The following is a 57,671-nucleotide window of genomic DNA, read 5'->3' on the forward strand; positions in this document are numbered from 1 at the left end:
CACATCATTTTTGCAAGTTCTGTAAACCCTAAAACAGACGACAGGATATTATTAAAATCATGAGCAATACCACCTGCCAATGTTCCAATCGCCTCCATCTTCTGCGACTGCTGAAGTTGCCGTTCCATGTATCTTCGCTCAGTAATATCCCGGGTGACCCCAATTATCCCGTAGGCCTTTCCTGCTTCATCCCGTAAAAAGCTTGCCGTAATTTCCGTCCAGATCTTTGATCCGTCTTTTTTGATCTGCTCCAACTGGATTACCCTGGACCGTTTAGGGTCCATGCCCGGCTCCGACTCTTTGTTCAATTCTTCGGCAATGACCATGAACATCTTGTTCAAAGAATCTTCAGTCATATAATCCTTGAACTGAAGCCACTGAATCTGTTCAGGAGTATATCCCAAAATAATTTCTACAGAAGGGCTAACATATAAAATACGCATATCAGATAACCGCAAGGTCCAGATATTGTCACTGGCATTTTCCGTAAGCAATCGATACCGTTGTTCACTTTCACGCAATGCAACCTCGGAGCGTTTGCGCTGAATAATTTTCCACATGCCATCCATTAACAGGTTCAATTGCCGGATATCCGATTTATCATAATTTTCAACTTTATTACCCACCCCGGCAACGGCAACGATCTTTCCGCCATCAAACACAGGCACATGCATATACCGTATAATGCTTACATGACCGTCCGCAAGTTCTTTGCCTTTACCTGACCCATGGTTTTGAACCTCATTTATAATGACGGCTTTTCTTTGCCTGACAACTTCTTTACATCCTTTTTTTTGTTCCTCATAATATGGGCTTTCTTTGTCCTTTATACGACATTCCTCCAACACACCCTTTGACCAGGTATACAGGGCAATTCCGGCTTCATTATCATTTAAGAATACCAAGTATCCGATACTGCTAAATGTCAACTCAATCGCTTCTGCCAGGGCAAAGCCCGTCAACTCTTCCAATGAAGAATCTGCCATCTGATTCAATTCCCTGAGTTTTTCAAAGCGCAAGGTATCCAGACGATGGGCTTTTTCCGCTATAGAGCGTTTTTTGTCAATCTTCACAGCCTGGGAACTGCCATAAAAAGATAAAATCAATACTATGATCAATATCCCTGTAAAAATCTTAAATAACCGTTGGGTGATAAATCGTATTTCAGAATCTATCCCATCCACATACACGGAGGTTCCTATAACCCACCCCCACGGCTCAAACAGCTTTACATAAGAAATTTTCGGAACTATCTTTGACGAATCATCTTTCCATTGCCATGTATACTCCACATAACCGGAACCTTTTTGTTCGGCAGTCCTTACAAATTCAGCAACAAAATATCTACCGTTGGAATCAACAAAATCCTTACAATTTTTTCCTTCAATATCATGCAGAAAAGGATGCATGAGTACCCTGTGCTGCATATCAATTATCCAGAAATAATCTTGATCTTCAGGGCCGTAACGCAAATTTCGAATACGTTTTTTCGCCCTGCGTTGGGCATCTTGAAGGGTCAGCTCACCTGATATAACCCTCTGTTCATACTCTAACAACAAGCTATAGGTCAAACTTACACTGCTGTCATTCAGTTCACGGAGCATTTCCTTTTCCTGATCCATCATATGTTTTTTCAATGAAGGAACAAAGATAAAAAAAATACTCACGGCAAACAAAATAAATGTAAGACACAATGGAATAATAATTCTAAATGACCCTGCAATCGATTTTTCAGCGGTTATATCAAGAACAGTGTTTTGGGTCATTACATTTTATCTCCCACAGTAAGTTGAATATGATATCACCCCTTATTAAATATCCGTCACTACCAAAATTTTTATTTTATAACACCCTATCTTAAATTTTTAAATACCCGGGTATAATACTTTCAATGTTTATTTGTGTGAAACATGTGGTCAAGAAATAATACTATATGATTAAACAGTATCAATTTGATTAAAAATCCCTAAAATCATCATCGTCAAAAGGAATTACCTGATCCGGTCTGATCTCATCTCTTTTATATGCCAGTTTTTTATTTTGACTTGCCGGGTTTGGATGGGAAGTATAAATAGTTGTTTTTCTTTTGGAAACGCTGTGTGCCCCCTGTTCTTTTCCACCGTTTGTCATCATAACAAGATCTGCGACATATTCCTTAAGCTGCTCTGCCTGAGCACTCATCTCTTCGGATGCGGATGCGGATTCTTCCGCATTGGCTGCATTCTGCTGAACAATCTTGTCCATTTCGGCAATGGCGGTATTCACCTGTTCAATACCTTTGGCCTGTTCATCTGATGCCCCTGAAATCTCAGCAACCAGATCCCCCACCTTGCCGGCACTTTCAGCGACCTTGGAAAAATTTTCATTTGTAGTTGATACAAGCTTTGACCCTTCATTTATCTTTTTAACCGTGCCATCAATAAGTTCGGCTGTATTTTTTGCAGCATCTGCAGCTCTCATGGCAAGATTTCTGACTTCATCTGCAACAACTGCGAATCCTGCGCCTGCTTCTCCTGCACGGGCCGCTTCAACTGCTGCATTTAACGCAAGCAAATTGGTTTGGAACGCTATTTCATCTATGGTTTTTATAATTTTAGAAGTCTCTTCACTTGCCTTTGAAATATCTTCCATAGACAGGGTAAGCTGTTCCATGGAACGATTGGCATCCTTCACAACCTGATTGGACTTCTTCATAAGGTTATCTGCAAAACTTGAATTTTCAGCATTTTTCTTTGTCATAGAAGACATTTCCTCCATTGATGAAGATGTCTCTTCAATGGAAGCAGCCTGTTGGGAAGCACCTTCTGCAAGGGACTGGCTTGAAGATGAAACCTGTGTTGAAGCTGAAGAAACCTGATCCGCCCCTTCCTGCAACCCGTTAATAACAATATTTAATGGTTTGGTGATACCACGAGTGATAAAAATAGCCAACCCCAATCCAATGATGACAGCACATACTAAAATGACAGCAAGCAGAATCCTGACATTGGAGACAAGCCCTGTAGTTTTCATTCCCATGTCATAGGCAGTTTTGTCCGCCTCCAATGCTGTTTTCGTTGTAAGCTTGATAATTGCCCTTGCATTCTTATCCAAGCTGGACAAAAGCTCTGCCTGTTTTTGCTTGTTTTGAATCCAACTGCCCAACAGCTTATATGCTTTTTCCTCAACCGAAAGCACAGTTCCGATTCTTTGAATATTTAACGGATCTGCAGAAATTTTAATCACATCCTTAGTAATGGCAAGCAATTTGTCCATACTTGCCTTGATCGCCAGGGCATGTTCACCCTGCTGGTAAAGAGAATACAAAAATTGGCTTTTCAGAACATCATCAAATGTATTCATACCCTCATTGGCAGTTTTTATCTTTAAAACTCTTGTCATCACATCTTCAACATCCTTGTTTGCAAGAGATTTTTCAATTTTCATATGCTGATCTTGAATATAATCAGTCCATTGTTTATCAGTAATGGATGCACACGGTTTCAGCTGGTTTTCAATTTCTTTGTTTTCCAGGGCCAGAAATGAGTATTCGTCACTGCTTTTGGAGTACTCCCCCAGCATATTTTTAATTTCATCAACTGCCTTTAATATTTCCTTATGATCCAAAGCCGTAGCCAAGGGCACAAGTTTATCAAGGCCTTTTTTTATTTCTTCACTGTAAGAGAACCATTCTTGTCTGCTTTTTTCATCCTGTTTTAAACCAAATTCATATGACATAACAAGTGTATTCCAGGTTGCCCGCTCAGTCTCAATCACAGCAGATGCTTCAGGAATCTCCTGTGTTGCCAAAAGGTTAACAACCTTACCGATTTTACTGATATTATAGACACCTGTAACACCAAGAATAACTGATAAAAGAATGCCTACAAAAAAACCACTCACAATCTTTGTTCCTACCCTCATGTTTTTAAACATTTTTCACTCCTTGATTAAATTTTCAAAATGCTAACAAATTCGCTCAGTTCACATCAATACAATTATAGATTAAACTGTTTTACCAAGCCCTTGGATTTCCTGTGGATTGAGAACTTTATCAATATCAAGCAAAATCTTGACCCCGCCTTCCATTTTAGCCATGCCCAGAATATATTCCGTGTTCAGACGAGTGCCGAATGCCGGGGTTTCTTCAATCTCCTGCTCCTTAATATTCAACACTTCCGATACGGCATCAACAACAATACCAATAAGGATGGTCCCGGATTCCGAATCAACTTCCACCACAATAATACAGGTACGTTCCGAATAATCAATTGATTCCATGCTGAACTTAACCCTGAGATCAATAACAGGGATAACCTTGCCTCTCAGATTGACAACACCTTTTACAAATTCCGGGGTTTTTGGAACCGATGTGATGGGCATCATCCCAATGATCTCCTTAACTTTGAGAATCCCGATCCCATACTCTTCCTTTTGCAGAATAAATGTAAGGTATTTACCAGTTTGAATTGTTGTGGTTTTAATTGCCTGGTCCATTTTTTTCAACAACGTTGTCATTTTTAATGTTCTCCTTTTCCATTGTTAACATCACAAATTAATGAACTGAGCCTTGTATCCATAATCGTATTTCAAAATTAGCATTTAAAAAATTTTGGGGTTACACATAACACAAACGGATGAAATATATGCAAATACCGTACCAAGCAATATTTGGTTTTATAAACAACTGTTATGTCAAAACAATATAAAAAAAGAGCAATCAGATCGAATAAGATTAAAAGGGTGTTTCGTTTTATAACATATTTGATGGGTTGCCCGCCAAAACCCTTGATAGACATAATATCAAGTAACTTGTTACACCATAACCCTAAGTTACAAAATGTTACACTCTTTTGTTTCGCAAATGTGAAACAAAGCCAAGAAACAAGTAATATTAAATTTTATTTGGAAATATTTTTTAAATACCGGCCTAACCGCTGCCGTGATATCCCTAATAACCTGGCAGCCATGGTTTTATTATTGCCGGTTCGTTTCATGGATTCCAAAAAAAGAAGGCGGGTTGCCTGATCCAGAGTAGGAATTGATTTGAACCCGAAAAGCCCTGTGTCATGCTTAACAAAAGACTGTTCAGTTGCAATGCCGTCAACGGATGAATTTTTCTTGATATAGACTTCAAAACGTTCAAGAGACATGATCTTTGATTTATGACCTGCAACGGCATCATAGATAATGGATTTGATTTCCCTTACGTTGCCGGGAAAATGATAATTGGATAACAGGGTAATCAACTCTAACGGCCACGAAGGTATTTTTTTATCAAATTCCAAAGCTGCCTTTTCAACAAAATAGTCAACCAGCAGGGGCAAGTCATCCAAACGTTCACGAAGAGGAGGAATGTCAAGGTGATGAGAACAAATCCTGTAATACAGATCCTTACGAAATCCGCCTGATTCCTGCAATGCCGAAAGGTCACGATTCGTGGCAACAATAATTTTCACGTCTGCTATTTTAGGCAAATCAGCTCCCAGGGGGAAATATTCCCGCTCTTGCAAAAGCCTTAAAAGTTTTACCTGGGAATCAGGACTCAGATCACCGATCTCATCCAGAAACAGAGTGCCCCCAAAGGCGTTCTCAACCATTCCTTTTCGAGCCTTGTCAGCACCGGTAAAGGCACCGTTTACATGCCCGAACAATGTATCTGAAAAAGCATTGTCATCAATTCCTGCGGCATTTATTGTAATAAGAGCGCCATTGCGACAACTGAGTTTGTGAATAGCCCTTGCCATGAGTTCTTTACCAACTCCGGTTTCCCCGGTAATCATTACGGGTTGGGGACTTTTGGCGATGGACTCGGCATATTGAAACAGACCCAGCATAGACCTGTTTTGTGTTTTAATATCTGAAAATTCATCGGGATTCTTAAGTTCTCCTGAAAGGATGTGTTCTTTGAGCAACCGGTTCTCATCTTGCAGCCCTCTAATTTCAATAGCACGCTTTACGCCTGATATCAGGCGATTTTTTTCAATGGGCTTGAGCATATAATCAAAGGTGCCTGTTTTCATACACTGGACAGCCATGTCAACTTTGTTGTTGCCCGTAATAATAATGACTGGTATATCAGGGAAATCATCGGATATCATAGATAAAAGCTCATAACCGGAAATATTGGGCATGATCAAATCCAGCAGGATCACTTCAATTTTATTTTCCAGCAGGATTGGAATAACATCCCTGCTGTCACGGCACAACACAAGATTATTTATACCGGCAGACCCTAATGTCATTTTATATCCCCTGAGGATATCAGGCTCGTCATCCACCAGCAAAATTGGATTGAGAGGAAAAAGAGATGCCTTCATTATTCAACCTCCATAACCTTTTCTATTGTTTTTTTTAACTCTATAATGGTAAACGGTTTGGCCAATATCTTATCAAATCCCATTTTTACGATTTCATCCACTATAAAAGATTCAGGAAATCCGGTAATAATAATCACTTTGATATCCGAAAGTTCAGATTTCTCTTTGAGCAAACGGCAAACATCCAGCCCATCCATATCCGGCATTTGAATATCAAGAATAAAAAGATCCGGCAACTCCTGGCCTATTTTTAAAAACGCCTCTTTCCCGTTAACAGCCTCCCGGAGAGAATAACGTTCAGTTTCCCCAAGAGCTTTATGGAGATATTCTCTGAAAAAAGGATCATCATCCGCCACAAGGATTTTAACAGGATATTCAAACTTTCTTGTGGGTATAAAAATCTTGAAAACCGATCCCTTACCAAGATCACTTTCCACCTCTATTTTTCCGCCAAAAGATTTGACAATGTTTGATGATACAGCCAGGCCAAGGCCTGTCCCTCCTTCACTTCGCTTTGTGGTAAAAAAAGGATCCATGATACGATCAAGCATCTCTTGAGGAATCCCCACGCCTTCATCCCGTACTTCAACCTCAATCATTGCTTTTTTTTCATCAAAAAATGAGGTTATAAAAATTGCTTTTTTCTTATCTGAAACGGCCTGGCAGGCATTCTGGATAAGGTTTATCATAACTTGTTCAAGCTTTTGCTGATCCCCCATGACCATTGGCAGGTTTTGACTGTATTCAATTTTGAAATGTTCCGTGTGTTTTTTAATAAGATTTTCAGTCAGCCGAATGGAATTTTCAATAACCTGATTGATATTTACAAGCTGGTCCATATGGGTATCATCCTGCCGGGAAAAATCTTTCAGGTCCTGAACAATCCGCTGAATTCTTACCGCACCCTCTTTTATTGCGGCAAACAACAAGGGAATTTCGTCCCTCATCTCGCTATACAAGACGCCGGCAAGACTGAAATCACCATTTTGATGATAATATTTTTCCACAACCGGAACAATATCTTCCCATGCTTCCCACAAGATAGGGGTATTCAACATGATAAGATGATTTGGATTGTTGATTTCATGTGCTACACCTGACACCAGAACCCCCAGTGAAATCATCTTATCAGCCTGGATCAATTCTTTTTCTATTCGCTTTACCCTTGTAATGTCACTTATCCTGAGAATAGCCGTCCTTATGCTATCCCCTTTCTTCCTGACAGGATATACACAAACTCTTTCAAGCTTTTCAGGGTTCATCAGGCCTTTTCTTTCAAAACTCTTCTGCCTGCCCTTTGAAATTGCCTTGGCCAGTTTGCAACCTTCACACAGACTTTGGCGCATCTTGAATACCTGGTAACATTTTCGGCCCAGACAAGTCTCATTGTTTTTTTTAAAATAATTTTCCGCCGCAGCATTCATCATCATCAGATTCATTTTTTCATCAACCATCATCAAGGGGTCTGAAATTCCGTCAACAATCATCAGGAGCAATTCGTGGCTTTCTCTTAGCTGTTCTTCCGCCCTTTTCTGGGAAGTTGTATCAATATACATGGAACGGCCTCCGATTATATTTCCTTGTACATCATATTCAGGAACGGCTTGAATCAAAGTATTGATGATCTGTCCGTCAGAACCAATCAGTTCCCTTTCTGAAGCGGTGAAATTGTTTTCCATAGACCGCCTGAAGCTCTCTTCCTTGATTAATTTTTTTTGTGATTCTTGAGTGTAAAACTCAGATATGGATTTTCCGATCACCTCGGAGCGGCTGTATCCCAATGTAGTCAAAAATTGTTTATTGCAGTCCGTAATAATTGTCGACTCTTTTTGGTTTTTAATTATCGCATACATCACCGGCGCACCCTCAAACAGGTTTCGATAGCGTATTTCACCTTTTTTAAGCGCTTCACGAATTTTATTTTTTTCTGTAATATCCCGTATAAAACAAATAAACATCCCTTTTTTCATATCTGAGTACTGGGTGTTTATCTCAACATCAATGAGTGTTCCATCTTTGCATCTGTGTTTTGTTTCAAAGCGGTCCTGACCGGTTTTAATGATTTTTTTACACTGCTGAACTCTTTGTTCCAATGTTTGAACAACGTCAATATCTGAAATACTCAACTTCAGGAGTTCATCTCGCTCATACCCCAGCATTTTGCAATACGAATCGTTTACATCAAACAATTGCCCCTGTTTGTAAACAAGACAGAACCCGTCAATAGCCAGCTTGAGAATTGTCTGGTATTGTTCTTCAACCTGAACCTGCTCTGTGATGTCCTGAATTGTTCCAAAAACATTAATTGGATTGCCTGCCGAATCAACCGTAACTTCAGACCGTTCATGGACTGTCCTGATAATGCCATCCGGCCGGACAATGCGATATTTTATAGTTTTGGACCTTGGCTCTGTTAAAGCCTTTTTAACGGAATATTGAAACATCTCAAGATCTTCAGGATGGACATATTTCATATAGCCTTCATAGGTTGAACAAAAGCATTCAGGAACTATACCCAAAATCCTATAAAACTCTTTGGAGCATGATATCCTGTCTTCTGTCATATCCCAATTCCAGTTTCCGATATGGGCAATTTGCTGGGCTTTTATAAGATTGGCCTCACTTTCACGCAATAATCCTTCGGCCTTCTTGATCCGGGTCAGATCATGAACTAAAATTGCAACAGAATTTATTTGATCCCCACTGTAAACAGGAAAATATTGAATATCCATAAAATTTTTTTTGCCGCCCGGCAAATCAAACCAACCTGAAAAATTAATCGTTTCACCCGCTAACGCCTTGTCAAAATTAGGCTTAACAATGGTTTTAAACATCTGATTGCCCAGTATTTCGCTGATGTGTTTTCCGGCAATCTGGTCGGCACTCTTGTTAAATGCCTCATGATACCCTTTGCTCACCGTTTCAAAACGACAGTCCCTGTTGACGATGGCACACCTGGAATCAGACAGGTTATCAATTGCGAATTTAAAGAGACGCAAGGTGGAATTTTCCTTTTCCAGTTCCTGAATGCGCTTTTCCAATACTTCATAATCGAGTTTTTCAGTCATTATCTGGAAACTCCTGTTTGCGATATTTTAAATTCCTATATCATACCAATTCAATTATTTGCAAAAACAATTTAATTCAGGATGTCAGGGCTTGAATCTGCTTGATAATAAACATTTCTAAAACCCAAACTATAACTTTCATGTTTTGTTGCGAGCAACCAAACAGAAATACCAGATCCGGATGTGTCAGTTCTTCAAACAATATGTTTATTTTTCAAAAAGAATATAGCATAACCACACAAGCTATTAGAATAAAACCATTGACAAACATAAGGAATTAAAATGAAACGATGCGAATGGGTAACAAGTGATCCTGTGTATATCAAATACCATGATGAGGAATGGGGAGTGCCGGTACATGATGATAAAAAGCTCTTTGAATTTATTATCCTTGAAAGTTCGCAGGCAGGTCTTTCCTGGCTGACTATACTCAAAAAAAGACAGGGATACAGAAAAGCATTTGCCGATTTTGATGTTGAAAAAGTGGCCCGGTTCACTCCTGAAAAAATCAAATTTCTTCTTTCGGACCCGGGTATTATCCGAAACAGACTCAAAGTCAATGCGGCTGTGACAAATGCCCGGGCATTTATTAAAATCCAGGAAGAATTCGGATCTTTTGACACATATTCCTGGAGGTTTGTTGACAATAAACCCAAAACAAACCATTTTAAAACGCCTGATCAAGTGCCGGCAAACACAAAGCAATCCGACGCATTCTCAAAGGATCTTAAACAGCGGGGATTTAAATTTGTCGGCTCAACCATCATCTATGCCCATATGCAGGCCGTCGGCATGGTCAATGATCATCTTGTCTCCTGCTTCAGGCATAAAGAGGTCATGACATAAAGACAATGGGCTTTTAATTTAAATAAAATCGTGTAAGATTATTTCAGGTATGGGGTCAGGGGTATTTTTAAAAACAACATTCAAATAAAAGGAGGAGCAATAGCATGATTCTTGTTACGGCAAATCAAATGAGGGATATGGACAAACAGACCATAGAATCTTTTGGTATTCCCGGACGCGTTTTAATGGAAAACGCGGGAAAGGGCGCATTTGATTTCCTGCTCAAAAAATTTAAAAATCTTACGGCAAAAAAAATTGCCGTTATGGCCGGTCGAGGCAATAACGGTGGTGATGGTTTTGTCATGGCACGATATTTAATGGAAAAAAAAATTGACGTGACCATCTTTTTATTATCGTCAAAAGAAAAGCTAACCGGGGATGCAAAAGCCAATATGGATCTTGCTCAAAAATTATGCAACCTCTCCCAAAACTGTTCCATTGTTGAAATTCCTGATGCAGAGGCGTTTGAAGCACAACGGGTCAAAATTCTCCATCATGATGTTTTCATTGATGCCATTTTGGGAACCGGCCTGAATTCAGATGTCAGGGGATTTTTCAAGGATGCCATTGAAGTGATTAATGCTTCCTCAAAACCTATTTTTTCAGTGGATATCCCATCGGGCCTTCATTCGGATACAGGACAGCCCCTTGGTGCATCGGTAAAGGCAGATGCCACAGCCACCTTTGCTTTGGCCAAGCCGGGCCACGTTCTGTATCCGGGAAATGTTTACACCGGCGATCTTAAGGTCATTGATATCGGTATTCCAAATTTTATTGCCCAAGAGCAGTCCATTCAGCTCTCATTGATTGAAAAAAAAGAGGTTGCCGCCTGCTTTACTCCACGAAAGTTCCAAAGTCATAAAGGCAGCTTCGGCCATCTGCTGGTCATTGCAGGTTCTGTTGGAAAAACAGGGGCTGCCGCCCTTTGCGCCAATGCCGCCATGCGGTGCGGAACCGGCCTGGTCACCCTTGGGGTTGCCCAAAGCCTCAATCAGAACATTGAACCGCTGGTCGCAGAACCCATGACCCATCCGTTACCTGAACAGGACAAAGGATTTTTATCTGATCATTGTTTTGATGAAATTCAAACACTTTTAAAAGGAAAACAGGCACTTGCCATTGGCCCTGGTATCGGCACCCGGGCCGGTACGAAACAACTTGTCAAAAAGCTTATTCAAACAAGTCAAGTTCCCCTTATTATTGATGCGGATGCCATCAATTGCATTGCAGACGACTCAAACATCTTAAAGCAAAAAAAAGTACCAGCCATTTTGACCCCCCACCCGGGTGAAATGGCAAGGCTGTGCAAGGCAAGCCCTTCTGATATCCAGGCAGACAGGATCGGTACTGCTTCACGATTTGCCAGTGAATTTAATACTATTTTGATCTTAAAAGGAGCCCAGACCATTGTCAGCTTCCCGGACGGCAGATCCTGTATTTGTCCCACCGGCAATCCAGGCATGGCCTCCGGCGGAATGGGCGATGTGCTGACCGGTATGATCGCAGGTTTTTGCGCCCAGGGATTTTCCCCTGAAAACGCAAGCCTTGCAGGCGTTTACATCCATGGCCTGTGTGCTGACACTCTTTGCCGCGACATGGGCGGATTTGGTTTTATTGCCACAGATATAATCCAAACCATTCCAAAAACCATTCATCAATACGTCTTGGGAAAGGGGACACATTTAAAATCAATCCCCGCCAAAATATGAAAATACTGACATCAAAAAGTTCAAAACAAACGCATAACTTGGGCATGGCCCTGGGGCAAAACATTTCCCAGGGAATATCAATCGCCCTTATCGGTGATCTGGGCGCAGGCAAGACAACCTTTGTCCAGGGGCTTGCCCGAGGACTTTGCGTATCTGAAAAATACTATATAACAAGTCCCACCTACACCATCATCAATGAGTATCCAGCAGGTTTGTTTACCCTCTGTCACCTGGATCTTTACCGGCTTGGATCTGCAGATGAACTCGAATATATAGGATTTGACGACCTTGTTGACGACACCCATATTATGGTTGTTGAATGGCCCCAGATTTTAAAGGATGCTTTGTTTAGCTTTGATCTTGAAATAAATTTTAAATTTGATGAACACTATAATAGAATTATATCCTTTTTTGCCTCTGGACAACCAGGATCAAATTTGTTAGATAAATTAGTTTTATAATTTATATTAGTTACCAATATCGGAGTTGTTATGGCTTTAAGAGTACAAAAATACGGTGGAACCTCAGTTGCAAACATTGAACGAATCAATAATGTTGCAGACAGGGTCCAGAAAGCATACGATCAAGGCGACAAGGTTGTTGTTGTTCTCTCTGCCATGTCAGGTGTGACCGACAGTCTTATTTCCCTTGCGAAACAAGCTTCAAAAACGCCTGACAAAAGGGAACTTGACGTACTTCTTGCCACTGGCGAACAGACAACAGCGGCCCTTCTTGCCATGATCCTCAAGTCAAGGGGATACAAGGCAAAATCTTTCTTAGGGTTTCAGGCAGGAATTCAAACAGATAAAACCTCGGGCAAGGCAAGAATACAGGAAATTGACGGCAAAAGCATCCGGCAATACCTTGAAAAAGGATATATTGCCGTTGTTGCAGGATTTCAAGGTGCAGATGAAAACGGCGACATCACAACCCTTGGCAGGGGCGGCTCCGACACATCAGCAGTTGCCATTGCATCATCCCTGAAAGCCGATGTATGTGAAATATTTACAGATGTGGACGGTGTCTATACAACAGACCCGAGAATCTGCAGCAATGCCAGAAAAATCAACAGAATATCCTATGAAGAAATGCTTGAGATGGCCATACTGGGTGCCAAGGTTCTTCAGATCCGTTCGGTTGAATTTGCAAAAAAATATAATGTGCCCGTGCATGTCAGGTCATCATTTAACGAGGAGGAAGGAACTATGGTCGTCAACGAGAGTGCTGATATGGAAAGCGCTGTTGTATCAGGTATTACCTGTGATATGAATGAGGCAAGAATAACATTGAGAAAGGTTCCGGATCAACCGGGTGTTTCCGCAAAAATATTCATGCCGCTTGCAGAAGCGGAAATAGGCGTGGACATGATCATCCAGAACACCCGTTCCGGTGGTGAGACAGACTTGACCTTTACGGTTACCAAAGATGACTTTGAACGGGCCAAAGAGATTTCACAAAAAGTGGGCAAGGAAGTTGGGGCTACTGAGATTCTCACGGCTGAAGAAGATATTGCCAAGGTTTCGGTTATCGGACTGGGAATGAAAAGTCATTCAGGTGTTGCAGCCACTATGTTCCAGGCCCTGGCATCTGAAAATATAAACATACGGTTAATCAGCACTTCCGAAATCAGAATATCCTGCATCATCCTGGCAAAGTATGCCGAGCTTGCGGTAAGAACGCTTCACTCAGCATTTGGACTTGACCAGGAAAAATAAACCAGGAAAAATAAACCAGGAAAAATAAACCAGGAAAAATAAATTGGATTTTGAGTGCCGTACTGCTCAAGCTTATCCAATAACGACAGGTTCAGGTCAAGACAGATTCAGGGCTGCTTCAATTTCTTTAATGACGTTTTGGGCAGCCCTGACAGGATCCTTGGAATCCCTTATGGGCCGGCCAATGACAATCAGGTCGCTGCCAAGGGCAACAGCCTGACCAGGTGTGGTTACCCTTTTTTGATCATCATTTTCAAGCAGAGACCATGCAGGCCTGATCCCAGGTGTTACTGTCAGAAATTTTTTTCCAAAAACAGTCTTTATCTGTTGAACTTCTTTTCCAGAGCAGACCACACCTTTACACCCGGCCGCATATGCCATCTTTGCCCTGTGCATGACCAGAAGATCGGTGTCTTTTACAAACTCATCCTTAAACCCGGCAGCCTCAACCGTATCTGCATCATTATCCGTTAAAAGAGTAACGCCCAGAACATTGGTTTTCCCGTTTCCTCCTGCAACTGCCCGTTCAAGCATTGCCATGGATGATGAACAATGCACTGTCACAAGATCCACACCCAGGTTTGCCACCCGCCCCATGGCTCTTTGAACCGTGGCGGAAATATCATGAAGCTTGAGATCAAGAAATATTTTTGCATCACTTTGTTGTTTAACCATTTGAATAATGGAAGGCCCCTGATCAATAAACAGCTCAAGCCCGATTTTAAACATTCCCACATTTCCATCAAGAAGCTTCACATACTCTTTTGCTTGCTTTAAGGAAGAAAAATCCAACGGAAAAACAATATAATCCTTACCTTGTTTTTGCATCACTTCACCTTTCTTTTTTTGCAGTCGTTCCGGTTTTTAAAATTATTCGGATTTTTACAAATGTTCCGGTTTTTGCAGTCGATTCGTTTTGCAGTCGATTCAAAAAGTCTCTCTGAAAAACAAATGTCCTCAAACTTTATCCAGATCTTCAAGATCAATGGTCAATTTGTATTCTGAAGAATCAGGATCTCTTTCAACGCGGAACCCCAGTTTCTGACCAAGCCTGAGCATACCAGTATTGGTTGTAATAACCGGTCCCCAGACCTGTTCAAGCCCAAAGCGCTTGGCACATACCAAGGCATGCCAAAGCAATTTTTTTCCCAGACCCTTTCCATGCAATGCATCGGCCAGAACAATGGAAAACTCCCCTTTTTTCTGTTGAGGCACAAATATGATACGGGATACGCCCACTATTTTTCGCTTCTGACTTGACCCTGAAAATGCGATCAGGGCAATTTCCCTGTCATAATCAATCTGGGTCAATTTAATGAGCATGGGTTTGGATATCTTTTTAATGGGGGAAAAAAATCTCAAATAAACGGTTTCAGGAGACAGATCAAAAAACAGGTCAAACATCAGCTGACCATCGCTTGGCCTTACCGGCCTGACAAAAATATTTTCATCATCCCCGATACTGAATGTTGTTTCCTGCCAATAGGGATAAGGACTGATAATAAGGTGAGCCGGAGATTTCAAGTTTGTCTTATCCAATATCACATGACCATCCACAGCTCTGATCTGCCCATTTTTCACCAGCACAGGATTGATATCCAGTGCTTTTATCTCTGGAAAATCCGTCACCAGGCGGCTCAGACGAATCAATAGTTCTTCAAGCAATGCCACGTCCAGTTTTTCAATATTCTTACACCCTTGAAACACTTTTGAAATACGTGTCTCTGCTATGGCTGTTACGGCAAGCTGACGGTTCAGGGGAGGCAATGACATGGAAAAATCCTTGAACACATCCGTCATGATACCGCCCACGCCAAACCGAATAACAGGACCAAATATTTTATGACGGATTGTTTTTATGTTCAGTTCATAATCCGAGTCCTGTTCAACCCTGGTATCACCCACGGGAATCCCATAAGATGCAACCAGATCTCTTGCCAGATGCTTTGGAAGCCTCCCGCCTTTTATGATGCCCTGCTCAATTATTTGATTTGCCCTGGACCGGTTTATTTCAAGCCGTTTGTCCGTCCGATAAGGAATTTCCTGAAGAATTTCTATATTTTTCCCATATTTGTACAGATTTATAAATGCCCGTACGGCACGTTCAGGCGTTTCATAAGTCACCATACCTGCCTGCTTGAAAATCTGTCTGGAACGATCAATATCCAGTCCGCCCATCCAGGAAGTAAATACAGGACAGGGACTTGTTTTCAAAATCATTGCCAATTCTCTTGCAAGGGGTTCGGAGTCATAGGCACCCACAGGAGAACTCAACAGCAGTAAACCGTCAATTTCAGGGGCATTCATGCATATTTTTACAGTCTCAATATACTGGTTGTCTGACGAAGCTCTTGACAGATCAATGGGATTGGTCCGGCTCCACTTTTCCTTTAACACCTTTTCAAGAGCGATAACCGTCTGCCTTGAAAGCTGTGCCGGTTTAAGTCCATGTTCGACCAGGGCATCTTGTGCCATCACACCAATCCCGCTGCCATTGGAAACAATTCCCAGCCTCGCCCCTCTGGGACGTCGTTGCTTTGCAAGAAACTGAGCGCAATCAAAAAGTTCTTCAAATTCTTTTACCCTAAGAATGCCTGCCCGCTTGAATGCCGCATCATAGATATCATTTTCACATGTCGGCGAATAGGGATCCGAACGATCTGATTTCAATGCAATAATTGGTTTTACACGGGACACAGCTCTTGCAGCGCTCATAAAATTGCGCATATCCACAAGACTTTCCACATACATGACAATACTTTCCACCTCATATATTGACCCGAGAAAATCAATCATATCCGCAAAACAAACATCCAGCATGGACCCGAGATTCACAAAATGAGAAAACCCGACATTCTCACGCATGGCCATATCCAAGACTGCGGAACAGACCGCGCCACTCTGGGATAAAAATGCAACCTTTCCGGGAAGCGGTATCCTGTGCATCAAATTTGCGTTCATTCCCAAAGCCGTATTTACGATCCCTACACTGTCAGGACCGATGATCCTCAGTTCTGTTTTTTGAGAAATATTTTTAATCTGAGCTTCAATTTTTCCTCTCAACACGCCGGGAATCTCATCACCGGCGGAAATAATGACGGCTCCCCCCATATTCTGTTGGCTGCAGGTTTTGAGAATATCCGGCACCTTGGCAAGGGGGACGGCAATAACCGCCAGATCGATATCGTTTGGAAGCTCTTTTGTATCAGGAAAGGTTTTAAGTCCAAAAATACTATTATACTTTGGATTAACAGGGAAAATATTCCCTTTAAATCCGCCTGCCAACATATTTTTTATAATGGAAGCACCCACACTGCCTTTTTTTGTACTGGCACCAATAACAGCAACTGATCCTGGATTTATCACCCGATTCAAATTAAGTGTACTCATTATTTATATTTCCTATTCTTCCATCAAAGAGATCTTTTCTTGCTGAATTTCTTTTGACTCAAAAATACTTTTTATATCCTCAAGAATCATGTAAAGACACGGCACCATGATAAGAGTAATGAAAGTGGCAAATAAAATACCAAACCCCAGGGAAATAGCCATGGGAATTAAAAATCTTGCCTGCCTCGATGTTTCCATAATAATAGGGGCCAGTCCCCCGCAAGTGGTCAATGTAGTCAGCAAAATAGGCCTGAACCTCTGTATCCCGGCTGATTGAACTGCATACAAGACGGGCACTCCTTGAAGATACCGCCGGTTTGCAAAATCAATCAACACCAGCGAATCATTCACCACCACACCGGACATGGCCACCAGTCCGAACAGGCTCATGACGGAAAGAGAGTAACCCATTATAATGTGACCCGCAATTGCACCGATTATACCGAAAGGAATACAGAACATAATGATAAAAGGTTGAAGATAGCTTTTAAACGGGATGGCTAAAAGAGCGAAAATACAGAGCAGTGCAATGCCAAGGCCCTTTAAAAGAGCTGTTATGCTTTCCCTGATATCTGCCTGGCGTCCTTTAAAACTATAGGACAGCCCGGGATATTTACTTAAAAGATCAGGCAGGATTTCTTTTTTCATGTCCCTTAAAACATTTTCTGCCTGGGAAGGGGGTCTTACATTGGCTGTGACAGAAATTTCCCGCCTTCCATTCGTCCTTTTTATGGTTGTATAGGCCCTGCCTGTAATGGTTTCCACGGCATTTCGAAGCAGAACCTCTCCTTGAGGTGCCTGAAGAACCAATTCTTCAAAAGTAGATTCCAACATTCTTTCTTCTTCAGGCAGCCATACCCTTACGGTGACCTCATTTCTGCCCCGCTGGTTTTTCAAGGCAGTCACTCCCTGAAATGCATGACGGATCTGGTTGGCCACTTCCCTGGAGGTCAGCCCCATCCTTTTTCCGGCAGAGGTCAGTGTAATATCAAATTGTTTTTTGCCTTTGGCTGATCCGTCATCAATATCATGGACAATGGGATACCCGGAAAGATTTTCAGCCAGATACTCCCCTGCCCTGTCCAGCATATTTTTATTCCTGTGACTTAAGCTCACAGTCAAATTTTTTCCTGACCCAGGTCCTCCTCTGTCAGACTCAAAGGTAATGTTTTCAAGTCCGGGAATCGTACCTGTTTTGTTTCGCCAGATATTGGTTACTTGTGACGTATTTAAGGGTCGCTCTTCGGGATCAGTCAAATAAATTCTTACCCGGACACGGTTGTCTCTGACCTGGGAAAAAATTCCAGTGGAAAGGCCTTGTTTTCCGTTTTCTTCAACCACCTCACGGGCCTTTTGAACAAGATGCTGTTCAACATTTTTTAAGGTTTGGACAGGCGTGCCATAGGGCAAAAACGCTTCACAAAACGCATAATCAGATTCCACTTTGGGGAACATAACCATGCCCATCCTGCCGGAAGAGACAAAGCCCGCATTTGTCATGAGCAGGGCAATGCCAAAGGCAATAACCGTATACCGATGATCCAACAGCAAAAAAAAAAATCCGCCATAATATTTTTTGACAAATGTTTCAAAAAACATGCTGAACCGTTCCTGCCATTTTTCAAGATAATTTAAGGGGAAAAACAAGGGCCGACGGCGGTTGTGACCCAAATGGGCAGGCAAGATATAAAGGCTTTCAATAAGAGAAACACCAAACACCGCAATCACCACAAAAGGGATGGTTTTAAACGCTTTTCCCATAAAACCCGGGATAAACATCAAAGGCACAAAGGCAACCATATTGGTTATCACACTAAACACCACGGGCATGGCAACGGCTTTGGTTCCCTTGACTGCAGCATCCAGCACAGGCATTCCCTGCCGCCTGCAAAAATAAATATTTTCTCCCACGACCACGGCATCGTCCACAACAATGCCCAGGGTAACAATAAAGGCGAACATACTGACCATATTAATGGAAAACACGGTCGGAGCAAGAAAAAGAAACGAACCCAGAAAGGAAATGGGAATCCCGAGGCTGACCCAGAAGGCAAGCCGGATTTCAAGAAAAAGAGCCAGAAAAAAAAATACCAGTCCAAGCCCGATATAGGCATTGCTAAGCAACAGATCCGCTCTCTGGGCAAAAATTTTGGAAAGATCCCTTAAAACGGTCAGTGCCACTCCGTCGGGCAATGAGTCGTTAATGCGCTCAACCACTGCTTTCCCGGCTGTTGCAACCTGAGTTGGAGTCTGGTCTCCCACCCGGTAAACCTCTATGATAACAGCCCGCTTTCCGTTAAAGGATGCCCAGTTATCAGACGCCTCAAACCCCTCGGTAACCGTTGCGATATCTTCAAGCAAAACCCTTGAGCCGTCTTCCAGGGTAATGACGGGAAGCTGTGCATACTGACGGGCCGTGTCTTTTCTATCCCTGATCCGCAACAGGATATCTCCTCCCAGGGTCTTGATGCTGCCGCCGCCCAGCTCCACAGAAGCTCTTGACAAGGTAAGTGCCACATCCTGAAGAGTAATGCCGTAGCGCCTCAGGGTCTGTGCTGAAACAGCCACCTGGATTTCCCGGTCCCTTACCCCGTCAAGCTCCACCTGGGTTATGCCTTCATCCATGAGCAGCTCATCTCGAATCTGATCTGCCAGGGCCCGCATTGTAGTTTCCGTTGCATCCCCGTACAGGGCAAGCCTGAGGACTTCTCTTTTTCTGGCTGCAATTGACACCTGGGGTTCTTCAGCCTCATCCGGCATGGTTTCAATGCGGTCAACCTCGCTTTTGATCTCCTGCCACAACCGGTTGATATCGGTTCCTTCCATTGCCTCCACACTAATGGAAGCAATGCCTTCACTGGCCGTGGCCGTAATTTCGTCAATTCCTTCCAGATCCTGGATAGCCTCTTCAATGGCGAGCAAAATTCCGTTTTCCACCTCTTCCGGACTGGCACCTGGATAAGCAACTGAAATATTAACCAGGTCAAGGCTGAATTCCGGAAACACCTCCTGCTTGATATTAAATCCCATGTAAAGTCCGCCAACAAGCAAAACAGCCATGATCAGGTTGGCCGCAACACTATTGCCCGCCATCCAGGCAATAGGGCCTTTTGTTATCTGTTGATCCGTCTCATGGCTCATGAGCGGTCTCCTGATGACTGTTGCAGGGCCATCCCTTTTACCGGAGCCGGCAAATCCGATGTAATCACGGCATCCCCGGCCCTGATACCGGATCTTACAAAAACCCTCCCGTCTTCCTTCCAGGCAAGAGTGACATCATTGATCTCAAGAATACCTGAATTAAGAACCCACACAGTATTGTTATCCCTCAATACTGATCTGGGCATGGAAAAAACATTTTCAAACGATTCGCCCATAATCCGCACATTCACATGATCATCCAGCAATAATTGAGGTATATTTTCCCTGCGGCTTAATCCTAAGGGATCGGATACTAGAATAATCACGCCTGCCATACGGCTTTTGCCGGTCATCTTTCCGGTAGTTCGCACCACTCTTCCCTGCCAGGTTTGGTTTGAATATTGGGACTGAATAACGGCCCTGCTGCCGGTTTTCTCACCGATCATGATGGAAGCCAGCCGGTCAGGCGGAACCAATGCTTCCACCAGGTAGGCATCAACATCCACAAGTGTTGCCAGGACTCCTTGTATTGTCACAAGAGACCCTAAATTGACCTGTTTTTCAAGAATAAGTGCATTAAACGGAACAATGACCTTTGTTCGGGACAGATTCAATTGTGCTTTTTCAAGATCAGCTCCGGCACTGTCCACTGCGGCCTTTGCTTTGACAAGCTGGGGCTTTCGCAAGGCAAGATCCGTGGCTTTTAACTCACTTTGTGAAGCCTGGTTGATTAATTTGAGTTCCTCTTTTGCAATCATCTGGCTGCCTTTTTCAATGGCAAGATCTGATAACGCCTTATCAAAGGCACTCCTGGCTTTTAAAACTTCTATTCGATAATCTGAATCATCCAGAGTTAAAAGCGTCTCTCCTTTTTTTATCAACCCGCCTTGAACAAACTTTTTGGAGATGGCAACCACTTCTCCTGCGACTTTGGACTTTAATATGATCTTTCTGTCCGGCATGACCGTCCCCATAACCATAACCGAACTTTGATAATCGCCCGGTTCCATGGAAATGGTCTCCACCACAGCGGCCTGTTTTTCAGGTGGTTTTCTTTTCATTTTCGGTTCCTGGGCCTTAAAATAATTCCAACCTGAAACGCCTGCCAGAATCAGACAAAGTGGCAGAACGATTTTTATCATCAGTCTGACTGCGCGCCCCCTTTTTTTTAAACCACTCATCTTAAGCTTACTCCATAACATTTTGATATCGTCAAACCGATTTAAGTTATTAACTCAAATTTAAAACTTAAGCCATAATCAGATATGTCCTTGATTTATGTTGTTCCAGGAATCGGATTCCAGCCAAGTGCCCTGTAAAGACCGATCCTTTCTTTGATAAGTGCTGCTCGCTCACCCACCAATTTTCTTTCCAGCTGCTCAATATGAGTCCAGGCAGTAAGATAAGCCAGATAACTGCTCTGGCCATTTTGATATTGCACCCCGGCATCTTTCAAGGTCAACCTTGCCACGGCCAGCTCTTCTTCAAGCAATCGGATATAAGCCGCTTGTTTGTCGATGCTGACCAGGCTGTCTTCAACCTCGACAATGGCTTTGGCAACTGTCCTGGCATAAAGGGTCAATTGTTCGTCTGCAACAGCTTTGAGTCTTTTTATTTCCGCTTTTCTAAGCCCCCCGTCCAAAATCGGCCCGGCAATGCTGCCGGCAAGGGTGGCAACCCAGTTGTTAAACAAAAGATCCAGCTTTCCACTTGAAAACAGGGCCTGGGCTGTCAAATCAAATGAAGGCAAACGATCTGCCCTGGCAGCCGTAATTTCCCATTGGCCTGACGACAAGCGCATTCCAGCCGCCTGTATATCCGGCCGATTTTCTAAAAGATCGGACGGAATTCCGACCTTGGGCAGGGGCAATGGATCAGGAAGAATTTTGGTGGTCATTTCAACAGGCTTAAGATCTGTTTTCCCGGATAAAAAGGCCAGGTTGTTCAACAACAACTTTTCCTGCTTTTCAAGCAAAGGCAACTGGGAATTTGCCTCTGCCAGAACTTCGCGCTGCTGAGACACATCCAAAGCATTTGCCTTTCCATTCACAAATCTTAATGTTTGAAGTTCCAGCAGGGTGTTGTTTATTTTGATCTGATTGCCCAATATGCTCTTCTTATGCCGGGCCGCAATGATATCAATCCAGTTTTCTGCAATTTGTGCCGTCAATTCAAGGGTGGAAAACTTTAAATCCTGTTCGGCAGCCTTAAGGCTTAAAATTTCAACCTGTTTCCCGGCATTTGCCTGCCCCCATACATCAAGATTATAAGCCCCTCTCAATGATCCGTCCCATGAATGGCTGCCATCATAGTCAGACGGGCTGCTGTATGTATTTTTAACCCGGGTTTCTTTTTTCTGCCCTCCAAATGAAAACCCAAGTTCAGGAAAAAAAGATGCTTCTTCTTTTTCAAGGTTAGCTTTTGCCTGAATTACCTTTGTTTTTAAAATTTTCAAATCAAAATTGTGATCCACTGCATGATTGATCAATGAAGTGAGTTCATCACTTTCAAATAAAAACCACCAGGTTACAATGGAATCATTGTCGCCTGCATCAACAGAAAAACGATCAGGAATTTTCAGGGAAAGAAGAGTTCCAGGTTCCGGTTTAAGGGTCTTACAACCGGAAAAGATCACCACACTTGCCAGCATAACAAAAAAAACAGACTTCATTGTTCATTTTTCCCTCTTGTATCAAGCCCTTAAAATAATTTAAATTCACTGATAAGGCAATACTGATCTTATAAAGATACAATAGTTTTTTAAATATAGTTGAAACCTTTAGATAATTAATGATATCTAAACAATATTTTATATAACTGCCACGGGCAGACTTGGCCGTTTATCCATGTTTGCCCACAACAAAGATTGAAAGTCTCTGTATGATTTTTTAAAGACTTTCTTATAAGAAAAAACTGGAAACTATAATTTTCAAATGAATTATCAGAAAATCGAACATATTTCAGCAGGTCAATTTAAAGTCGGCAAAGAACAATCAAGCATATACAAGGCTTATCTTGGAACCTGCCTGGGCGTTGCCCTGTATGACGCGTCAACACAGGTTGGAGGAATGATCCATATCCTGCTGCCCGAACCCACCGGAATCGCAAGTGCGGTATTTTCAGAAAAATATGCGTCGACCGGTGTTCCCCTGCTCATAAACCATTTGATAAAACTGGGTGCAAAACCTGAAAATTTAGAGGCCACAATTGCCGGAGGTGCGCTTATAGGGCCAGTCACCCAGCAGGATATAAACCTTGATATTGGCGGAAGATCCATGGATATTGCCGTATCAATACTTAGAAGTTACAAAATCAAAACCATAAAATCAGAAACCGGCGGATTTTTTACCTGCACTCTTGAATTGAATATGGCCACGGGCAAAACCTTTATAAATCCTGCTCTGGAAGACACTTTTAAGTCACAAAACCGTTTTACAGCACCGTCAATGGACGAGATCTTAAACACCATTGATCAATTAAAGCCGATTCCCCAGATAGCATTAAAAATATTCAGGATGTTCCAGTTCTCCCGACACCATATTACGGATATTACCGAAGAGCTTTCCAAGGATCAGGTTCTTTCAGGACAAACCTTAAAGCTATGCAATTCAGCACTTTTTGCCGGGACTGTAAAAATTGATACACTCAAAGAGGCCGTGCTTTTATTAGGCGAAACCATGCTGATCAAATCCGTGATCACCGCTGCGGTTGATATGTATTACAACCAAATAGGGACATCCGGCTATTCTCTTTGCAAAGGCGGGCTTTTTTTCCATGCAGTGGGAGTGGCATCCTTTGCTGAAAAAATTGCAGAAAAATCAGGCCGTCCCCTTTTAAAAGAGGCTTATACGGCAGGACTTCTTCACGATATCGGCAAAGTCATTCTGGATCAATTTGTCTCCATCAGATCACCTCTTTTTTTCAGAAGCCTGTATCAAAAAAATGAAAATTTTATAAATGCTGAAAAAAAACTATTGGGGATTACCCATGGTGAGGCAGGCGCTCTTCTGGCCAGAAAATGGAACTTTTCAGATGGATTATCTGAAGTCATTCAATTGCATCACACCCCGGAAAAAGCAAAAAAAAACAAAGATCTTGTTTATATCATCTATCTTTCAGACCTTCTCATGGAAAAATTTCATGTAGGATTTGACCTTGAAAAAATGCAGACTCAAAGCCTTGAAAATGCCCTTGACCAACTGGGATTTAAAATGGCGGATCTGCCTGAACTGGTTGATGCCATTCCCATCAATACATTCAGCAATGACGATGATATATTAAGCACATAAAGGTAAAAAAGTGACGAATTCCAACAAACATAACCTCCTTAAAAATTTGCCGGGAGTTGATCATCTTCTGGAACTTGCAAAAAAAGATGATCAATTAATGGATATCCCCCGAACTGTTATTCTTGATTCCATAAGAAAAGCGCTTGACCGGACTAGAAAAGATATCCTGTCGGAAAATATTGAACACCCCATAACAGATGAAACCATCCTTGATGAGGCAGGCATACTTGCACAAGACAAAATCAAACCCAGGCTTGTCCATGTCATCAATGCAACCGGAGTGGTTCTCCACACAAATCTTGGACGTGCGCTTCTTTGTGATGCAGCGTTAAAAAATATCAAAACCATTGCGCAATCCTATTCCAACCTTGAGCTGAAAATTGAAACAGGCAAACGCGGTATCCGATATGAAGCAGTAGATGAACTGATCTGCGAACTAACCGGTGCCCAGAGTGCAATTGTTGTCAACAACAATGCAGGTGCTGTTTTACTGGCATTGAACACCATTGCCAAAGACAGACAGGTTGTTGTATCCAGGGGTGAACTTGTTGAAATCGGAGGGTCTTTCCGGGTGCCGGACGTGATGTCAAAAAGCAGATGCATCCTAAAGGAAGTCGGCACCACAAACCGGACCCACTTAAAAGATTATGAGAGTGCGGTATCTGATGAAACCGGCCTTTTTTTAAAAGTTCATGCCAGTAATTATAAAATTGAAGGTTTTACGGCAAGCGTTGCCTTAAAAGATCTGGTATTGCTGGGAAAAGAAAAAAACATCCCGGTCATGGAAGATTTAGGTTCCGGAACCTTGATTGATTTTTCAAAATATGGTCTTCCCCCGGAGCCAACTGTTTCTGATTCGGTTGGTTCGGGTGCGGATGTTGTCACATTCAGCGGAGACAAACTTCTGGGAGGACCCCAGACCGGCATTATTGTGGGAAAAAAACATATCATCGATCAGATAAAACGCAACCCTTTAACCCGTGCATTGAGAATTGACAAACTTACCCTTGCAGCTCTTGAATCAACCTTAAGCCTTTACAGGGATGAAAAAAAAGCCATCCGGCAAATCCCCACGTTAAGGATGCTTACCCTGCCCTTTAAAGAAATCAGTAAAAAAGCCGATCTTTTATTTAAAACCATTAAAAAGGATATCGGAATGCTTGCAGACATTGATGTTGCAGACATGAATTCAAGACCGGGAGGCGGGTCATTTCCTGCACTGAATCTTCCGACCAGGTGTATTACAATTCAACCCAAAGATATGTCTGTATCCAAACTTGAACTCCATATGCGCCTGTCAACACCGGCTGTTATCGCCAGGATCGAGGATAATAAATATATTTTGGACCCAAGAACGATTCAAAATGGTCAGGAAGCAATTATCTCGTCAAATCTAACAAAAATATTGAAAAAAAAATGACTGTCAAATTCTCTTCAAAAGAAATTCATTTTCTGAAAAAAGATTCTGATAATTTCAAGATCAAGCCACCTGAAACATATTTCAGTGATCTGCTTTTGACAAAAAAAAACCGGATCAAAGCCTTTCAAAAAAAGCTGTCCGAAGTCACCATATCCTGGAATAATTTTTTGTGTGCAGTACTTGAGCTTAATTCGGACAGGTCTGAATCAATCATAAAGAACAAAAAGGAGACACTTGAAACCTTTTTTAACTCCTTTCCTGATCATAAAAAAGGCATCTGGAAATGCTTAAGCAAAACATCATTTATTATGGCATTCTGGGGCTATGAAAGTGAAAAAAAAGCTGCAAATCGCCTTGTTTCATTAAAAGAAAAGCTATCTACAGCCTTTAGAACAGAGGTTCTTATGGGGGTGGCAAAATTTCCCTGTCATGATTTTTCAAAACCCCAAACAGTTGTCAATGCTCTCAAAGCTGCGGATCACGCAGCCTTTTTCGGGCCTGACACCCTGATTCACTTTGATGCCGTATCCCTTAATATCAGTGCAGACCGGCTTTATCAGCTGAACAAATACAACATGGCCATCAAAGAATATAAAAAAGGCCTTGAAATTGACCCGAATAACATTAACCTGATCAACAGCCTGGGGGTCTGTTTCGGGGTCATGGGAAAGCTGGACAATGCAAAACTTGAATTTGAAAAAGCCTTGAAAATCAATCCCAATGAAGTGATGGTCATTTATAATACAGGCCTTCTTTACCAGATTAACGGCAATCCGTACCAGGCAATTCAGTGTTTGCACAAAGCCCATGACATTGATGATTGTGTTTTTGAAGTTGAATTTCTTCTGGGAAAGCTGCTGTTTAAAATTCAGCAGTTTGACCGGGCCATGGCTCATCTTGAAGCGGCAAGCCGTATAAATCCTGAATCAGGTCTTGTTTTCAGGATAAAGGGGGAAATTTATCTGGCTGAAAATCAGCCTGAAAAAGCCGGGATTGAATTTAACAAAGCCGTTAAACTCAATCCTCTGGATGCTGTTGCTTTGTCAGGGTATGCAAAATCCATGTTGCTCCAGAATAAAAACCTGAACATTGCTCTTAGCCTTGCAAAAAAAAGCATTGCCATTCAACCGGCCAACAGCCTGTTCAAGGACAGATTAAAAGCAATAATGAAAAAAATTGAAGATCACGCCAGTCAGGAAGAAAAAATTAAATCCGCATCATAACACTTATTGAAAGAATCAGTCAATTATGAAGAATCTTATTCAACAATCTGTTAACGACAGTATCACAGTAAAAAAAGAATTTTTCTCCGATAATATTGAAAACATTGAATCCTGTGCCTCCATAATGGCAGCAGCTCTGAAAAAAGGCAGAAAAATACTTTTATTCGGAAATGGCGGCAGTGCAGCAGACTGCCAGCATATTGCCGCAGAATTTGTCAACAGATTCAGGATGGAAAGAAAACCGCTGGCAGCCATTGCCCTGACCACTGATACATCCGTTATCACCAGTATCGGTAATGACTATTCTTATGAAGATATTTTTTCCAAACAGGTCCAGGCCCTTGGAAAAAAAGGAGATATTGCCTTTGGCATCTCAACTTCCGGAAATTCTCCAAATATTATCAAAGCGGTGAGACAAGCAAAGCAAATGGGAGTTTTGAGTGTTGGTTTCTCAGGAAACAAGGGCAAATTAAAACAATTGACAGATATTTGTTTTTGTGTTGATTGCGACACAACAGCAAGGATACAGGAAGTCCATATCCTGCTGGCCCACATACTGTGCGACCTGACGGAAAGGATAATGTTCAATGAGTGATTCATTCAAAAAATTGGATTTTGGCAGGCTTAAAACCTATTCCATCAAGAATAGACACAGCAAAGTGAATATAAAGGACTTTTCAATACCGTGGAAAAAAGGCAATAATTTTTCAGATTTTCTTGCAGGTCTTCCCTCTATTCTGGCTGGAAATGATCTGCGCTCCGTGATAGACGCCATCAGCCTTGCTGCAAAACAGGACAAACAGGTCTGTTTTGCCATGGGCGGTCATGTCATCAAAACCGGCATGTCTCCCATTGTGATTGATCTGATGAAAAAAAATGTTTTTACCATGCTCTCCATGAACGGGTCCGGCATTATCCATGACCTTGAAACCGCCATGACGGGAATGACTTCGGAAGATGTGGCACAATCAATCGGCAACGGCAGTTTTGGAATGGCAAAAGAGACATCAGCCTTTCTCAACCAGGCCATAAAAAATGCAGCAAAACATGGCATTGGACTGGGAAAAGCCGTAGGAGAGCTGATCCTTGAAAAAGACCTTCCCTATAAACATTTGAGTTTGACAGCATCCGGAGCTGCCCTTGATATTCCCGTGACCGTTCATGTGGCCATTGGCACTGATATCATACATATGCATCCCGATTTTGATGCAGCGGCCTGTGGCGCAGCCTCCCATTATGATTTCAAGCTGTTTGCCTCACAGATAACAGGTCTTGAAAAAGGCGTGTTTATCAATGCCGGATCTGCCGTCATCATGCCTGAAGTTTTTCTGAAGGCCGTGACCCTGGTCAGAAACCTGGGCCATACGCTGGATGATTTTACAACACTCAATCTTGATTTTATCCGCCATTACAGGCCCATGACCAATGTGGTGAACCGCCCCACCCTTGGCAAAGGCAAGGGGTTCAGCATTGTCGGGCACCATGAAATCCTGATACCCCTTATCGCAGCAGGCATCATTGAATCCATATAACAGCCACGGGCAGACCTGGTCTTTCGCTCAGATTTGCCCACAACAAAAATTGAAAGTCTTTGTATGATTTTTTTACGACTTTCAGATAAAAAAACATTTTTACCTAATTAATAAACGGTAATGTTCAGATAGACAGGCTGTTGTATGTGCTTTGGCTGATAAGCGGAGCTAAAAACCGGGAGTAATTATTGCACTGGTCTGCGTTGTTTTCCGGAAGCTGAAGGGTATCATTTTGTTTGACAAACAAAAAATGATGAAGATTTGATTCCAACGGATTGTTCTGATAGAAATGCCTGCATTTTTCCTTCACCTCATGCAGGTTTAACCTCATTGCAATGGCAGGGTTTCCGTTCACTTGGGGGTGTGCCTTGATTTCTCCTTGCCCGATTTCTTCAAACAGCAAAATTTCTTTATAGACCAGCGCATGCTTCGGATTAACGGTAATTACCAGATCATCCAGTTTAAGATGTTCCATGGCATATTTGAGCATGATCTTGTTGCCGTGCATTAAAATATTTTGTGATCCGTCCCTGAATTCAGGATGTGTGGCAAGGCACCCCACCTCACCAATCATTCTGCCCTGGGATCTCAGATGATCCAGTTCTTTTTTATAAATCCGGTCCATGGGCAATCTGTTTGATGAATCAGGAAAAAGACTGACCGTAAAAACCACTTGTTCCTCTTTTTTACCTATAAATACAATGGTTTTCTCAAAAAAATGATTTTCAAGGATTCTGCATGGACAGGATGAATCATCAGCATTGACATACCCCTCTTCAATATATACATCCTGAACGAGTTTTAATGCGGCAAAATAGTCTTTGATACAACTTGCAGGTTTAAAATAATATTGAGCCATTTTAAATTCATCTATCCTGATCAGTTGTCTCAAGTCCGCATTTTGAAATGATTCTTTATTAAATTTAGTCATAACTACCTTTTCCCTTGATTTGTTAATCTGTAACCAGAGCCTTGTGAAACGGTTTTTTCCCTAATCCGGTATTTGTCCTAAAAACATTGTTCAAAGTTTGATATTACAATATAGCAATAACAATACCAGAAGGTTGATTAGACGCAGAAAAACGCAGAAAAATTTTGTTATATTAGCAAAGATAAATGATTTCAAATGGTTACAGGAAAGACAAACAATAAAGGCATTTCAAGAAGCAGGGCAAAAGAACAAATGGGAAACAATAATTTTTTCCAAAAGCGTATGAAAAACAATCCGATTCATCTCATTATTTGTGTAATTATCTAAAAATATTGATAAAATACATATTTTCATCAGCGTATGAAAAACAATACACAAAAAACCGTTGCGTGACATTGTTCCCGGCAATCAATTGCAGGAAGGCGGGTTTTGTGAACATGTATGGAAATCACTACACCATATCCCTGAAGTCTTCGGCCTTTACCCCGCATTTTTTCATCAGGTCATAAAAATCCGCCCTGTATTTACCGGCAAGCTTTGCTGCACGGCTCACATTTCCCCCGGTCAGCCGAAGCAGCTGGATGATATAATTTTTCTCAAAATCCAATTTTGCTTCTTTAAACGGTTTTAATTCATCACAAAGATCTTCCGGGTCCAGCATGATCAGGTCCTGTGAGATAACAGGATTTTTGGACATGGCAACACAATATTCCACAACATTTTTCAATTCCCGGACATTCCCGGGCCAAGGCGCGTTGACAAGTTTTTTCATGGCAGCCGATGAAAACTGACTGACATTTTTTTTCATCTGCTGCCTGAATTCATTTAAAAAAAAATGAGCCAGAATGGGAATACAGTCCCGTCTTTCCCTCAACGGCGGCAGTGTTATTGGAATAACATGAATCCTGTAATACAAATCTTCCCTGAAATTTCCTTTGGATACTTCATCAAATAAATTTTTATTCGTGGCAGCAATGATCCGGGCCTCAAATTTGATTTTTTCATTACCTCCCAGCGAATAGAATTCATTTTCCTGCAACACCCTGAGCAGCTTAGCCTGTATGGAAACCGGTATTTCCGTTATCTCATCAAAGAAAAAAGTCCCGTTCCGGGCCTGCTGTAAAAAACCTTTCTTGTTTTTTACAGCACCTGTAAACGCCCCTTTTTTAAAGCCGAAAAGTTCACTTTCAAACAAAGATTCAGGAATGGCAGCGCAATTGATGGCAATAAAAGGACCGTTTCCCCTGGTCCCTGACACATGGATGGATTTGGCAATCAGCTCTTTGCCGGTGCCGCTTTCACCTTCAATCAATATATTGGAATCGGTCCCGGCTGCCTGGACAATTTTTTTAAGAACGGTTTTCATATTTTCATCTTTGGCAATGATATTTTCAAACCCGAACTTTTCAGATACCATGCCGCGCAGCTCTTTGAGTTCCTTTGTTAATTTATTTTTTTCAAGACACCTTTTGACATGCTGAATCAAATCAGAATCTTCAAACGGCTTTGTAAGATAACTGTAAGCTCCTTTTTTAATTGCAGATACGGCTTTGTTTATGGTGCCGTAGGCCGTCAATATGATTACGGGCAGATCCGGGTCGATTCTGTTGAGCGCTGCCATCAGTTCAACGCCTGTTTCATCTTTCAATTGATAATCAATAATGGCAAGGTCAAAAGAGTCATCAGTTACTGCCCCCAGGGCATCCGACCCGTTTGACACATCAACAACCCTGTATTTTTCCGCCTCAAGCCTCATTTTAAGGACTTTGAGTAAAGAAAGGTCATCATCTACTATTAATATGTTTTCCAATTTAAAATCCCAGGGGTATAAAGTTTTGTTAATCACCGGCATAAATTTTTCCGCCAGTTGTCTCGGTCAGGCCGGATCAGGTTTACCGATAATCTTATCCGGGTTCAAATCAATTTGCTTTAACTGCTCAATCTGCTTTTGAAGGCGGTTTTTTTCATTTTCAAGAAACTTTAATTTTTCAACCACCTTTTCCATATCAGCCAGTTGTTCTTGTTGAACGTCTGCTTTTTTTTTAAGAGATCCTGCTGTCAGGGTCAAAGCCGTTATCTTCTCTTCCTTTAAACGGATCTCCCTGATAAAAGCCTGCTTTTTTTTTTCATCTTCCATGATCCGTGTCAGCAGGTTGGATATTATCCGTGTATTTTCAATATAATTGGATAAAATAATATCATTCATACCGGTAACACCGCTGTAGTATTCCAAGATGCGTTGAGTTTCCCTTTCAGCTGATTGAAAATCCATGTCTGAAACCAACCTCTGTGTGGCAATCAGATATTTTTTTTCATTAGTATCAATGGAATAGGGCAAGTCCCGCAAAAGGGCAGCATGCCGGCAACCGGATAAAAACAAGCCGATTACAATGCAGCAGGCAAAGTAAACAATATTTTCGTACCTTTTGAATACCGGCTTTGCGCCCATATGTCTCCCCCATGTGCCTTGATGATATATTTTGAAATCGAAAGCCCAAGCCCTGTTCCCATTCGAGTGCCAAGACCATTGTCAATTTGTTTGAATTTATAGAAAATCTTGTCAAGATGTTCAGGTTTTATTCCAGGCCCGTTATCCTCTACCGTTAACATCAGATTTCTACCTGAATCCTGCGATAAGCATCGAATGTCAACTTTACCATTTACCGGAGTAAATTTCAGGGCATTGCCGATAAGGTTATCCAAAACTTCTATAATCCTGTTTTCATCAATATAAACGTCTGGAAGATCCGGCAAAGGTGGAAAAAATTCAAGATCAATCTGTTTTTTTTGTGACAATGGCGCCAATTTCAGAATTGATTTGCGGACAACATCAGGCAGACTGAGCTTAACACAATTGTATTCCATCCGGTTGGCTTCCATTTTAGAATAATCCAGAATTCTCATAACCGAGTTTAAAAGCCGGTTGCATTCTTCATGAATCAGTAGGAACAATTCCTTTAGTTTTTGGGGGTCATCCGAGTAGAATCCCTTGGACAGCATTGCGGATGCTTCTTTTATTGAAGTGACCGGTGTTTTCATCTCGTGGGACACATGGCTTACAAAATCAGCTTTTAAGCCATCCAATTCTTTTAACCGGCAGCACATGGCATTAAAATGCAATGACAATTCCTGGATTTCTTTCGGGCCTTTGATTGTATGGATTTCTTCGAAATCCCCCTGGGCAATTTTCTTGATTTTTTTTTGAAGGTGGGTGATGGATTTTGTAATTGATTGAGTGTTGAAAGTGGTGATGATCATCCCGAAAAAAACGGTTAACACCGTTGTAACAACCGTGACAATAAGGATCTGATGAGTCATTTGGCTGGACAGGTTTGTTTTGCCGGTAATAATACCCCTGGTGATGGAAAGGATTTTTTTCAAATCCCCAGCCGTGATGTTAAGATGGAATGCACTTTCTTTAAAAAAAAGATCAACATTGACTTTTTCACCGGTTATCATCTGGTCGGCTTTTTCTTCAAACCGTTCCAAATAGCCGTTAAACGATGCAAGAGATTCGGAAAGGAGATGTTTTTGTTCGTCTGTCTCCATAAGATCATTAAATATTTGAAAATCTTTTTCCAAAGTTGTTTTTACTTCCAAAACCCGGTTGTAATAATCAATATCCCTGGATACAAAATATTTTTCACCAAATTTGATAAGCGAAGCAAACGAATCCAGCAGGCGATCCCCGATAATGAGGCTTTCCTGATTTTTAACGACAATTTCCCGGGTAAGTTTCTGAAGCCCGGTCAGCTTGAAAATCACAACACTGCCAAGCGTAAAAACAAGTAAAAGGATGATAACATTTCCGATCACCAGGCGTTTGAATATGGTAAGTGGTATCATAATTAATTAAAATATATCCATCAGGAAACAAAATTATTTATTGAGGGCTACAGATTTGTTTATCAGGAATCACAGAATAAACAAAAAATATTATTTTTGCAAGAAAGATCAAGACTTGAAAATATTCAAATAAATCCTTATATTAGAAAGCTTACGTAAACAGGAATAACATGAGGTAAAAAAATGCCAATTTATGAATATAAGTGCAACACTTGCGGCAATAACTTTGAAACTCTTGTGATGGGCAGCACAAAACCTGAATGCCCCTCTTGTGACAGTCAGGATCTATCAAGATTGATGTCTGCCTGCGGTTTTGTTTCAAAATCATCCGGGCCTGGCGGTGAAACCCAGGTCAAATCTTCTGCTTCATCTGCATGCAGCGGCTGTTCTTCTTCCAATTGTTCTTCCTGCGGGATAGGTTAGGCTTTCATGAAAAAAAACATATGCATCGGTACCAGAGGAAGCATGCTTGCCTTGTGGCAGGCCAATTTTATAAAATCAGAAATTGAGCGCCTTTTCCCTGATCTGGAAGTTGGATTAAAAATCATTAAAACAACCGGGGACCAAATCACGGACCGGCCCCTTGCCATGGTGGGAGGAAAAGGGTTGTTTGTCAAGGAGATCGAAACTGCACTCTTGAATAACGATATTGATCTTGCCGTCCACAGCATGAAAGACATGCCGGGTGAACTCCCCCAAGGGCTTATCATTGGTGCTATTCCAAAAAGAGAAAACCCGTTTGATGTTCTCATTTCAAACGGCAGCCGCATGCTTGCCGAGTATAAAAAAGGGGCAAAAATCGGCACTTCAAGTCTCAGGCGCGCCTCCCAGATAAAGCATATCCGTCCTGATCTGACCATTGAATCCATCCGGGGTAACCTGGATACCCGGATCAAAAAACTGAAATCCGGCGAATATGATGCCATTGTACTGGCAGCAGCAGGTCTTATCCGCCTTGAACAGGAAAGTCAAATCACCGAATACCTGGACGAAACCATAATGATACCGGCTGTGGGACAAGGTGCTTTGTGCATTGAAACAAGAGCAAATGATGACGACATTGCATTGATCATGGAAAAACTCGACCATTATGACACAAGAATATGTGTGACCGGCGAACGGGCATTTCTAAAACAAATTGAGGGTTCCTGCCACATCCCGGTGGCCTGTTTTGGTAAAATTGAGAACAATAACGTGGTTCTGACTGCGGTCGTCGCTTCTGAAGACGGCAAAGAACTGATTAAAGAGCAACTTGTTTCCCCAATGGATAAGATGGAACTAAATGGCCGAATACTTGCCGACAAAGTTCTTGAAAAAGGCGGAAAAAAAATATTGGAGAGTTTGAATTCAAATGACGCATAAGACTGGCAAAGTATATCTGATTGGTGCAGGTCCCGGTGATCCGGGTCTTTTAACAATTAAGGCAAAAGAATGTATCGAAACTGCAGATGTTGTGGTCTATGATTATCTTGCATCGCCTTTTTTACTCAATTACGCCGGAGAAGATGCCCAGATCATTTATGTAGGGAAAAAAGGGGGCGATCATACTCTTTCCCAGGACAAAATCAACCAGCTGCTGGTGGACAAAGCCAAACAGGGATTTGATGTGGCCAGGCTTAAAGGCGGTGACCCGTTCGTGTTTGGCCGGGGGGGAGAAGAAGCTCAGATGCTTCTGGGTCACGGGGTGCCCTATGAAGTGGTTCCAGGGGTTACCTCTGCAATCGCAGCACCCGCCTATGCAGGAATTCCGGTAACCCACAGAGACCACACCTCTTTTGTATCATTTATTACAGGCCATGAAGATCCCACCAAAAAAGACACCAGCATGCAATGGGATGTGTATGCAAAATCCAATGCAACCCTTGTGTTTTTGATGGGAGTTAAAAATCTTGCAAATATTGTAAAAAACCTGATTGAACACGGCAAACCATCCGACACACCCATTGCTCTGGTCAGATGGGGAACAACAGCCCGTCAGCAGACCGTTACCGGCACCCTTGAAACAATTGTTGAACAGGTACAGCAGGCAAAGCTCAAATCTCCATCCATTATCATCATAGGCCATGTGGTCTCTTTGAGGAATGAACTGGCCTGGTTTGATAAAAGGCCATTGTTCGGCAAACGAATTGTGATCACCAGGGCCCGTGCCCAGGCAAGCGATCTTGTTTCAAAGCTCTCAAAACTTGGGGCCAACTGTATTGAAATTCCGACCATCCAAATTACCGCTCCTGAAGATACCTCACCATTAAAAGCATCCGTTGAAAATATCAAAAATTATGACTGGCTTATCTTTACCAGTGTCAATGGGGTTAAATTCTTTTTTGATACTTTGTTTGACATGGGCAAAGACGTGAGAGCTTTGGGACACCTTAAATTCGCCTGTATCGGTCCTGTAACCAAAGAAAGGCTGAAAGATTACGGCATTATCAGTGATATTTTGCCAAAAACCTATAGAGCCGAAAGTGTAATTGATGCATTCTCCTCTGTTGAGATAAACAACAAAAAAATATTGCTCCCAAGAGCAAAGAAAGCCAGGACAATCCTGCCTGAAGAGCTGACAAAAATGGGTGCAAGGGTCGATGAGGTTATTGCCTATGAAACCCGGCTTGCAAAGGGAGGAAAAGAAGAATTGATATCCCTTCTGGAAAAAAATGAAATTGATGCAGTAACCTTCACCAGTTCTTCCACAGTATCCAACTTCATGTCCCTGCTTGAATCAAAAGACGCCAAAAAACTTTTAGCAAATGTCGTGACAGCCAGCATTGGACCCATCACCTCGGACACGGCAAGATTACTTGACATCAAACCGGACATTGAAGCCAAAGAGTATACCATTCAAGGGCTTGTGGATTCATTGTCATCATATTATGAAAGCTGTGAATAAAAATGATTGCCGGAAACCGTACCATTAATTATCTTCGTATATCAGTCACAGACCGGTGCAACTTCAGGTGCCGATACTGCGTTCCATCCACACCCTTTCATGTGATCGAACATGAAAAAATTGCCAGGTATGAAGAAATCCTAAGAATTACCAGGCTTGCCTGTGAACTTGGCATAACAAAAGTCAGGATTACCGGGGGAGAACCTTTTGTAAGAAAGAACATCTTTTCATTCCTGAAAAAATTGTGTGCCATTGAAAGCCTGAAAGATATTTCCATTACCACCAATGGATCATTGCTGACCAGGGAAAAGATAAAAGATCTGATCTCTTTTGGTATTAAACGGCTTAATTTCAGCCTTGACACTCTGGACCCGGCCAAATTTGCAGTGATCACCGGCAGGGACAGATTCCACCAAGTCAGGAACGCCATTTTCACGGCCCATGAACTGGGCATATCCCCTATAAAACTCAATGCCGTTATCTTAAAGGGAATTAATGATGATGAGATTGAGAAACTTACGGCTCTGACAATCAAGTACCCGTTTCACATCCGCTTCATTGAATACATGCCCATGGGAGATTCTGCAGTTGAAAAACAACAACAGATATTATCCGATGAAATCAAAGAAAAAATTGAATCTGAATTTGGAAAACTTTTGCCTGTCCAACGCACTGGAAATGACGGCCCTGCAAAAAAATTCCAGATTGACGGGGCAAAGGGAATCGTAGGTTTTATAACCCCCATCAGCTCTCATTTCTGCAGTGAATGCAACCGGTTGAGGCTTACATCAAGGGGGACATTAAGGCCCTGCCTGTTAAACAACTATGAAAAAGACATTATTGATCCACTTAGAAACGGTGCGTCTGACAATGAATTAAAAGAGATCATTCTGTCTGCCCTGAAAAAGAAACCATCATTTCACGGCTTAACTGATCACTCCGGCAACGACATCCCCATAAGTCACATGACGTCTATTGGAGGATAATTCTTTATCTTTTGTCTTTTTTGCGAATGGTGTAAAAAAAATTAGATTATTTTGAACGTTTTTATTTTCCCGGTGTCAATGGTTAATAGAAGGCAATTGTTTTGCAACTGCTTTTTTTTCATTAACCAAGACGGAGGATAAAAAAATGAAAAAAATAATCGGTATAACAACCGCTGTAGTTCTATTTGCATGCTTATCCACGGTATCTGCCCATGCAGGGTCTGCAAGGCGTCATACCATTGAGGGAATAATGCTGGGCACAGGCGTTGCTATTTTAAGTGCAGCCATCATCAACGAAATTAATCACGACTCAAAACCTTATTACAAAAATCATTACGCAAAGCCGGTCGGCAATCATCATACCAAATACGCCTATCAAAATAGATATGATAGAAATTTCAGGTCCCATTATAAAAATGGTCATTGGGTGATTGAAAAAATATGGGTACAGCCGGTTTATGAAAAAAAATGGAACCCCGGCCATTATAACCGCAGGGGAAAGTGGATAAAAGGCAGGTATGAAAATTTTCTGGTAAAAGATGGATATTGGCAAAAAACAAAAATTTGGGTGAGATATTAACTGAACATACAGCTTATATATCTCTGTAGGCTAATATAGACGCAACAACTGATTTATTGTGAACAAACCAAAAGCAACTGCAGACAATACAGATGAACAGGATCTGGTTAAAAGGCTTAAAAAAGGTCAGCCCTGGGCTTTCGAGGTTCTTGTCAACAAATACCAGGACCGGCTCTTAAAAATTGCCTATGGTATCACCCTTGATCATGAGGAGAGCCTGGAGATCGTACAGGATGTGTTTATCAGCGTATTTAAGAATATCAAAACCTTCAGGCAGGATGCAGGCCTTGTCACATGGCTCAGAAAAATCACCATAAATCAGAGTCTGAACTGGAAAAGAAAGTGGAAAAGACGATTCAGGTGGCATCATGATTCCATAGAATCGGAAAATGATAAAGACCTTTTTATGGAAAACAAAAAAAGCAATGATCCGGAAACGCAATTTGAAAAAAAACAATTTGAAGAAAATCTTATGAAAGCCATCCGAAAACTGCCGGAAAAAATACGGCTGGTTTTTGTTCTGAATGTTTTTGAAGGACTTTCATACGAGCAGATTGCCAAAACAATCAATATTAAAAAAGGAACGGTCAGTTCAAGGATTCATTTTGCCAGAAAAAATCTTATCAATTCTTTGGAATCGAATAAGTGAAAGGTTTTTTTTATGAAAACACCATGCAAAAAATATACATCTGAAGAGATCAGCAGGTTTGTTGATCATGAACTTGCCCTGGACCGGTATGAAGAATTGGCGCAACACCATGTTAACTGCCCGGATTGCAAACGTTTAGTTGAACGCTTCAAATCAATATCCATCGCGTTTAATGATCATGCGGATAAAGCGGTATCAAAAATAAATACTGAAAAACTGAGGCAAAAAAAAGAACAGGCCCTGGAAAACGACAAAAAAGCATCTTTAAAAACCTATCATGGATTCTTTGGCAAAAATATTTACTTGAAACTTGCATCCATTGCTGCAATATTGACGATCAGCCTGTTTTGGTTTCACGGTAGTTTGTTTGGCCCTACAGGTCCAAGTGCGATTGTAACATCTGTTGATACGAATGTTGCTTCCGTTATGATTATTGAAACTCAAACAAAAAAGCATACCATTATCTGGTTTTCTGAAACCTGATAAGTGTAACGGGCAGACCTGGTCTTTTATACGAGTCTGTCCACAACAAAAAATGAAAGTCTTTGTTTGGATTTTTACGACTTTTACAGATAAAAAAAGGGGCATCATGGCCAGATTCATGAAAACAATCTTCATACTCGCAGGAATATCTTGTTTTTGTTTGTTTACGCAGCCCGCATTTGCGAAAAGTCAGGTTTTAACGGACATAAAAGTGATTCATGCTTCAACAGGGTCCAAAACGGTTGACCCGGGATTGAAACCCATAATTTCCGAACTTAAATCCGTGTTCAAATACACTTCTTACAGGCTTTTAAACGAACAGAGATTGAATCTGAGCTTTAACCGGAAAGGCCGAGTAAATCTTCCGGGAAACAGAACCATGATTATCATGCCAACGGATATGCAGGGCAAAAGAATCCAATACCAAATCAATATTCAGAAAAATCAGCGCCCGGTTTTTCAAACCCGGGTACTCCTGAACAATAACAGCAGTATTACCATTGGCGGCCCTCAGTTTAAAAATGGTGTTCTGTTGTTCAATATTTCCGGGTCAGCGCGGTAAGGATTGTGTTTTCACCTCAAGCAATCTTGATGCTTCTTTATTTGATCCCAGTAAAATAGACAGCCATCTGGTGGATTCTCTTCCTCCCAGAGCAATTTTGACCGCCATGGTCAATGGAACTGAAAGCAGCATTCCCACAGGACCCAATACCCATCCCCAAAAAGCCAGGGAAAGAAATACCACCAAAGTGGAAAGCCCGGTTCCCTTACCCATGACCCTGGGTTCAATCACACTTCCCACCAATATGTTGACAATTAAAAATCCCGTTGCAGCAATCCCGGCAGTCAAAGGCCCAAGCTGAATTAAGGCCAGAAGAACGGCCGGAACAGCAGCAATGATGGAACCTATATTGGGAATATAGTTCAATAAAAATGCAAATACCCCCCACATAACGGGAAAATCCACTCCCTGAACAGCCAGCCAGATAAAGATGGTAATGCCTGTCCCAAGACTGGTAAGCGTTTTTATCCCCAGATACCGGTTTACACCGGATATAATTTGAGAATACTTTTTAAGATCCGTATTTTTATCATTAAAAATGGCACGCAATTTATTGGGGAACCCTGCAGCTTCCGAAAGGATAAAAATAAAGGTTAAAAACACAAAAAAGGTATTGGTCAAAACTCCTCCCAGTCCATTCAATGTGTTTGCAACAAGCCCAAGGATGCGGCTTGGATTGAATATGTCCGCAAGCCTGTCGGTTTCAAGCTCTACTCCATATCTGGACAACAACTGCAAAGTTTCAAAGGTTACGGTTTTCAATCGCTCCTGGTAAAAAGGAATATTGCGCGAAAAATCCGCAATGGATGAAGACACAAGACTCACCAAAAGCATCTGGGTGGCGATCACCCCCAGCATCAGAATAAAGATACCCAGCATGCTTGGAATCCCTTTTTTCTGCATCCAGAACAATGGCGGAGTACAGATAATAGAGAGAAATGCCGCCAACAAAAACGGTACGACCAGTACTGTGGCGGCTTTCATCCCGGCAACAACAATAATAAATGCAGCAAACTTAATTAAGGAGCTATTACGATAAGACATCACTTCCATAATGATTACACCTTTTATTATCTTTTATTTTAACCACTTGTATTCAAACTCAATGACAAAGTCAAGGGGTTGAAAAGGTGACTTTCCCTGTAATTTGCAGACAATATCAAGTGCCGGGAGACTGAAAAATGAATTTTATAAAAAAATATTGACTTGCAGGTATTGCTGTCTATATGCTCACTTCAATATAGCTATTTTATATCTATATTTAAAAAGTGGGATGTTCATTTGTTAAAAAAGGTATTTTACCCCAAACCAAAGGAGATCCAATGGAACGAAGACAATTCTTACAAAAAGCAGCAATCGGTACAGTTGCAGCAGTTGCCACCGGTGGAATAGTTAATGCCCCGTCTGTACATGCCCAGAAAAAAATCAAATGGAAAATGGTAACCACATGGCCGCCCAAGCTGCCATATCTTCAAGATGCCGCAGAACTGCTGGCTAAAAAAGTTGAACTTATGAGCGGCGGTCTTTTTAAAATTAAAGTCTTTGCAGGCGGCGAACTTGTGCCCCCTTTGCAGACCTTTGATGCCGTCAGCAAGGGAACCACTGTACAGGCCGGATCAGGCGTCAGCTATTACCAGGCAGGCAAAGCGCCTGCAGCCCAGTGGTTTGCTGCTGTCCCCTTTGGCCTTAACGGAGCCGGTATGGCGGCCTGGTATGAGTTTGGCGGAGGACTAAAGCTGTGGGAAGAAATGTATGCACCCTTTGATGTAATTCCCAGACCAGGTGGTTGCACAGGCCCCCAGATGGCAGGATGGTTCAATAAAAAAATCGAATCTGTGGATGATTTCAAAGGGCTTAAAATGCGAATTCCCGGATTGGGTGGAAAGGTCATGGCAAAGTTAGGAGCAACGGTTGTTCTTTGCCCTGCCAGTGAAATATTTACCAACCTGGAACGTGGTGTTATTGATGCTACGGAATGGATCGGCCCTCTCCACGACAAATTAATGGGATTTTATAAAGTTGCCAAATATTATTATTATCCGGGCTGGCATGAACCCGGTCCCTTTGTGGAGTTTGTCTTCAACAAAACTGCCTATGAATCTTTACCGCTTGAATACCAGGCAATCTTAGATGCTGCCTGCACTCAGGTTAGCAACTGGACAACACAAGGGTTTAATACCGGCAATGGTCAAGCCCTTGACGAATTGATCACCCAGCATAAAGTTACCCTTATGAAATTGCCAGATCCTGTGCTGGCAGATCTCAAATCCCATGCCAAAGATGCTGTTTTTGATATTGCAGCTAAAGACCCAATGGCAAAAAAAGTAAATGAAAGTTTTGAACGTTTTAAAAAGATCGTCGGACCCTGGGGGGAAGTATCTGAAAAACCGTATTATAATTCTCTGGCTGACAAATATAAATTAAAAGGATAACCACGACGCAAACGTTGCCCGATCCCATCCTGCGCATGATGATTAAGGCATTGGATCATTAAATTAAATAACTCAACTTTCGGAGTTGACAAAATTGGGTCATCAATTGGGTCATCAATGGGATCAGACTTGTATTATTGTGTTTTTTTATCGGTTTGATGAAAATCATAAGGAAACAGGCTTGGCCATGGCTGCTATAGCTTAAGTACGAAAGTTGAGTTAAATCAAAAAGGATTATGGACATGGGACTAAGATCATCTATGGGAAAAATTGCAGATGGAATTGATGCATTAAATGAATGGATCGGTCGATTTGTTGCCTGGGTTGTAACGCTTCTTGTTGCAGTTGTATTTATTGATGTTGTTATGAGATATGCGTTTAATACAAGTTTCGTCTTTACCCAGGAACTTGAATGGCATCTGTTTGGATTCATTTTCCTGATGGGAGCCGGCTATACTCTTTTATATGACCAGCATGTCCGGGTGGATGTTATCTACCAGCGCCTTTCTAAAAAAGCACAGGCCTGGGTTAATCTGATGGGCTGTATCTTTTTCCTTTTTCCGGGAGCTGCCTTGATTGTCTATATATCATCTGTCTTTACCTGGGAATCTTTTAAGTTTATGGAAGGCTCCCCTGACCCGGGTGGAATCCCGTTTCGGTTTATATTAAAAGGCTGTGTACCTTTGGGGTTTGTATTATTTTTTCTCCAGGGAATTTCCATGTTTAATCGTAATTTGAATATCATTCTGAATAACAAATCCTATGGAAATCAGGAGGAATCAAACTGATGGGATCTGAATATCTTGCCGGCTGGATGTTTCTTGTGCTGACCCTTTTGCTCATGCTCGGTTTTCCGGTTGCCTGCACCCTCATGGGTACTGCCATATTTTTTGGATTCATCGGATCTGGATTGGAATTTTTCGAGCTATTGCCATTGCGAATCTGGGGAGCTGTAAAAAATGTTGTGCTAATCGCTGTTCCCCTGTTTGTCTTTATGGGAGTGACCCTTGAAAAATCAGGATTAGCCGAGGAATTGCTGGAAACAATGGGATTGGTATTTAGGCGCCTTAAAGGTGGTCTTGCCATCAGTACTGTTTTGGTCGGTGCCCTTCTTGGTGCATCCACCGGAATTGTGGGTGCCACAGTCGTTACCATGGGACTTTTAGCGGTACCAACCATGCTGCGACATGGTTACAAGCCTGAACTTGCCACGGGAACTGTATGTGCTTCCGGAACCCTTGGGCAGATCATTCCACCTTCCATTGTACTGGTTCTTTTGGCAACCATTGTCCAGATTCCGGTGGGCGATCTGTTCATGGCGGCTGTACTGCCGGGAATGATTCTGGTATTTCTATATATGACTTATATTTTTATCATTGCCACAATAAAACCGGAAATTGCACCGCCTGTCACCATAGATACAGAACAGGGACAAGATAAAAAGCTGTTGATTAAAAAGGCATTATGTGCCCTGTTCCCGCCGCTTTTTCTTATCATAGCTGTTCTTGGATCAATTTTTGCCGGAATCGCCTCTCCTACAGAAGCCGCTTCTGTAGGATGTTTGGGAGCAATATTGCTTGCAGCCTGTAACAGAAGATTCAATCTCACAATCCTAAAAGAAGTATCTGCCACAACAACCCGGCTTACCTGCATGGTCTTTATTATTTTGGTTGGTGCCAATGCATTTGGACTTACATTTCGTGAATTGGAAGGGGATGAACTGATTAGGACTTTTTTGTTTGGTATTGCCGAAGGATATAATAAATGGGTTGTGCTGGCCATTGTCATGGGTTTGATTTTTCTTATTGGTTTTGTCCTGGATTTTATTGAAATTATTTTCATCCATGTTCCTGTGCTAGTACCGATCCTGGTGGATGATTTTGGATTTGATCCTCTCTGGATCTGTGTACTCCTGGCGGTTAATCTTCAAACATCCTTTATGACACCTCCATTTGGTTTTTCTCTTTTTTACCTGAAAGCTGTGACACCTCCACAGGTAACCACAGGTCATATATACAGGGGGATTATTCCCTTTATATTTATCCAGCTTATTGGACTTTTGATTGTTGTATTATGGCCACAACTGGCCACCTGGCTTCCCACGATAGCTTATACAAGGTAGATGAGACACACCCGTATACAAAAAAACACAAACGCAAAAATCCATGGCAAAATTTGCCTGCCATGTGTGTTATATGCAAATCTTAAGCAAACCAAAAATTCAAATACATTAATCTTGTTTGCAAGATCTTTATTTCACTTTTACTTTGATTACAAGGTCACCTGAGTGTTAAGCTGGTTTAAAATTCAGCAGCAAACGAATTTAATATTGACTATTAAAGGCTAACGGTTCATTATACAAAATTTTAAAAAAATTATATGCTGGGAAAAGATAGGACATGGTCAAAATAAAGAACAAACAATATCCTCTTGTTGCAGACTGGAATACCCTTAACAGAGTATTTATCAGACCTGAAGATGAAATCGGCAGAAAAACCCTTGTCAAATATATGGAACAAATCCTGTTTGGTCTCCATGATTTTCTAAACAAACATGTTGGGGTGACCGAAGAAATCAGCCTGATAAAACTTGCCGAAGAGTACACCGATACAAAGATCAATGCCCATCCGCAAAAAAAACTGGCAGATGTGATCAAAGATATCATAAATGAAATTGCCCCAAGAGCCGTCAATGTAGCCTCTCCTTATTTTATCGGGCATATGACTTCTGCTATTCCATTTTTTATGGTTCATTTAAAAGCCATCACTGCGGCGTTAAACCAGAATGTTATCAAACTTGAAACTTCAAAAGTCTTATCCGTACTGGAAAAACAAATCCTGGCTAAAATGCACAGAATGATATTCAACTTTGATGACCATTTCTATCTTGAACATGTTCAGAACACGGAAACATCTCTGGGGAATTTCACAACCGGGGGCACAACGGCAAATCTTACAGCCTTGTGGGTTGCCAGAAACAAATGCTTCCCCTCAAAAGGAAATTTTGAAAGCATTGAAAAAAACGGCATTTTTGAAGCCATGAAAACCCATGATCTTGAAAAAGCCGTGGTTCTGGTTTCAAAAAGAGGGCATTATTCATTAAGAAAAGCAGGGGGAGTATTGGGTCTGGGGAATCAAAATGTGATCCCAATTGATGTCGATGCAAACCGAACCATAGACATCATAAAACTCAAGTCTAAAATCAAAGAACTCCAGGCAAACAAAAAAACAAAAATTGTCGCCATTATTGGCATTGCCGGTGCCACTGAAACAGGAATTATTGATCCACTGCCCAAGCTTGCCGATATTTGTCAAAAACATGGTATCCATTTTCATGTGGATGCTGCATGGGGAGGACCTGTGCTTTTATCCGAAAAGTACTGTCATCTTCTCAAAGGCATTGAAAGGGCTGACTCTGTTGCCATTGACTGCCACAAACAATTTTATATGCCCATGACATCGGGTATGGTTTATTTTAAAGATCCCACAGCCATGGATCATATTGTATACCATTCAAGCTATGTCAACAGACCAGGCAGCGTTGATCTGGGGATAAAAACCCTTGAAGGTTCAAGAGAAGCAAATTCCCTGATACTTGACAGCGCCCTTAAAATAATGGGTTCAAAAGGCTATGCGCTGATGATTGATCATGGAATTGAAACAGCCAGGGAATTTGCAAAAATGATCAGTCAAAGAAGCCTGTTTCAACTGGTTACAAAGCCACAGTTAAATATTTTGACATACAGACTGGTTCCGCTGGATATACAAAAAAAACTTGAAACCGCTGACAAAGAAGAACGACAAAAACTAAATTATATTCTGGATGACATCAATATAAAAATTCAGAGGATTCAAAGAGAGGCTGGTAAAAGCTTTGTATCAAGAACCCGCCTGAAAAATTCTCCGGATGACTATAACAACAATGTTGTATTAAGATCTGTAATTATGAATCCAATGACAAATATTGATATTATTAATGAAGTCCTTGATGAACAGGAATCCATTTTCCATAAACTTGTAAATGAATAATACAGTATCATTCAAGAGAATTGTTCCGCATGAATAGTCACAAATAAAACTTTACAAACAAACAAAAAATCATTAGTATTTTTATTATAATCAATTACCTTCTCATTCAGGTAATATCCATAGAAATATCAAAGATACAATTTGATGCCAGCACAAATCCTTATTAGAAACAAACAACTAGAAAGGATTAATCATGACTAATGAAGAAAAATATTTTAAAGTGCCAAAGACCTTTGGGCTTAGTGTTCTGCTGAAATTAACAAAAAAAAATGTTAGAGGGATAGAAATATCAAGCGACGGGGAACAATTCACATCAAATGTACCCATGAACACACTTACCGATGCTGTTAATGCTACGATAAAAGCGCATAATATCAATTTAAAAATCAAATAAAATTCCCATTATTCCATTATCCTGATAAGAGCTGACAAAACAATGAACTTACCCATCGATTTTAGCGGCATAACCCAGATGCTCACGGCAGCCCATGAAGATAGCCGAAATTTCTTATATGAATTTGAAGTATACACCCTTCTTTCAAGGTCAGGGGCGGAAACCCCTCCCCTGTGCAATTTTATCCCCAGAGGTTCGCGCCCATCAGATGACGCATTAAATGCTTTTCCGGGAGAAAAAACCGTCCTCAAAATAGTATCCCCATTTATAATCCATAAAACAGAGGTGGGCGGTGTACGGATTGTCAAAAAAGAACCCCATCGGATTATCTCTGCTGTCCGGCGAATGTTTTACGAGGTGCCTGAAAATTACGCAACCTGGATCGAACGTAACCCCGAATCGGCACCTGCCCCATATAAAGGACTTTCCGGAGAACCCCTGATAGCTGCCATCAGCAGGGATATACAAGGAATTTTACAGGTTCAGTTCATGCCTCCCGATTCAAATGCCTTTGGCAATGAACTGATCGTGGGACTCCGCCATACAAGGGAATTTGGTACGATTATAAGTGCAGGATTAGGCGGAACAGATACAGAACTTTATGCCAAACGGTTCAGGAAAGGCCAGGCAATTGTAGCAGCATCCTGTGCCATGAATGACGGCCACACTTTTTTTAAAATTTTCAAGCAGACTATTTCCTACAGAAAACTTACGGGCCTGACCCGTGGACAACAGCGCATTGTAAGCGATGAACAGCTCATTGAATGTTTTGAATCCTTTATACGCATGGGCAACCACTACTCACAGGCCAACCCGGACGCACCATTTGTCATCAAAGAACTTGAAGTCAATCCCTTTACCTTTTGCGATTACCTCATGGTGCCTTTGGACGGCATGTGCAAATTTTGCAAGCCCAAAAAAATTGCAGCAAAAAGACCTGTAAAAAAAATCGACAATCTGCTGCACCCGAAATCCATCGGGATCATAGGGGTTTCTTCAACCCGGAAAAACTTTGGAAGGATCATCCTGGACAATATTCTGGCAGAAGGATTCAGCAAAGAGAACACGATTATTTTCAGTCAAAGTGCAAAACAAGTCGATGCAGTGAGATGCCTTCCAAACCTTGAGGCCTTGAAACAGGAAAAAAACAAAAAACTGGATCTTTTTATTGTTGCTGTTGGAGCGGCCCGGGTACCTGAGCTTGTGGACGATATTATCCGCCTTGATGCGGCTGAAACCGTCATGCTCATTCCAGGCGGCATGGGCGAAACCCATGACAGCAAAGACCGCGCCCGGGACATCATTGCAAAAATAGACCAGGCCCATGCTACAAAAGAAGGCGGCCCTGTCTTTCTTGGTGCAAATTGCATGGGCGTTATTTCCAAACCAGGAGGATATGACACCTGGTTCATACCTGAACAAAAACTGCCAAAACAAAGAAATTGTGCTTTTCACAGGGCTGCCTTGATCAGTCAGAGCGGCGCCTTCATGCTTCACCGCAGTCACCAATACCCCCACATGAGCCCGGCCTATATGATCTCCATGGGCAATCAGACAGATCTGACCCTGGGAGATATGATTCAATATTTCATGACATCAAAATCAGTGGATGTCATTGCCGTATATGCTGAAGGATTCAACGACCTTGACGGCCTGGAATTCTGCAAAGCTGTCAGACATGCAGTCCTTGCGGGCAAAGAAATGATATTCTACAAAGCCGGCCGTACCCCTGAAGGCAAGGCCGCCACCTCCAGCCATACCGCATCCCTTGCCGGGGACTACATGGTTTGTGAATCCTGTGTCCGCCAGGCCGGTGCCATTGTTGCCAGAACCTTTTCAGAATTCCAGGAACTGATCGTTCTTGCCGAAACTATGAGCAAAAAAATCATCAAGGGCAACCGCCTGGCTGCAGTCAGCGGAGCCGGATTTGAAGCCGTAGGCATGGCCGATTCCATCCAGTCAGATGATTTTCACATGGAACTGGCCCGTTTTGAAGAGAGTACACTTGAAAAAGTGGCAGATATTTTAAAACACAAAAAACTGGATGCCTTTGTGACACTGTCAAATCCCCTGGATATCAATCCAGCGGCAGATGATGACACCCATGCACAGATCACAAGGATACTGGCAGAAGATAAAGGTGTTGATGCTGTCGTCGTCAGTCTTGACCCCATGTCACCGGCCATGAAAACCCTTGACAGCCCGTCGATTCCATACTTTGATATGAATCACGAAAACAGCATTAAAAACCAGATCATTGACATTGCCAATACCTGTGACACCCCTGTGGTAACCGTTGTTGACGGTGGCCGCCTGTATGACCCGCTGAGGGAGGCCCTGATAAAAAACAACATTCCGGTGTTCACAGTCTGTGACAAGGCCATTGCCGCCCTTTCATTATACGTCCAGGGACGGTTGAATGCCTATGCCATCCGAAACTCGGTTGGTAAACAATAATTTTCAATCTTTGGCTGTCAAATAATTTTTTCACAACAAAATTTATATTGCAATAATTAATTCCTTGAGATATCCCTGATTCCTTCAAGGGTATCATATACTCATGCTTGATTTATTCATACTTGATTGTTGGGTATGAGCATGTGATTAAAATTATAAAATGGTTTACAGACCATGTAGAGGGCTATAATGCGTTTCAGGCGGGAGAATATATATGGCATCACTATTCGATCAGGGTTCAATTGGCAAAATCACATTAAAAAACAGAATGATCAGGTCTGCAACCTGGGAAGGCATGTGTGAACCGGACGGCAGGCCGACCCAAAAACTTGTGGACACCTATTGCAACCTGGTCAAGGGAGGAATTGGGCTGATCATTACCGGGTATACTTATGTTAGAAGGGATGGAAAGCAATTGCCAGGTAAAATGGGGATCTACACGGATAAGTTTGCCCTGCAATTCAAACAACTGACCCGGGCGGTTCATGATTTAAACGGTAAAATTGCCATTCAACTTGTTCATGCCGGAGGTCAAACAGATTCAAAATCAGCGGGACGCCAGCCTGTGGCACCATCAGGCATCAAAGTGGGCGCATTTCCTGAAACGCCCCAGGCACTTTCCATATTAGAGATAGAAAACATTACCGATTCCTTTGCCAGGGCCGCAGGAAGAGCCAAAGAATGGGGATTTGATGCCGTTCAGATTCATGGTGCCCATGGATATCTTGTCAGCCAGTTCCTGTCTCCTGTGACAAACCAGAGAACAGATGCATATGGAGGAAGTCTTGAAAACAGAGGCAGGTTTTTATTTGATATCTATGAAAAGATAAGGACCCGTGTGGGCAAAAACTACCCGGTGTTTATAAAATTCAATGCAAATGACCATGTTGAAAACGGATTGACAACAGATGAGGCAGTTCAAATTGCAAAAAAACTCTCTGATTTTGGAATTGATGCCATAGAAGTTTCTTCCGGTACAGCGTCTTCCGGAGAAAAAGGACCTGCCAGGACAAAAATCAATTCCCCTGAAAAGCAAGCCTATAACCTTGATCTTGCACTGACCATAAAAAAACAAGTGTCGTGCCCTGTTATTTGCGTTGGGGGGTTCAGATCCCTTCTTGTTGCTCAAAAGGCAATAGCTGAACACGGCATGGATTTTATTTCTCTTTCACGGCCTTTGATCCGGGAACCGGATCTGCCAAAAAAATGGGCAACAAATAAAACCGACCATTCAGAGTGCATCTCGTGCAACAAATGTTTTATTCCGGGGATGTCCAAAGGCGGCATTTTTTGTGTTGCCCAGAAAAAAGACAAAAGAACCACATGAAACAATATGCCGCACAAACAAGGACACCCCTGAAAATCACGAGGCAACCACCCCGTGTTTCATGGAAATTTTTTCAAACATGACAACAATGCCGGTAGCAATGCCATATACAATATCCACATTGGCATTCATGCCGGCAGATGAATCAAAAAAAATGTGCAGATCCGATTCCATACCGTCTTCAGCCTTCCAATAGCAGATCAGTATGGGAAGCTTTGGCAAAGGATAAAGCACCAGTGATATATCTGATGCATAATAATTTTCCACTGTTTTTCCATTAAAAAGAACAATCAGATCTTCAAACAAATGGGGATATTTATCTGCAATCTGTTTTAAAGGCTTTTCAGATCTCTGGACAAACAAAGGATTTTTCTCACGCCCACCCTCAATTTCTCTTAACGGAACCCATTTCCCCGTCAAAGAAACCCCTTTGCAGTGGAGGACATATCCCAAAACAGTACTGGCAATCCAGGGGTTGATATGAATATCTGAAAACATGTTGCCCTGTGAATCAATGAAAAACTGCTTTCCAAAAATCCTGATCATCAATTTCCCTTTTGAAAAACTCCCCCCGACTCTTTTGGCTGCCTTTTCCAGGTCACAAGAATTTATTTGTGTTTTCAAGTCCGCCACAAGCGTTGACCGGTACTCTTCATTTGTCATCTTTTTTTTCTGTTTTCCCTGATATTGTTCAAGCACTTTTTGGCTCAAGACAGGGCATTGATCCAATGATTTTTCTCCCAAAAAAACCTTTGAGGCAAAAGCAAGACAGGTTTGTTCATTGCATTTTCTGCAATTGGATTTATCCAGAATCTTAAACACTTCCATGGCATTGGCAAATTCAGACATATACACTCCTCATTTTAAATAACTGTCATGGGCATAACTTGTCAATTTTATATCATAATTTGCTCACCCAGATTTGCCCATAACAAATAATAAAAATCACTGTTTGGATTTTTCAAGACTTTCATATAAAAAAATATTTTCCATGATATTTTAAACTAATAAAATAGGATAAACCTGGCAATAAAACATCACCCAAAAGGGGGAGAAACAAAAAAAATTAAATTATCTGGTGGCGAGCCGCCCAAACCACAGCCTGAGTCCGATGACTGACCCCCAGCTTGTTAAAGATGTTTACAACATGACTTTTAACGGTATGAGGACTGATATGAAGCTGTTGTGAAATTTCACGGTTGGTCTGTCCCAACCCTATTCCGGACAGAACCTCAAGTTCTCTTTGAGTCAGGGCTGAGGGCAGGGATAAATTTGCAGGATGATCTGTTCTGTTCAAAGCAGGCATAGGGACATTTTTTTCATGGATCTTATTTGATTCATGGATCTTATTTGATTGATTGGAGGTATCAATATTCAGTGTAACCGATGAAACAAGGTTCCCGTCATTATCACGTACCGGATAGGTGACCTGCTCGTTTATGGGCAACCCCACATACGGGCATTTTGACGGCTGAACCCGCTGCTTGGAAACCATCGCGGCAAAAGCCATGCAGCTTTTAAGCCCGCATTTGCCGCAATTTGTTTTTGGTAAAAGCTTTAAAATATCGGTAACTGCAATTTTTTGAAACACCTTGAATTTCGGGATAATATCATTTTTCTTGTCAAGAATCCCATTTAAAAATTCCATTAATTTTTCCCTGAATGCTGTTGCATGTTCCCGGTCGTCCAAAGGAGATGCAATACACCTTTCAGGATAAACAACGCAATAAACCTTGTCAAAAACAAACCGGACCAGGTTTGGATTTTCATGGAGTTCAGCTTCATCTGCAACCGCATTGATATAGGGAAACAAAAACGAGATATCTTTTTCAAAATGGATAATCGCCGTAACACAAGACCCTCTGCTTGAACCGGGCTTTGCCATGGGACCGTCCATACAAGTATAAAAATGATTAAATCCTATTCGTTGCATAAAAAATGAGATACCACACACTCTTTTAAAAAACAACTCACGATTATATAGCGCAAATCTGGTTGCATATTTTGCAGGTCAGGGCAATTTAAAGTCTGTGCATTCATAGCACAAATACTTTTCACCTTGTCTTGAATATCCGTTGTTCCCTGATCTTATTCTTTTTTTACACTTTTAACATTTGACTGGTTCATAATCCTGGGAATTACTGGAATATTTGTGTCAAACAAGCTGTTTGCAAATTTTACAAACACTCCAAACACAATTATCGGCAAAGCAACAACTTGAATCAAAAAAATTCCAACATATAAAAATATCAGTTTCAAAAGGTTTTCTATGATATTTCCCGTGTTGCTGATTGTGTTAACAAGGGCATTTTTAAACTCCAAAGATTTGCGTTTAAGAAATGATGAGCTATTCTTGATAGTTCCCAAGACACCATCAGTCTGCGGGATTGAAAATTCCATCAATTTATCAAGTTCCGCAGACCCGAGTGCCAGTTCTTTATTTGCATTCAAAATTTTTTCTTCAAAAAAATTTTCTTGAATATAATTATTTGTAATAGCCGATATAGGAAGTGTAAACCTGGCAATTAGAATCAATAGTATGAAGCCCGTTATGATTTTTTGAAGAGCAGCCAATCTTTGGTTCTCAAACCAAATCAGAACAGATAAAACGAAAAGAAACAGGGCAAATATAGGCGGCGCAAGTGACACACTAATCTCATAGACCAATTTCTGAACCCCCAATGACGTAATCGCAGTTACTATTACATCAGACACACGTTCAGTCATATCATCAATCGGGTCTAAAGCCTGTCCTATGGCTAATGTTATCCCCACGCCTGCGGGTTCCAGATTCAGGTTGGAATCCTTAACAATTGAAACAGAGGAGTTGATAAGCCTGCATGTTGCATAAGCAACCCCGGCTTTGCTTATTGCCTCACGAAAGTAATCATCAGCTGTGCTGTCTAATATCGGAAGCCTTAACCCAGGTGAAAAGAAAAACAATATCGCCATTAAGGCTCCAACAGATGATATTACTATTTTTTGTTTTTTTGTGGATTTCATTTTCACTCTTCCCTATTTCAATGTTTGGATAACGGACAGCAAGGGTTTACAAACAAGAAAAATTTTTAACAGGTCTGACGCCGGGCTTATAATATAAATTTTCAAATTTTTTTCAAAGGAATCATTGCATACGGCTTTTACAATTATTCAAAGAAATTCGGAAGGTCAAGCAAGAAAAACAATTGAAGGGGAGTATCCGGTTGAACAATGCCCATGCATGGGCGCAATAACCACTTTTACCAGATGCCGGGGTTTACAAAACAGGGGCTTGGCCTTATATTATGCCAACATCAACCCAAACCTGAAAAATGTGGAGTAAACCATTGAAACAGATCATAGTTCTTGCAACCAGAAACAAGGGAAAAACAAGGGAAATCAGAGAACTTTTAAAAGGATATCCAATTGATATCAAAAACCTGGATGATTTCGGTCCCATCCCAGAGGTTATTGAGGACGGAGAGACCTTTGATGACAATGCCTATAAAAAAGCCTCTTTTACGGCAAAAATATTAGGATACCCTGCCATGGCAGATGACTCAGGGCTTTGCGTTGAAGCTCTTGACGGTGCGCCCGGCGTCTATTCCGCCAGGTATGCCGGAGAAAATGCCACGGATGCGGACAATGTCAAAAAAATGCTGGAAGAATTAAAAGACAAAGACAACCGGAAAGCCTCCTTTAAATGTGTGATTTCCATTGCGATTCCAACAGGCCCGGCCTTGACTTATGAAGGTGAGTGCCAGGGTGTTATCACCAAAGAAGCAGTTGGGGATAACGGGTTTGGATATGATCCGCTCTTTTTTTATCCTGAATTGAACAAAACCTTTGCCCAGTTGACCATTCAAGAAAAAGGCCAGGTCAGCCACCGGGGCAAGGCGTTAAAAGAAATAGCCGATGAAATGGACAAAATCATCGACTGGATTGATATCACTATGCCCAAATTCCAGCGTGCGGAATGCAAAGGAAACAACTCATGACCCCCTCCTCTTTTAAAGAGCTTGTCATTCAAAACAGATCCTGCAGACGGTTTGACAATGCTCATAAAATTGATGAAACAAAATTACGGGAACTGGTTGAACTGGCACGGAACTGTGCATCGGCTGCAAATCTCCAGCCCTTGAAATATATCATATGCCGGGATGATCAAAAAAATGAAGATATCTTTTCCTGCCTGGGATGGGCCGCATACTTAAAAGAGTGGAAAGGCCCGATAAAAGAAGAACGGCCCTCCGCATATATCGTCATCATGGGAGATCATCATATTTCCGATAAATTCTGGTGCGACCATGGCATTGCAGCCCAGACACTGCTGCTGGGAGCAAAATCCATGGGGCTTGGCGGGTGCATGTTCGGTTCCGTCAATGCAAAAAAGCTCAAACAGCACTTGAATATTGATGATCACCTGGAGGTTAAACTGGTGGTGGCCCTGGGAAAACCTGTTGAAGAAATCTGTATTGATCAATTGGGTGAAGACGGTGATATCAAATACTGGAGGGATGACAACCAGGTCCACCATGTCCCCAAAAGAAAACTCAACGACATTATCATCAGCTCATGGTAAAACAATAACAATATGATAAAGTAATAATAAAAATATAATAGTAACTCAACAAAAACATTGCAAACCAACCAAAAAATGGCAAATCAACAAAAAATTCTGCTTGTCAACCCGGCATGCCTTGATGCAAGGATATCCGGAGAAGATGCCCGTATTGTTCCCATAGGCCTTTACTATATCGGGGCGCTCATGATGGATAAAGGTTTTAGCGTCAGCATCCTAAACCTGGCAGACATAAGGGATGACCCTGTTGAGGTCTTTAAAACCATTGTTTCAAGACAGCAACCGGATATCATAGGATTTTCCGTGATCAACTCCAACCGCTGGAATGCAATGGAGTGCGCAAATGCTGCAAAAAAGATCAGGCCTGATGTGACAATTGTGTTTGGCGGGCCTACACCGACATTTCTTGCAGACCATCTCTTAACCGCCTGCCCGGATATTGATTTTATTGTTACAAGCGAAGGTGAAATCACCTTTCTTGAACTTGCAACAGCGCTTGGAAACAATCGCGACAACTCCTTTGAACAGATTAACGGACTGGTCTTCAAACAAAACAACAAGATTTTCAGGACATTGCCAAGAGACCCCATTGCAGAACCGGACTCTCTGGTTCACCCGTCCAAATATTTTGCATATCAGCACCTTTCCCTGTCACGGGGATGCCCCGGCAAGTGTACCTTTTGCGGATCACCCAAATTCTGGGGAAATCAAGACTTGCGATTTCACTCCCCTGAATGGTTTGCCGATGAAATCCAGGCCCTTGTAGAAAAAGGCATCCATCATTTTTATATTTCAGATGACACCTTTACAATGGACAAGCAGCGAGTGATTGAATTTTGCAGCCTTATCATCAAAAAAAAACTTGCCATCACCTGGAACGCTATTTCAAGGGTGGATTATATTGATGCTGACATCCTGTCTGCCATGAGAAAAGCCGGGTGTATCCAATTGAGTTTTGGTGTGGAATCAGGATCTGAAAAAATCCGCAAACGCCTTGGGAAACCCATTGTACAAGATAAAATTATCACCGCTTTTTCCCTGACCGCGTCCTATGGCATCCTGCCCCGGGCCTACTTTATTTACGGGTCACCCGGAGAAACCGATCAAACCATACAAGAAAGCATTGACCTGCTAAACGCCATCAAGCCCTTAAGCGCCATATTTTACATGCTGGTTATTTTCCCGGGAACCCACCTGTATCAATCAGCCGTTCAAAAAGGCCTTGTGAACGACGATTTATGGTATCGGAAAATAGAAGACCTTCCCTGGTTTGAAATTGACGAGCAGCTTGATTTTACAAAAGTCAAAACATTTGGTGACCGGTTAAGATCTGAATTTTACAGCAACCTTGACACATTTGTCCGGCAGATCGATCTTGTGGATATAAAAGAATTATATCCGTTTCATGCACAATTTCTTTCAAGGCTTGCCATGACATTTTCCCATGGCGAATACGCGGCCGACACCCGGGTCAAAAATCAGGATAAAACAGCCAAACAGCTTTATGACAGGGCATTATCCTATGCTCCGGATGCCAGGGCATTTTTAGGCCTGGCCATGCTGCTGCAAAAACAGAGACGATTTGACCAGGCTATTTTGATACTTGAAAAAGGACTGAATCACTGGCCTGAAAACCAAGATTTAAACGTCTGCATGGGAGTAAGCCTAATGAACACGGGCCGGTTTACCAACGCATTGAACTTCTTTGAAAAATTCAAAAAGATTCCTGAAATGCACCAATACATTCAGATCTGTCACCAAAACATTGCAAGGATAAAAACATGAGCGATAAAACAAATTACAGACTTGCCAATATTCAAAACCGGGAAATAAAACTTCGGGCCGTGCGCCATGAAATCCTTGCCGTCGAATCTGAAAAAGCCCTGGAAATGATTCTTGATGCGCCCTCCCCTGCCACTTTGATACAGTCTTTTCCCGACCAGGATCTGTATTATCTCATGCATAAAATCGGGCCTGATGATTTTATTCCCATCCTGGCAATGGCAAAATCGGATCAATGGGAATATATCCTGGATGTGGAGGCCTGGGACAATGACCGGCTGGACCTTGAATCCATGACCAAAACCTTTGATCTGCTTTTCCAGGCTGATCCCCAAAGGCTTTTAAGGTGGGTTATCAAGGAAAAACCCGATTATTTTGAATTTTACCTGCTTAAAAACATGGAAATAATTGTCAGAGAACATGATGAAATTCCCCCTGAAAATTTTGATGATTACATCACTATGGATGACAAATTTTATTTCAGGTTTCCGGACAAACCCATGACAGGTGATGATAACAAATTTCTGACAGATGATGACGACAAATCTCCAAAACCTGAAAACAAAGAACAAGCCTGGGAATTAATCGAAAAAATGCTCAAGACCCTTGCAGGAATGGATCTGTCGGTTTTTCACGGCCTGCTGCTTGAAACCTGTGCCCTGCTGCCAATTGAAACCGAAGAAGAACAGTTCCGGCTTAAAAACCTGCGGCTGGCTGAAAAAGGATTTTTACCTCCCCATGAAGCCATTGGCATTTATCAGCCAACCCGGCTTTCAGATCTTCGCAAACGACCCGATGCAGGCATATTCAAAAGCAAACCGTTTGATCCGGACATTCCAATGCCTCCCCAGTTTTTCTCCCTTTTTATTAAAGGAGATAATCTGTTTGTCAAATCCCTGGAATTTTTTGATCCTGAATTTATCCTTGACCTTGAATCGGAACTTGCCGCATTGATCAATAAAGTCATTTCCGCAGACAAGATCAAGCTGAAAGCCAAACAAGATCTTGAAAGAGCCATTTCAAAGGTTTGTGATTATCTGAACCTCGGCCTTGAGGTTATCCTGAAAGGAGAACCAAAACCCGAGCTTGCAAAAAATGTGATCCATAAATATTTTCTTGAAGATATTTTCAGAACCG

General features: G+C 41.7%; 46 protein-coding genes (1 of these 46 running past the window's edge). 28 read left to right on the forward strand and 18 right to left on the reverse strand.

Features of this window, described 5'->3' with window-relative positions:
- The 5 genes from BLT94_RS07200 to BLT94_RS07225 form a co-directional block, all read right to left on the reverse strand.
- A partial coding sequence (locus BLT94_RS07200) for a cache domain-containing protein (RefSeq protein WP_245743015.1) occupies window positions 1–1,766 on the reverse strand: 1,766 nt, incomplete at its 3' end.
- Window positions 1,767–1,956: 190 nt separating this feature from the next.
- Window positions 1,957–3,915, reverse strand: coding sequence for a methyl-accepting chemotaxis protein (locus BLT94_RS07205; protein ID WP_092232174.1), 1,959 nt, complete (start codon window positions 3,913–3,915; stop codon window positions 1,957–1,959).
- Between the two features lie 69 nt (window positions 3,916–3,984).
- Window positions 3,985–4,497 carry a chemotaxis protein CheW gene (locus BLT94_RS07210; RefSeq protein WP_092232177.1) on the reverse strand — a complete coding sequence of 171 codons (513 nt, stop codon included), beginning with the start codon at window positions 4,495–4,497 and terminating at the stop codon, window positions 3,985–3,987.
- Between the two features lie 383 nt (window positions 4,498–4,880).
- Window positions 4,881–6,299 carry a sigma-54-dependent transcriptional regulator gene (locus BLT94_RS07220; protein ID WP_092232184.1) on the reverse strand — a complete coding sequence of 473 codons (1,419 nt, stop codon included), beginning with the start codon at window positions 6,297–6,299 and terminating at the stop codon, window positions 4,881–4,883.
- Window positions 6,299–9,367 (reverse strand): PAS domain S-box protein, encoded by a 3,069-nt coding sequence (locus BLT94_RS07225; RefSeq protein WP_092232187.1) that lies wholly within the window; start codon window positions 9,365–9,367, stop codon window positions 6,299–6,301. The genes BLT94_RS07220 and BLT94_RS07225 overlap by 1 nt, the downstream gene beginning before the upstream one ends.
- A gap of 282 nt (window positions 9,368–9,649) precedes the next feature.
- On the opposite strand from BLT94_RS07225, the gene BLT94_RS07230 reads away from it, so the two are divergent.
- The 4 genes from BLT94_RS07230 to BLT94_RS07245 all read left to right on the forward strand — a co-directional run bounded on the left by BLT94_RS07230 (window position 9,650) and on the right by BLT94_RS07245 (window position 13,637).
- Window positions 9,650–10,213: a DNA-3-methyladenine glycosylase I gene (locus BLT94_RS07230; protein ID WP_092232189.1), complete on the forward strand. Its 564-nt coding sequence runs from the start codon at window positions 9,650–9,652 to the stop codon at window positions 10,211–10,213.
- A gap of 104 nt (window positions 10,214–10,317) precedes the next feature.
- On the forward strand, window positions 10,318–11,922 hold the full coding sequence (locus tag BLT94_RS07235) for an NAD(P)H-hydrate dehydratase (protein WP_092232192.1): 1,605 nt from the start codon (window positions 10,318–10,320) through the stop codon (window positions 11,920–11,922).
- Window positions 11,919–12,383, forward strand: coding sequence for a tRNA (adenosine(37)-N6)-threonylcarbamoyltransferase complex ATPase subunit type 1 TsaE (gene tsaE / locus BLT94_RS07240; RefSeq protein WP_092232195.1), 465 nt, complete (start codon window positions 11,919–11,921; stop codon window positions 12,381–12,383). Before BLT94_RS07235 ends, tsaE begins: the two co-directional genes overlap by 4 nt.
- Before the next feature lie 30 nt (window positions 12,384–12,413).
- Window positions 12,414–13,637, forward strand: a complete 1,224-nt coding sequence (locus BLT94_RS07245; protein WP_092232198.1) for an aspartate kinase — start codon at window positions 12,414–12,416, stop codon at window positions 13,635–13,637.
- 96 nt (window positions 13,638–13,733) lie between these two features.
- Here BLT94_RS07245 and pyrF read toward each other — a convergent pair whose 3' ends face one another.
- From pyrF to BLT94_RS07270, 5 genes are all read right to left on the reverse strand, one after another.
- A complete protein-coding gene (gene pyrF, locus BLT94_RS07250) occupies window positions 13,734–14,465 on the reverse strand; it encodes an orotidine-5'-phosphate decarboxylase (RefSeq protein ID WP_092232201.1) in 732 nt (243 codons plus the stop codon).
- Window positions 14,466–14,594: 129 nt separating this feature from the next.
- Window positions 14,595–17,027, reverse strand: a complete 2,433-nt coding sequence (locus BLT94_RS07255) for a bifunctional acetate--CoA ligase family protein/GNAT family N-acetyltransferase (RefSeq protein WP_092232204.1) — start codon at window positions 17,025–17,027, stop codon at window positions 14,595–14,597.
- A gap of 12 nt (window positions 17,028–17,039) precedes the next feature.
- On the reverse strand, window positions 17,040–20,168 hold the full coding sequence (locus tag BLT94_RS07260; protein WP_092232207.1) for an efflux RND transporter permease subunit: 3,129 nt from the start codon (window positions 20,166–20,168) through the stop codon (window positions 17,040–17,042).
- Window positions 20,165–21,349 carry an efflux RND transporter periplasmic adaptor subunit gene (locus BLT94_RS07265; RefSeq protein ID WP_092232210.1) on the reverse strand — a complete coding sequence of 395 codons (1,185 nt, stop codon included), beginning with the start codon at window positions 21,347–21,349 and terminating at the stop codon, window positions 20,165–20,167. The genes BLT94_RS07260 and BLT94_RS07265 overlap by 4 nt, the downstream gene beginning before the upstream one ends.
- A 95-nt stretch (window positions 21,350–21,444) precedes the next feature.
- Entirely contained in the window at window positions 21,445–22,839 is a 1,395-nt protein-coding gene (locus BLT94_RS07270; protein ID WP_092232213.1) for an efflux transporter outer membrane subunit, read from the reverse strand.
- Window positions 22,840–23,101: 262 nt separating this feature from the next.
- Here BLT94_RS07270 and BLT94_RS07275 point away from each other — a divergent pair, with 262 nt between their 5' ends.
- From BLT94_RS07275 to BLT94_RS07295, 5 genes are read left to right on the forward strand one after another with little or no spacing between them, the layout of a single operon-like run.
- The gene (locus BLT94_RS07275; protein WP_092232216.1) at window positions 23,102–24,457 is read left to right on the forward strand and encodes an HDOD domain-containing protein; all 1,356 of its coding nucleotides are present in this window, start codon (window positions 23,102–23,104) and stop codon (window positions 24,455–24,457) included.
- Window positions 24,458–24,467: 10 nt separating this feature from the next.
- Window positions 24,468–25,877, forward strand: a complete 1,410-nt coding sequence (gene selA / locus BLT94_RS07280) for an L-seryl-tRNA(Sec) selenium transferase (protein ID WP_092232219.1) — start codon at window positions 24,468–24,470, stop codon at window positions 25,875–25,877.
- Window positions 25,874–27,100 (forward strand): tetratricopeptide repeat protein, encoded by a 1,227-nt coding sequence (locus BLT94_RS07285; RefSeq protein WP_092232222.1) that lies wholly within the window; start codon window positions 25,874–25,876, stop codon window positions 27,098–27,100. Before selA ends, BLT94_RS07285 begins: the two co-directional genes overlap by 4 nt.
- Before the next feature lie 25 nt (window positions 27,101–27,125).
- Window positions 27,126–27,695 (forward strand): D-sedoheptulose-7-phosphate isomerase, encoded by a 570-nt coding sequence (locus tag BLT94_RS07290; RefSeq protein WP_092232225.1) that lies wholly within the window; start codon window positions 27,126–27,128, stop codon window positions 27,693–27,695.
- Complete coding sequence (locus BLT94_RS07295; RefSeq protein WP_092232228.1) at window positions 27,688–28,632, forward strand: hypothetical protein; 945 nt, start codon at window positions 27,688–27,690, stop codon at window positions 28,630–28,632. The genes BLT94_RS07290 and BLT94_RS07295 overlap by 8 nt, the downstream gene beginning before the upstream one ends.
- A 124-nt stretch (window positions 28,633–28,756) precedes the next feature.
- On the opposite strand, the gene BLT94_RS07300 is transcribed toward BLT94_RS07295, so the two are convergent.
- From BLT94_RS07300 to BLT94_RS07315, 4 genes are all read right to left on the reverse strand, one after another.
- Window positions 28,757–29,563, reverse strand: a complete 807-nt coding sequence (locus BLT94_RS07300; protein WP_092232231.1) for an N-acyl amino acid synthase FeeM domain-containing protein — start codon at window positions 29,561–29,563, stop codon at window positions 28,757–28,759.
- A gap of 451 nt (window positions 29,564–30,014) precedes the next feature.
- Window positions 30,015–31,415 (reverse strand): sigma-54-dependent transcriptional regulator, encoded by a 1,401-nt coding sequence (locus tag BLT94_RS07305; protein ID WP_245743016.1) that lies wholly within the window; start codon window positions 31,413–31,415, stop codon window positions 30,015–30,017.
- Window positions 31,416–31,439: 24 nt separating this feature from the next.
- Window positions 31,440–32,012 (reverse strand): hypothetical protein, encoded by a 573-nt coding sequence (locus BLT94_RS07310; protein ID WP_092232234.1) that lies wholly within the window; start codon window positions 32,010–32,012, stop codon window positions 31,440–31,442.
- Window positions 31,949–33,409, reverse strand: coding sequence for a sensor histidine kinase (locus BLT94_RS07315; RefSeq protein WP_245743018.1), 1,461 nt, complete (start codon window positions 33,407–33,409; stop codon window positions 31,949–31,951). Before BLT94_RS07315 ends, BLT94_RS07310 begins: the two co-directional genes overlap by 64 nt.
- A gap of 183 nt (window positions 33,410–33,592) precedes the next feature.
- On the opposite strand from BLT94_RS07315, the gene BLT94_RS07320 reads away from it, so the two are divergent.
- The 8 genes from BLT94_RS07320 to BLT94_RS07355 all read left to right on the forward strand — a co-directional run bounded on the left by BLT94_RS07320 (window position 33,593) and on the right by BLT94_RS07355 (window position 39,553).
- A complete protein-coding gene (locus BLT94_RS07320; RefSeq protein ID WP_083863478.1) occupies window positions 33,593–33,832 on the forward strand; it encodes an FmdB family zinc ribbon protein in 240 nt (79 codons plus the stop codon).
- Between the two features lie 6 nt (window positions 33,833–33,838).
- Window positions 33,839–34,771, forward strand: a complete 933-nt coding sequence (gene hemC, locus BLT94_RS07325) for a hydroxymethylbilane synthase (protein ID WP_014956583.1) — start codon at window positions 33,839–33,841, stop codon at window positions 34,769–34,771.
- Window positions 34,761–36,293, forward strand: coding sequence for a uroporphyrinogen-III C-methyltransferase (gene cobA, locus BLT94_RS07330; RefSeq protein WP_092232235.1), 1,533 nt, complete (start codon window positions 34,761–34,763; stop codon window positions 36,291–36,293). The genes hemC and cobA overlap by 11 nt, the downstream gene beginning before the upstream one ends.
- A gap of 2 nt (window positions 36,294–36,295) precedes the next feature.
- On the forward strand, window positions 36,296–37,279 hold the full coding sequence (moaA, locus tag BLT94_RS07335; RefSeq protein ID WP_092232236.1) for a GTP 3',8-cyclase MoaA: 984 nt from the start codon (window positions 36,296–36,298) through the stop codon (window positions 37,277–37,279).
- Between the two features lie 145 nt (window positions 37,280–37,424).
- A complete protein-coding gene (locus BLT94_RS07340; protein ID WP_092232239.1) occupies window positions 37,425–37,859 on the forward strand; it encodes a hypothetical protein in 435 nt (144 codons plus the stop codon).
- Window positions 37,860–37,917: 58 nt separating this feature from the next.
- The gene (locus tag BLT94_RS07345) at window positions 37,918–38,508 is read left to right on the forward strand and encodes an RNA polymerase sigma factor (RefSeq protein WP_092232242.1); all 591 of its coding nucleotides are present in this window, start codon (window positions 37,918–37,920) and stop codon (window positions 38,506–38,508) included.
- 12 nt (window positions 38,509–38,520) lie between these two features.
- Complete coding sequence (locus tag BLT94_RS07350; RefSeq protein WP_092232245.1) at window positions 38,521–38,991, forward strand: anti-sigma factor family protein; 471 nt, start codon at window positions 38,521–38,523, stop codon at window positions 38,989–38,991.
- 160 nt (window positions 38,992–39,151) lie between these two features.
- Window positions 39,152–39,553: a hypothetical protein gene (locus BLT94_RS07355; RefSeq protein ID WP_245743020.1), complete on the forward strand. Its 402-nt coding sequence runs from the start codon at window positions 39,152–39,154 to the stop codon at window positions 39,551–39,553.
- Here the strand turns inward: BLT94_RS07355 and BLT94_RS07360 are convergent.
- A complete protein-coding gene (locus BLT94_RS07360) occupies window positions 39,542–40,606 on the reverse strand; it encodes an AI-2E family transporter (RefSeq protein WP_092232251.1) in 1,065 nt (354 codons plus the stop codon). The genes BLT94_RS07355 and BLT94_RS07360 overlap by 12 nt on opposite strands.
- Window positions 40,607–40,875: 269 nt before the next feature.
- On the opposite strand from BLT94_RS07360, the gene BLT94_RS07365 reads away from it, so the two are divergent.
- The 7 genes from BLT94_RS07365 to BLT94_RS07395 all read left to right on the forward strand — a co-directional run bounded on the left by BLT94_RS07365 (window position 40,876) and on the right by BLT94_RS07395 (window position 50,191).
- Window positions 40,876–41,985 carry a TRAP transporter substrate-binding protein gene (locus BLT94_RS07365; protein ID WP_092232254.1) on the forward strand — a complete coding sequence of 370 codons (1,110 nt, stop codon included), beginning with the start codon at window positions 40,876–40,878 and terminating at the stop codon, window positions 41,983–41,985.
- Between the two features lie 242 nt (window positions 41,986–42,227).
- Window positions 42,228–42,773, forward strand: a complete 546-nt coding sequence (locus BLT94_RS07370) for a TRAP transporter small permease subunit (protein ID WP_139169000.1) — start codon at window positions 42,228–42,230, stop codon at window positions 42,771–42,773.
- Window positions 42,773–44,107: a TRAP transporter large permease gene (locus BLT94_RS07375; protein WP_092232257.1), complete on the forward strand. Its 1,335-nt coding sequence runs from the start codon at window positions 42,773–42,775 to the stop codon at window positions 44,105–44,107. The genes BLT94_RS07370 and BLT94_RS07375 overlap by 1 nt, the downstream gene beginning before the upstream one ends.
- A 277-nt stretch (window positions 44,108–44,384) precedes the next feature.
- A complete protein-coding gene (gene panP / locus BLT94_RS07380) occupies window positions 44,385–46,013 on the forward strand; it encodes a pyridoxal-dependent aspartate 1-decarboxylase PanP (RefSeq protein ID WP_092232260.1) in 1,629 nt (542 codons plus the stop codon).
- A 193-nt stretch (window positions 46,014–46,206) separates the two neighbouring features.
- Window positions 46,207–46,407 carry a hypothetical protein gene (locus BLT94_RS07385; RefSeq protein WP_092232263.1) on the forward strand — a complete coding sequence of 67 codons (201 nt, stop codon included), beginning with the start codon at window positions 46,207–46,209 and terminating at the stop codon, window positions 46,405–46,407.
- Window positions 46,408–46,449: 42 nt separating this feature from the next.
- Complete coding sequence (locus BLT94_RS07390; protein ID WP_092232266.1) at window positions 46,450–48,864, forward strand: acetate--CoA ligase family protein; 2,415 nt, start codon at window positions 46,450–46,452, stop codon at window positions 48,862–48,864.
- Between the two features lie 214 nt (window positions 48,865–49,078).
- Window positions 49,079–50,191 carry an NADH:flavin oxidoreductase gene (locus BLT94_RS07395; protein WP_014956570.1) on the forward strand — a complete coding sequence of 371 codons (1,113 nt, stop codon included), beginning with the start codon at window positions 49,079–49,081 and terminating at the stop codon, window positions 50,189–50,191.
- Between the two features lie 36 nt (window positions 50,192–50,227).
- Here BLT94_RS07395 and BLT94_RS07400 read toward each other — a convergent pair whose 3' ends face one another.
- The 3 genes from BLT94_RS07400 to BLT94_RS07410 all read right to left on the reverse strand — a co-directional run bounded on the left by BLT94_RS07400 (window position 50,228) and on the right by BLT94_RS07410 (window position 53,194).
- A complete protein-coding gene (locus tag BLT94_RS07400) occupies window positions 50,228–51,040 on the reverse strand; it encodes a DUF3786 domain-containing protein (protein ID WP_014956569.1) in 813 nt (270 codons plus the stop codon).
- Window positions 51,041–51,257: 217 nt separating this feature from the next.
- Window positions 51,258–52,076: a LuxR C-terminal-related transcriptional regulator gene (locus tag BLT94_RS22180; RefSeq protein ID WP_217641236.1), complete on the reverse strand. Its 819-nt coding sequence runs from the start codon at window positions 52,074–52,076 to the stop codon at window positions 51,258–51,260.
- A gap of 203 nt (window positions 52,077–52,279) precedes the next feature.
- Entirely contained in the window at window positions 52,280–53,194 is a 915-nt protein-coding gene (locus BLT94_RS07410) for a hypothetical protein (protein ID WP_092232269.1), read from the reverse strand.
- Between the two features lie 323 nt (window positions 53,195–53,517).
- Here BLT94_RS07410 and BLT94_RS07420 point away from each other — a divergent pair, with 323 nt between their 5' ends.
- From BLT94_RS07420 to BLT94_RS07435, 4 genes are all read left to right on the forward strand, one after another.
- Complete coding sequence (locus BLT94_RS07420) at window positions 53,518–54,168, forward strand: XTP/dITP diphosphatase (RefSeq protein ID WP_014956566.1); 651 nt, start codon at window positions 53,518–53,520, stop codon at window positions 54,166–54,168.
- Window positions 54,165–54,752 (forward strand): nitroreductase family protein, encoded by a 588-nt coding sequence (locus BLT94_RS07425; protein WP_092232274.1) that lies wholly within the window; start codon window positions 54,165–54,167, stop codon window positions 54,750–54,752. The genes BLT94_RS07420 and BLT94_RS07425 overlap by 4 nt, the downstream gene beginning before the upstream one ends.
- Before the next feature lie 75 nt (window positions 54,753–54,827).
- Complete coding sequence (locus BLT94_RS07430; protein WP_014956564.1) at window positions 54,828–56,537, forward strand: B12-binding domain-containing radical SAM protein; 1,710 nt, start codon at window positions 54,828–54,830, stop codon at window positions 56,535–56,537.
- A protein-coding gene (locus tag BLT94_RS07435; RefSeq protein WP_092232276.1) for a DUF6178 family protein crosses the window boundary here: on the forward strand, window positions 56,534–57,671 show its 5' portion. Its footprint extends 647 nt past the window's final position; 1,138 of the gene's 1,785 nt are visible here — the first part of the coding sequence; its start codon is at window positions 56,534–56,536; the stop codon falls past the right edge of the window. Before BLT94_RS07430 ends, BLT94_RS07435 begins: the two co-directional genes overlap by 4 nt.

The sequence above is a fragment of the Desulfobacula phenolica genome, assembly GCF_900105645.1.
Taxonomy (GTDB): domain Bacteria; phylum Desulfobacterota; class Desulfobacteria; order Desulfobacterales; family Desulfobacteraceae; genus Desulfobacula; species Desulfobacula toluolica.

What these genes read in the sequence shown, in the direction of transcription:
- BLT94_RS07205 (WP_092232174.1), bottom strand. Translation starts at nt 3,915, where the DNA reads ATGTTTAAAAACATGAGGGTAGGAACAAAGATTGTGAGTGGTTTTTTT.
- BLT94_RS07210 (WP_092232177.1), bottom strand. Translation starts at nt 4,497, where the DNA reads ATGACAACGTTGTTGAAAAAAATGGACCAGGCAATTAAAACCACAACA.
- BLT94_RS07220 (WP_092232184.1), bottom strand. Translation starts at nt 6,299, where the DNA reads ATGAAGGCATCTCTTTTTCCTCTCAATCCAATTTTGCTGGTGGATGAC.
- BLT94_RS07225 (WP_092232187.1), bottom strand. Translation starts at nt 9,367, where the DNA reads ATGACTGAAAAACTCGATTATGAAGTATTGGAAAAGCGCATTCAGGAA.
- BLT94_RS07230 (WP_092232189.1), top strand. Translation starts at nt 9,650, where the DNA reads ATGAAACGATGCGAATGGGTAACAAGTGATCCTGTGTATATCAAATAC.
- BLT94_RS07235 (WP_092232192.1), top strand. Translation starts at nt 10,318, where the DNA reads ATGATTCTTGTTACGGCAAATCAAATGAGGGATATGGACAAACAGACC.
- tsaE (WP_092232195.1), top strand. Translation starts at nt 11,919, where the DNA reads ATGAAAATACTGACATCAAAAAGTTCAAAACAAACGCATAACTTGGGC.
- BLT94_RS07245 (WP_092232198.1), top strand. Translation starts at nt 12,414, where the DNA reads ATGGCTTTAAGAGTACAAAAATACGGTGGAACCTCAGTTGCAAACATT.
- pyrF (WP_092232201.1), bottom strand. Translation starts at nt 14,465, where the DNA reads ATGCAAAAACAAGGTAAGGATTATATTGTTTTTCCGTTGGATTTTTCT.
- BLT94_RS07255 (WP_092232204.1), bottom strand. Translation starts at nt 17,027, where the DNA reads ATGAGTACACTTAATTTGAATCGGGTGATAAATCCAGGATCAGTTGCT.
- BLT94_RS07260 (WP_092232207.1), bottom strand. Translation starts at nt 20,168, where the DNA reads ATGAGCCATGAGACGGATCAACAGATAACAAAAGGCCCTATTGCCTGG.
- BLT94_RS07265 (WP_092232210.1), bottom strand. Translation starts at nt 21,349, where the DNA reads ATGAGTGGTTTAAAAAAAAGGGGGCGCGCAGTCAGACTGATGATAAAA.
- BLT94_RS07270 (WP_092232213.1), bottom strand. Translation starts at nt 22,839, where the DNA reads ATGAAGTCTGTTTTTTTTGTTATGCTGGCAAGTGTGGTGATCTTTTCC.
- BLT94_RS07275 (WP_092232216.1), top strand. Translation starts at nt 23,102, where the DNA reads ATGAATTATCAGAAAATCGAACATATTTCAGCAGGTCAATTTAAAGTC.
- BLT94_RS07285 (WP_092232222.1), top strand. Translation starts at nt 25,874, where the DNA reads ATGACTGTCAAATTCTCTTCAAAAGAAATTCATTTTCTGAAAAAAGAT.
- BLT94_RS07290 (WP_092232225.1), top strand. Translation starts at nt 27,126, where the DNA reads ATGAAGAATCTTATTCAACAATCTGTTAACGACAGTATCACAGTAAAA.
- BLT94_RS07295 (WP_092232228.1), top strand. Translation starts at nt 27,688, where the DNA reads ATGAGTGATTCATTCAAAAAATTGGATTTTGGCAGGCTTAAAACCTAT.
- BLT94_RS07300 (WP_092232231.1), bottom strand. Translation starts at nt 29,563, where the DNA reads ATGACTAAATTTAATAAAGAATCATTTCAAAATGCGGACTTGAGACAA.
- BLT94_RS07305 (WP_245743016.1), bottom strand. Translation starts at nt 31,415, where the DNA reads ATGCCGGTGATTAACAAAACTTTATACCCCTGGGATTTTAAATTGGAA.
- BLT94_RS07310 (WP_092232234.1), bottom strand. Translation starts at nt 32,012, where the DNA reads ATGGGCGCAAAGCCGGTATTCAAAAGGTACGAAAATATTGTTTACTTT.
- BLT94_RS07315 (WP_245743018.1), bottom strand. Translation starts at nt 33,409, where the DNA reads ATGATACCACTTACCATATTCAAACGCCTGGTGATCGGAAATGTTATC.
- BLT94_RS07320 (WP_083863478.1), top strand. Translation starts at nt 33,593, where the DNA reads ATGCCAATTTATGAATATAAGTGCAACACTTGCGGCAATAACTTTGAA.
- hemC (WP_014956583.1), top strand. Translation starts at nt 33,839, where the DNA reads ATGAAAAAAAACATATGCATCGGTACCAGAGGAAGCATGCTTGCCTTG.
- cobA (WP_092232235.1), top strand. Translation starts at nt 34,761, where the DNA reads ATGACGCATAAGACTGGCAAAGTATATCTGATTGGTGCAGGTCCCGGT.
- moaA (WP_092232236.1), top strand. Translation starts at nt 36,296, where the DNA reads ATGATTGCCGGAAACCGTACCATTAATTATCTTCGTATATCAGTCACA.
- BLT94_RS07340 (WP_092232239.1), top strand. Translation starts at nt 37,425, where the DNA reads ATGAAAAAAATAATCGGTATAACAACCGCTGTAGTTCTATTTGCATGC.
- BLT94_RS07350 (WP_092232245.1), top strand. Translation starts at nt 38,521, where the DNA reads ATGAAAACACCATGCAAAAAATATACATCTGAAGAGATCAGCAGGTTT.
- BLT94_RS07360 (WP_092232251.1), bottom strand. Translation starts at nt 40,606, where the DNA reads ATGGAAGTGATGTCTTATCGTAATAGCTCCTTAATTAAGTTTGCTGCA.
- BLT94_RS07365 (WP_092232254.1), top strand. Translation starts at nt 40,876, where the DNA reads ATGGAACGAAGACAATTCTTACAAAAAGCAGCAATCGGTACAGTTGCA.
- BLT94_RS07370 (WP_139169000.1), top strand. Translation starts at nt 42,228, where the DNA reads ATGGGACTAAGATCATCTATGGGAAAAATTGCAGATGGAATTGATGCA.
- BLT94_RS07375 (WP_092232257.1), top strand. Translation starts at nt 42,773, where the DNA reads ATGGGATCTGAATATCTTGCCGGCTGGATGTTTCTTGTGCTGACCCTT.
- panP (WP_092232260.1), top strand. Translation starts at nt 44,385, where the DNA reads ATGGTCAAAATAAAGAACAAACAATATCCTCTTGTTGCAGACTGGAAT.
- BLT94_RS07385 (WP_092232263.1), top strand. Translation starts at nt 46,207, where the DNA reads ATGACTAATGAAGAAAAATATTTTAAAGTGCCAAAGACCTTTGGGCTT.
- BLT94_RS07390 (WP_092232266.1), top strand. Translation starts at nt 46,450, where the DNA reads ATGAACTTACCCATCGATTTTAGCGGCATAACCCAGATGCTCACGGCA.
- BLT94_RS07395 (WP_014956570.1), top strand. Translation starts at nt 49,079, where the DNA reads ATGGCATCACTATTCGATCAGGGTTCAATTGGCAAAATCACATTAAAA.
- BLT94_RS07400 (WP_014956569.1), bottom strand. Translation starts at nt 51,040, where the DNA reads ATGTCTGAATTTGCCAATGCCATGGAAGTGTTTAAGATTCTGGATAAA.
- BLT94_RS22180 (WP_217641236.1), bottom strand. Translation starts at nt 52,076, where the DNA reads ATGGCAAAGCCCGGTTCAAGCAGAGGGTCTTGTGTTACGGCGATTATC.
- BLT94_RS07410 (WP_092232269.1), bottom strand. Translation starts at nt 53,194, where the DNA reads ATGAAATCCACAAAAAAACAAAAAATAGTAATATCATCTGTTGGAGCC.
- BLT94_RS07425 (WP_092232274.1), top strand. Translation starts at nt 54,165, where the DNA reads ATGACCCCCTCCTCTTTTAAAGAGCTTGTCATTCAAAACAGATCCTGC.
- BLT94_RS07430 (WP_014956564.1), top strand. Translation starts at nt 54,828, where the DNA reads ATGGCAAATCAACAAAAAATTCTGCTTGTCAACCCGGCATGCCTTGAT.